Here is a 57,542-nt window from a genome sequence, read left to right on the forward strand (position 1 = left end):
TGCCGCGCAGTGCGGGCGGGCACACGATGGCGCTGTGGCGGCCCCAGGTCACCACGGTCTTCCGCTGGCTGACCATGCAGATGGGCCAGAACCGTCCCAGGGGTGTGGACCGGTCTATTCTTCCGCGACGTTCGTCCGCCGGTTCCACGCACGCGGCGCTCGCCAGTGGAACCGCATCGCGAGCAGGCGCAGCACGAAGGCGGTGACGACCGCGAGCCCGCTGGTCAGCGGGTTCAGCACGTCGTAGCGGATGCACAGCGCGACCATGGTGGCGCCGACGATCGCTGGGACCGCGTACAGGTCGCGGTCCCAGCGCAGCAGCGAGGGCACCTCGTTGGCGAGCACGTCCCGCAGCACACCGCCGCCGACGGCCGTGGCGAGGCCCAGGGTGGCGGAGGAGGTCAGGCCGAGGCCGTAGGCGTACGCCTTGGTCGTCCCGCTGACGCAGAACAGGCCCAGGCCGGCGGCGTCGAAGACGAGGACGGCCGCCTGGATGCGCTCGACGTGCGGGTGCAGGAAGAAGACCACGAGCGTGGCGAGCAGCGGGGTGAGGAAGTACCCGAGGTCCGTGAACGCGGACGGCGGTACGGCCCCGATGACCAGGTCGCGGAACATCCCTCCGCCCAGCGCGGTGACCTCGGCGAGCACGGCGATGCCGAAGACGTCGAAGTTCTTCCGGACGGCCAGCAGCGCGCCGGAGATCGCGAACACGAAGATGCCGATGACATCGAGCGTGTGCTGGACGGAGGGACTGAAGAGTTGCTGGTACTGCACCCGGCCATTCTCACCCGGCCGGGCCGGCCCGACGCGCGGCGGTCTACAGGGCGGGCTTGCCGGTCGTGTAGAGCCAGGTGTGGAAGAAGCCGTCGAGCCGCTGTCCGCTGATCCGTTCCGCGAGGCGGACGAAGTCGGCGGTGCCGGCGTTGCCGTAGCGGTGGAGCCTGGTCCAGGCGGGCAGCAGGCGGAAGAACGCGGTGTCGCCGATGCGCTCCCTGAGGGCCTGGAGGGTCATCGCGCCGCGCTGGTAGACGGCGGAGGCGAACATGGTGTCGCGCTGCGGGTCGGCGACCTCGGTCTGCCAGAAGGAGGAGTCGGCGGGGCGGGAGTCGTAGCCGGCCAGGAAGGAGTCGTGTGCCGAGCGGGTGCCCTGGTGCTCGGCCCACAGCCACTGGGCGTAGCTGGCGAATCCCTCGTTGAGCCAGACGTCCTGCCACCGGTGCACGCTGACCGAGTCGCCGAACCACTGGTGGGCCAGTTCGTGGACGATGGTGGTCTCGTTGCGGACGGCCGAGTAGGCGGGCTTGCTCTGCACCTCCAGGGAGAACCCGGCCTCGGGCATGTCGTCGACGATGGCGCCGGTCTCCTCGAACGGGTACGGGCCGAAGAGCTTCGACCAGTAGTCGGTCGCGGCGGCCGTGACGGCGTAGACGTCGACGCTGTTGCTGTTCTTCAGCACCGGGTCGATGGCGACGTAGATCGGGATGCCGCCGGGGGTACGTCCGGTGCGCACGTCGAACTTGCCGATGGTGGCGGTGGCCAGGTAGGTGGCCATGGGCCTGCTCTCCCGCCAGTGGGTGTACGTCGAGCGGCCCCTGCTGCGCGTGGAGACGAGCCGGCCGTTGGAGACGGCGGTCAGGCCGCGGGGCGCCTTGATCCGGATGTCGTAGGTGGCCTTGTCGGAGGGGTGGTCACTGGACGGGAACCAGGTGGAGGCGGCGTTGGGTTCGCACGCGACGAAGACGCCGTCGGTGGTCTTCATCCAGCCGTACTTCGAGCCGAAGACGATGGGGCCGGTCAGGGGCTCGGGTACGCCGCCGTAGGTGACGGTGACGGTGAAGTGCCGGCCTTTGCGCAGCGCCTGGCGCGGGGTGACGGTGACCTCGTCGCCGTCGCGGGTGACGTGGGCGCGTCTGCCGTCGACCTCGACCCTGGAGATCGTCAGCTTCTGCAGGTCCAGGTCGAAGGAGGCGAGGTTCTGCGTGGCGCGGGCGGTGAGGGCGGTACGGCCGTCCAGGCGGCCGGTGCGGGGGTCGTAGGCGACGGAGAGGTCGTAGTGGCGGGCGTCGAAGCCGCCGTTGCCGAGCTTCGGGAAGTAGGAGTCACCGATGCCGGGGGCGCCGGGTGTGGGGGCGCGGGTGGCGCCGATGGCCAGGACGGAGGCCGCCGCGGTGGCGAGGGCCGCTAAACGTGCCGAACGGGAGAGTGCCATGAGTCGTCCCTTTCGAGCGTGTTCCGTTGCGGTGGACGGACACGGACGACTGTGCGCTCTCCCGTTCGGGCATGTACATGACTTTGCCGAGTCGTCATGTGCTACTTGCCGGGTGACTCCTGGGAATCGGCCGCGGCGGGCTTGGCGTCGGCCTCCGGCTTCGGCTCGGCATCGGCCTCCGGCTCGGCGTCGGCGTCCGGCTCAGACTCGGCATCCGCTTCCGGGGCCGTCTCGGGCTCGACCTCCGCCTCGGGGGCCGGTTCCGCGTCCGCCTCGGCGGCGGTGTCGCCGGCCGGCTCCTCCACCGGGCTGTCGGCGGTCTCGGCCGGCGTGCCCGTCGAGGTCTTGGCGCCCTCGGCGGTCTTCTCCGCCGTACCGGCCGCCGCCGTCGTCTCCTCCCCCGGCTCCCCCGGCTCCCCCGTCACCAGCTCGGAGGCCTCCTTCGCCGCCGACAGCAGGACGGTGTCCTGCGGGGCCTGGTCGGCGAAGTTCTCGGGGTGGTGGCAGGCGACCTGCTGGCCCGTCCTCAGCTCGACGAGCTGCGGCTCGGTCGTCTTGCAGATCTGCGTCGCCTTCCAGCAGCGGGTGTGGAAGCGGCAGCCGCTCGGCGGGGCGATCGGCGAGGGCACGTCACCGCGCAGCAGGATGCGCTCGCTCTTGGCGCCCCGGCGCGTGGGGTCGGGCACCGGCACGGCCGACATCAGGGCGTTGGTGTACGGGTGCATCGGGGACTCGTACAGCTTGGTGCTGTCGGCGAGTTCGACGACCTTGCCGAGGTACATCACCGCGACCCGGTCCGAGACGTGCCGGACGACGGACAGGTCGTGCGCGATGATCACGTACGTCAGGCCCAGCTCCTCCTGGAGGTCGTCCATGAGGTTGACGACCTGGGCCTGGATCGACACGTCCAGCGCGGACACCGGCTCGTCGGCGACGACCAGCTTCGGCTTCAGCGCGAGCGCGCGGGCGATGCCGATGCGCTGGCGCTGGCCGCCGGAGAACTCGTGCGGGTACCGGTTGTAGTGCTCGGGGCTCAGGCCGACCAGCGACAGCAGCCGCTGGACCTCCTTCTTCACCCCGCCCTCGGGCTCCACGTTCTGCAGCCGGAACGGCGCCGAGACGATCGAGCCGATGGTGTGGCGGGGGTTCAGGGAGCCGTACGGGTCCTGGAAGATCATCTGGATGTCACGGCGCAGCGGGCGCATCTGCCCGGCCTTCAGCGTCGTGATGTCCTGGCCCTCGAAGTGGATCGTGCCGCCGGTCGGGTCCTGGAGGCGGGTGATGACCCGGCCCATGGTCGACTTGCCGCAGCCCGACTCGCCGACCACGCCCAGGGTCTCGCCCTTGCGCACCTCGAAGTCGATGCCGTCGACGGCCTTCACGGCGCCGACCTGCCGCCGCAGGATGCCCTTCCGGATGGGGAAGTGCTTGGTCAGGCCCTCGACCTTGAGCAGCGCCTCGCCATCGGCTGACTTGGTCTTCTTCGTCTCACTCACAGCTTCGGCGCAATCTCTTCGGTCCAGATCCGCGTACGGTCCTCGGCCGAGAGGTGGCAGGCGGACCAGTGTCCGGTGCTCACCAGCTCCAGCTCGGGACGCACCGTGCGGGTGACGTTCCCCTTGGGCAGGTCCGCGTACGGGCAGCGCGGGTGGAAGGCGCAGCCCGAGGGGACGTTGATGAGGCTCGGCGGCTGGCCCTTGACCGGGATGAGCCGCTCGGAGGTCTCCCGGTCGATGCGGGGCATCGAGCCGAGCAGGCCCCAGGTGTAGGGGTGCTGCGGCTGTTCGAAGACCTCGCCGGCCGGGCCGCGCTCGATGCACCGGCCGCCGTACATCACCAGGACGTCGTCCGCGATCTCGGCGACCACGCCGAGGTCGTGGGTGATCATGATGACGGCGGAGCCGAACTCCTTCTGCAGGTCCCGGATGAGGTCGAGGATCTGCGCCTGGACGGTGACGTCGAGGGCGGTCGTCGGCTCGTCCGCGATGAGCAGTTCGGGGTTGTTGACCAGGGCCATGGCGATCATGGCGCGCTGGCGCATACCGCCGGAGAACTCGTGCGGGTAGCCGTCGACGCGCTTGTGCGGTTCGGGGATGCCGACGCGGTCGAGCATCTCGATGGCCCGGGCGCGGGCCACCTTCTTGCTGACGTTGTTGTGCACCCGGTAGGCCTCGACGATCTGGGCGCCGACCTTGTAGTAGGGGTGCATCGCGGACAGCGGGTCCTGGAAGATCATCGCCATCTCGCGGCCGCGGAGCTTGCGCACCTCGTCCGGGGCGGCGGAGACCAGTTCCTTGCCGTCCAGCCAGATCTCGCCGGACATCTGGACGTTCTTGCCGCGCGCGCCGAGCCGGTGCAGGCCCATGACGGCCAGCGAGGTGACGGACTTGCCGGAGCCGGACTCGCCGACGATGGCGAGGGTGCGGCCCTTCTCCAGCGAGAAGCTGAGCCCGTCGACGGACTTGACCAGGCCGTCGTCGGTCGGGAAGTGCACCTTGAGGTCGCGGACTTCGAGGAAGGCGTCCGGCGTGCGGTCGGGCGTGGGTTCGCCGACGGCGGCGCCGGTCTTGGACAGTTCGGTCACGAGAGCCTCACCCGCGGGTCGGCGGCGGCGTAGAGCAGGTCCACCAGAAGATTTGCGATCACGACGAAGAAGGCGGCGAGCAGGGTCACGCCGAGGATGGGGGGCAGGTCGTTGTCGGTGATGCCCTCCACCGCGTACTCGCCGACGCCGTGCAGCGAGAACACCGTCTCGGTGATCACCGCGCCGCCGAGCAGCAGACCGAGGTCCATGCCGAAGACGGTGATGATCGGGGTGAGCGCGGCCCTGAGGCCGTGCCGGACGACGACCTTGCGCTCACGCAGGCCCTTGGCGCGGGCCGTGCGGATGAAGTCCTCGTTCATCGTCTCCAGCATGCCCGAGCGGGTGAGCCGGGCGTAGATCGCGGAGTAGAGCAGAGCGAGGGAGCACCAGGCGGGGAAGAGGGTGTTGGCCCACTGCGCCGGGTTCTCGGTGAAGGGGACGTAGGTGCGGCCGAAGATCGGCCACTGGTACGTGAAGAGGAGGATCGCCAGGTTGCCGGTGAAGAACATGGGCAGCGAGACGCCGGTGAGCGCGACGCCCATGAAGGTGCGGTCGAAGACCGAGCGCGGCTTCAGGGCGGAGACGACACCGATGGTGACACCGGACAGCAGCCACAGCACGGCGGCGCCCGCGCCCAGCGAGACGGTCACCGGCAGCCGGGAGGTCAGCTGCGGCCACACCGCCTGGTGGGTCTTGAAGGAGTAGCCGAAGCACGGCGCGTCACAGTGCGCCGTGGTGGGGCCCAGGTTGTAGGTGGCGCCGGCCACGATGCCCTTGATGAAGTGCCAGTACTGGACGTACAGGGGCTGGTCCAGACCGAGGTTGTGCTTGACCGCGAGGATGTCGGCCTTCGACGGGCTCTTGCCGAGGTACTGCGTCGCCAACTGGTCGGCGGTCTGGCCGGCCAGCCGTGGCAGCAGGAAGAAGATGGCGAAGGTGACCGCGGAGACGACCAGCAGCAGGATCACTGCCGCGAACGTCCGGCGGAGGATGTACGAGATCACGGGGGCCGGCGCCGGTGCCCGCGGGTCGGATCCCCGCGGGCACCAATGCCTTCACCTGCCTTCCGGGGCTGCTACTTCGAGGTGCCGATGTTGAGGTAGTCGTACTGACCGCTCCAGGCGGCCGACGACACCAGGTTGGTGGCCTTGGGCCGGGCCAGCAGGACCTTGAAGTAGGCCAGCGGGACGATCACGGCGTCGTCCATGGCTTGCTTGTCGATCTGCGTGTAGAGGGCGTTGCGCTGGTTGGTGTCCTCGGTCGCGATCGCCTTGGCCAGCGTGCTGTTGACGTCCTTGTTGTCGTACGACGACAGGTTCGTGTTACCGGACTGGCTGATCGCCTTGCCGTTGAGGATCTGCTGCAGGAAGCCGTAGCCGGACGGCCAGTCGGCGCCCCACTGCATCATCATCAGGCCGACGTTGTTCTTCTCGGTGAACTTCGGCACGCCGGCGTAGTCGGTGAAGTACTTGCCCGACGGGTACTGCTTCAGGCTGGCGTTGATGCCGACCTTCTTCAGCGAGGCGATGATCGCCGTGGCGGCGTCGATCTCCTGCGGACGGTCGGAGCGGGCCGTGATGTTCGTGGAGATCGTCGACTTGCCGCAGGTCTTCAGCTGCGCCTTGGCCTTGGCGACGTCGCCCTTGTTGCCCGGCGTCGCGTAGACGTCGGCCTTCTGGTAGCCCGGGATGTCCGGCGGGAGGACGGTGGAGGCGATGTCTCCGCGGATCGGGCCGCCCTCGGCGGTCTGCACCGAGACCTTGTCGATCGCGTACTCGACGGCCTTGCGGCAGGCCACGTTGTCGAACGGCTTCACCTTGGTGTTGATCGCCATGTAGACCAGGCGGCCACCGTAGGTGTTGTCCGTGTTGGCCTTCTTCGAGGCGTCGCTGAGCAGCTGCGCCTGCGTCTGGGCCTGGACGCCCGTGCCGCCGAGGTCGATCGCGGTGCCCGCGAGGACGTCCTTGTCGATCGTCTCCGCGTTGACCTTCAGGTTGACGACGATCTTGTCCGGGAGCGCCTTGCGCAGCGGGTCCGTCTTCGCGTCCCAGTTGGAGTTGCGCACGAGGACGGCCTGCTTGCCCTCGTCGTAGCTCTGGAACTTGTACGGGCCCGAGGACACGATGTGCTTGACGTAGTCGACGCCCTTGTCCTTGGCCTGGGGCACCGGGGCCGTCTGCGGGGCCGCGACCAGGTAGTCGAACTCCTGGAAGGCCTGCTTCAGGTGGAAGACGATCGTGGTGTCGTCCGGCGTCTCGATGGAGGACAGGCCCTTGGCGCTCTTGTCCTTGTAGGGGCCCTTGTACTTGTCGCCGCCGACCAGGAACTGCTGGAAGTAGTTCGGGCCGAGGGAGAGCACGTCACGCGCGAAGTTGGAGCGCTCGACGGCGTACTTGACGTCCTTCGAGGTGATCGGCGAGCCGTCCTCGTACTTCAGGCCGGAACGCAGCTTGTACGTCCAGGTCTTGCCGCCGTCGCTGGAGACGCCCTTGCCCGCGGCGAGGTCCGGGACGAGGGTGTTGCCCTTCTGTCCGGCGCCGGGCTGGAACGTCATCAGCGGGCGGGCGTACAGCCGGCTGAAGTTGTACATGTAGGCGTAGTACGTGTTGCCCGGGTCGAAGGAGTCCGGGACGTCGGACAGCTCGTAGGTGAGCGTCCCGCCCTTCTTCGAGGAGGCGTTGACGACACCCTTGGTCGCGGCGTTGGCCCCGGCGGACTTGCCGCTGCCGTTGCCGCCCGAGTTGTCATCGGCCTTGCTGCAGCCCGCGAGCAGCAGGCTCGCACTTCCGATGGCCGCGATCGCGGCCAGCGCTGACCTTCGCATGATGGGTGCTTTCCCCTCCATAGTCGGAAACTTGTTGGGCTCTCGGTGGCAGGCGTCAGCGGCTGCGTGGGTCGAGAGCATCGCGGAGACCGTCGCCGAGCAGGTTGAACGCGAGGACGGTCACGAAGATGGCGAGGCCGGGCACGATCATGTACTGGGGATCGACCTGGTAGAAGGTCACCGCTTCGCGGAGCATGCCGCCCCAGGAGGCCTGCGGGGGCTGGATGCCGACGCCGAGGAAGCTCAGGGACGCCTCGAAGAGGATGTTGGTCGGGATGAGCAGCGTCGAGTAGACGATGATCGGGCCGACCAGGTTGGGCATCAGCTCGCGGAACAGGATGTACGGGCCCTTGGCGCCCAGGCCCCGGGCGGCGTCCACGAACTCGCGCTCGCGCAGGGCGAGGGTCTGACCGCGGACGATCCGGCCGAGGTAGGGCCAGTTGAAGAAGCCGATGACGAAGATCAGCACGCTCAGGTGCAGCGGCAGGCCGTTGAGGCCGAACGCGCCGCCCTGGAGGGTGGCCGAGATCGCGATGGCGAAGAGCAGCAGGGGGAAGGCGAGGAACGTGTCCATCAGCCGGCTGATGATCGCGTCGACCCGGCCGCCGTAGTAGCCGGCGACGACGCCCATGATCGCGCCGATGACGTTCGACAGGACCGTGGCGCCGAAGGCGACGACCAGCGACACCCAGGAGCCCTCCAGGACACGGGTGGCGATGTCACGCCCGAACTTCGGGTCCACGCCCAGCGGGTGATCGAGGCTCATGCCGCCCATGCCGCCCTTGGGCAGCGAGGTGTTGGCGTCGATCAGGTCCTGGTGGAAGGCGTTGGGGTCGAGGCCGAACATGGCCTGGATCGGACGCGAGAGGACGGCGAGGAGGATCAGCAGGATCACGATGACGCCGCCGGCGACGGCGACGCGGTCCTTCTTGAACCGGGTCCAGGCGATCTGGCCCAGGGAACGACCCTCGATCTGCCCCTTTCCTGCACCCTCCAGCACGGCTTCCGGCTGCGCCTCGGCTGCCGCCCCGGTGGTCTCGATCGGTGCGGTCACGGTGAGCGACCCCTCTCGCCGGTGGTGACCGGCCTGCGCCTGCCGCGGATTGCGGCTTTGTCGACTTGCTCCCGGACACGGGGTCGTCGACCGCGTGTCCGTGACTCGGGAGTCTTCAGCGTGTTCGCGATCACCCGCCAGATGTGACGGGGAATATATGCGCAACCGTGATGCAGTGCGGAGGATTCCGTTATCCGAACTTTGGGTAACGCACGCCGGACGGGGGGAACTTGGGCGGGAACGCCGATTTTGCGCGATTCGGCACCCTCGACGGACTTCTACGCGCGCAGAACCGGGACCGCACCGCAGATTTCGTTGCTCGGGTCAACAAGCGGGCGATGCGGGGTCGTTGATCAGTAACCGCCGTGCACCGGTGGGTAACCGTATCCGGCGGCGGGGGCCCGGTCCGGGGGCGGCGACGGCAGCTGGGGCTGCGGGGCGGGCGCGTGGGCGTCGCGGTCGTAGAACGGGCGGCCGTTCACCCGCATCCACATCACGACCGGGTCGTAGTCGTCGGTCATCGCCACCGTCGAGACCGGCAGCCCCTCCGGGACCGCGCCGACCGACTGCTGCATCATCGCGCGCACCGAGTCCACGGCGGCCGGCGAGGTGTCGTACACGTCGAGCCCGATCGCGAGGTACGGCGCCCCGAGCGCGGGCTGCACCCAGGCTCGGCGCAGGGAGCGCAGGGCCGGGGTGCGGTGGGCGTTCTGCGCGAGCAGGGCGTAGAACTGCGGGATCTCGATGCCGGGTTCCGACAGGCGCAGCGGGCCGGCCGGCTGGCGGTCCAGTCCGGTGGCGATGCGGCGCAGGTCCAGCCAGGGGATGCCGACGCCGCCGCCGGGGGCGTGCGGGTTGAGCCAGAGGCCGTGGTGGTCGGGGTAGAGGGTGCGGGCCACGTCGAGTCCGTCGACGACCTCGTACGACCGGTTCCAGCCGCTCGCGGAGAGTTCCTGGGCGGAGGTGACGCAGGGGGCGTAGTGGGAGCCGTCGACGTCCATCGTGCCGTACTGGGCGTCCGGGGAGCCGGCCTGGCCGTGCCACAGGAGCATCCAGATCTGGCCGGCGGAGGGGGTGGCGAGGGCGCGCAGCAGGGCCTCGTAGGCGTCGTAGCGCCCGGGGGTTACTTGGCGCAGCATGTGCTCGACGCTGCCGCTGTGGCTCGCGCTCACCTGTCGTACCGGCCCTTCTGGCAGTTGCCCCGCGTTTGGAGACAGCTTAAGCGCCCAGGGGGGTGGGGGTACGGGTTCGCTCGCGGGTGCGGGCGCGTGGTGGCTGATCGCGCAGTTCCCCGCGCCCCTTGGGGGCGCCCCTGCGGGCGGGGTCCGAAGTTCGCTCGCGAGTGCGGGTCCTCGCACCTTCTCGCGCCCACGCGGCGGAGCCGCATACCGGAAACAGCCCCGCGCCCCTTCGGGGCGCCCCTGCCGGCGGGGTCCAGGGTTCGCTCGCGAGTGCGGGTCCTCGCACCTTCTCGCGCCCACGCGGCGGAGCCGCATACCGGAAACAGCCCCGCGCCCCTTCGGGGCGCTTCAGGGGGCGGAGTCGTAGAAGGGGCGGACGTTTGTCCTGAGCCAGGTGGCTACCGGGTCGTCTGTTGCGTCCATGAGGAGGAGGTTGACGGGGCAGGGGGCGGGGGTGGTGGTGAGGGCTCGGCCGAGGGCCTGGAGGGGGAGGGTGCGGAGGTCGCCTTCCCACTGGGTGAGTTCGACGCCGATGAACATGACCGGGTCGGCCGCCTCGATGGCGGCGAGGCAGCGGCGGGCCGTGCGGACCACGCCGGTGGCGGCGAACTCGGCGGAGGCGGCGGCGAGGAAGTCGACCGGGTCGTCCTGCCAGTCGGGCTCGAAGAGGCGGACCCGGCCGCCGGTGTTGGGGCCGTCCAGCGGGGTGCGGCCGGCCCGGCACAGCTCGGCCACCGCGTCCGGCGGGAGGGGGACGCCGACCACGCCGCCGGGGTTGACGGCCAGGCCCGCCTGCGGGGGCAGGCCGCGGGCGAACTCCACGGCCGGGGCGATGGTGTACGACAGGTGGGCGCCGGCGGCCTGGCGGAACTGTTCCTCGGAGCTGAACACCGGGACGTAGACCTGGCCGTCGATCTCCATGCTGGGCAGGTCGAGGGGGCCGCTGTCCGGGCCGCCGCCGCCCGGCAGGGGTATCCACAGGAAGCTGCGGCCGAGCACCTCGATGATCCGGCCGGCCGCGCCGGGTACGCCGAGGGAGGCCGAGAGCACCTCCTCCAGTTCGTTGCCGGGCCAACCGCCGTGCGGGTGGGGGTGCGCCTGTGCCGGGAAGTCCGCGGGTACGTCCGCCGGGAAGTCCATGTGCCTACCGCCTGCTGGAAACCATCGAAACCACTGATGCGGCGATCAGATTAGTGGCTGGTCAGTCCGCGCGCTGTGCGAAGGCTATGCGGCGCAGGACGTCGGCCGCGGGGCGGTCCAGGAGGACGGCGGAGGCCGAGCCGGCGGGGAGGTCGCCGCGCTCCACCGCGCGCAGCAGCCGGGCCGTCGTACGGCGGTGGCGGCCGAAGGCGTAGCGGGAGACGCCGCGGCCGCGCTCGCGCTGGCCCGCCCGGGCCGTCTCGGGCGCCACGTCGAGCAGGAGCAGGTGGAGGCCGGCGCCGCGGCGGCGGGCCTCGCGGGCCAGCCAGCCGCGCACCCAGGTCTGGGTGCCGCAGTCGTGCACGACGACGCCCGCGCCCGAGCGCAGGGCGCGGCGCAGCCCGGCGTAGTGGGAGAGCCGGACCAGGGGGCGGTACAGGGCGTAGGGCAGGCGGCGGGGCAGCCGGGCGGCCCAGCGGTCGCGGGTGTCCTGGGAGTCGACACGGGGGCCGGGGACCGCGCGGTGCATCAGTGTGGACTTGCCGCTGCCGGGCAGGCCGGTGATCACCACGAGGTCGACCGGGCCGAAGAGCAGGGCGTGCGGGCTGCGGCCGGCCCGGTCGCGCAGGTCGCGGACGACCGGGGCGGGGCGGTCCGCGGTGCGCTCGCGGGCGGGGACGGAGGGCTGCTTCGGCACCGCGATGCCGGTCGCGGCGGCGTACGCCGTGGTCCTGTTCACCTGATCGTCCTCCCCTTGGGCTCGGTAATATCCATGCCCATCGAATGTAAAGAGAAGGTAATGCGCGGTGTCCGACGGTGGCGTGCGCGTACGGCCACAGGTCGGTTACAGATACCGGTCCTGACGGGTGCCTGCCCGGCGTGCAATGATGTGCGCGCCAACTGCATACCGGCCGCTTGAATCCGCGCGGGAGAGTCCTCAGCCATCGCCGCTGGGGCGCCGAAGGAGCAAGTCCCTCCCTTGAATCTCTCAGGCCCCGTTACCGCGCGGGCGAGGCACATCTGAAAAGCGGGCCGCTGCCGCCAGTGGCTCCACCCAAGGTGCAAGCCGTGATCGTCCCTGTGGCGGTCGTGGCGAACCTCTCAGGTTCCGATGACAGATGGGGAGGAACGTTCCTCGCCTGTCACAGCCGACCCGGGAGACGACCGACCGATGAGCAGTACCGAACCCACTGAGCCGCGCCGTACCGCGCTGGATGCCCTGCATCGCTCGCTCGGTGCGACGATGACCGACTTCGCCGGCTGGGACATGCCGCTGCGCTACGCCTCCGAGCGCGACGAGCACCTCGCCGTGCGCACGAAGGCCGGCCTGTTCGACCTCTCCCACATGGGCGAGATCACCGTCACCGGCCCGCAGGCGGACCGGCTGCTGAACTTCGCACTGGTCGGCAACATCGCCTCCGTCGGCGTCGGCCGCGCCCGCTACACCATGATCTGCCAGGCCGACGGCGGCATCCTGGACGACCTGATCGTCTACCGCCTGGCCGACACCGAGGCCGGGTCTTCTCACTACATGGTGGTGGCCAACGCCTCCAACGCCCAGGTCGTGCTGGACGCGCTGACCGAGCGCGCCGCCGGCTTCGACGCCGAGGTCCGCGACGACCGGGACGCCTACGCGCTCCTCGCCGTCCAGGGCCCCGAATCCTCCGGCATCCTGAAGTCGCTGACCGACGCCGACCTCGACGGACTGAAGTACTACGCCGGCCTGCCCGGCACCGTCGCCGGCGTCCCCGCGCTGATCGCCCGCACCGGCTACACCGGCGAGGACGGCTTCGAGCTGTTCGTGAAGCCCGAGCACGCCGTCGAGCTGTGGCAGGCGCTGACCAAGGCCGGCGAGGGCGCCGGACTGGTCCCCTGCGGCCTGTCCTGCCGGGACACGCTGCGCCTGGAGGCGGGCATGCCGCTGTACGGGCACGAGCTGACCACCGCGCTCACGCCCTTCGACGCCGGTCTCGGCCGGGTCGTGAAGTTCGAGAAGGAGGGCGACTTCGTGGGCCGCGAGGCGCTCGCCGAGGCGGCCTCCCGCGCCGAGGCGAACCCCCCGCGCGTGCTGGTCGGCCTGGTCGCCGAGGGCCGCCGGGTGCCGCGCGCCGGGTACCAGGTCGTCGCCGGCGGCCAGGTGATCGGCGAGGTCACCTCCGGCGCCCCCTCCCCCACCCTGGGCAAGCCGATCGCCATGGCGTACGTCGACGCGGCGCACGCGGCGCCCGGCACCGAGGGTGTCGGCGTCGACATCCGGGGCAGCCACGAGCCGTACGACGTCGTGGCGCTGCCGTTCTACAAGCGCCAGAAGTAGACACTTCTACCGGCGTCACGGCCGGACACCGGGCGCGGTCCGTCACCCCCGTGTGACCCCGCGCACATCCCGCCTGCCCGGCAGCGGCGCCGGCGGTCCCCCTTTCACCAGCACTCCCGCGCGTACAGGAGAATTCAGGCCATGAGCAACCCCAAGGAACTGCGGTACAGCAAGGAGCACGAGTGGCTGTCGGCCGCCGCGGACGGCGTCTCGACGGTCGGCATCACGGAGCACGCGGCCAACGCGCTCGGCGACGTGGTCTTCGTGCAGCTCCCGGAGGTCGGTGACACCGTGTCCGCGGGCGAGACCTGCGGCGAGCTGGAGTCGACCAAGTCGGTCTCCGACCTGTACTCCCCGGTGACCGGCGAGGTCACCGAGGTCAACGAGGACGTCGTCAGCGACCCCTCGCTCGTGAACTCCGCCCCCTTCGAGGGCGGCTGGCTGTTCAAGGTCAAGGTCGGCGACGCGCCGGAGCTGCTCTCCGCCGCCGAGTACGACGCCTTCATCGCCGGCTGAGGAGTCGTAGCCGTATGACTGTCCTGAACACGTCCCTGCACGAGCTGGACCCGGAGATCGCCGCCGCGGTCGACGCCGAGCTGGTCCGCCAGCAGTCCACGCTGGAGATGATCGCCTCCGAGAACTTCGCGCCGCTCGCGGTGATGGAGGCGCAGGGCTCGGTGCTGACCAACAAGTACGCCGAGGGCTACCCGGGCCGCCGCTACTACGGCGGCTGCGAGCACGTCGACGTCGCCGAGCAGATCGCCATCGACCGGGTCAAGGAGCTGTTCGGCGCCGAGTACGCCAACGTGCAGCCCCACTCCGGCGCCTCCGCGAACCAGGCGGCGCTGTTCGCCCTGGCCAAGCCCGGGGACACCATCCTCGGCCTGGACCTGGCGCACGGCGGCCACCTCACCCACGGCATGCGCCTGAACTTCTCCGGCAAGCAGTTCGACGTGGTCGCCTACCACGTCGACCCGGCGACCGGCCTGGTCGACATGGCCGAGGTGGAGAAGCTCGCCAAGGAGCACCGCCCGAAGGTGATCATCGCCGGCTGGTCGGCGTACCCGCGCGAGCTGGACTTCGCCGAATTCCGCCGGATCGCCGACGAGGTCGAGGCGTACCTGTGGGTCGACATGGCGCACTTCGCGGGCCTGGTCGCGGCCGGTCTGCACGCGAACCCGGTGCCGTACGCCGACGTGGTGACCTCCACCACGCACAAGACCCTCGGCGGCCCGCGCGGCGGCATCATCCTCGCCCGCGGCAAGGACTTCGCGAAGAAGCTGAACTCCGCCGTCTTCCCGGGCTTCCAGGGCGGCCCCCTGGAGCACGTGATCGCGGCCAAGGCGGTCTCCTTCAAGGTCGCCGCCTCGGACGACTTCAAGGAGCGCCAGCGTCGTACCGTGGAAGGTGCGCGCATCCTCGCCGAGCGGCTGACCGCCGCCGACGTCCGCGAGGCGGGGGTCAACGTACTGTCCGGCGGTACGGACGTGCACCTGATCCTGGTGGACCTGCGCGAGTCCGAGCTGGACGGGCAGCAGGCCGAGGACCGCCTCCACGAGGTCGGCATCACGGTCAACCGCAACGCCGTCCCCAACGACCCGCGGCCGCCGATGGTGACCTCCGGTCTGCGGATCGGCACGCCCGCGCTGGCGACCCGCGGCTTCACGGCCGAGGACTTCGCCGAGGTCGCGGACGTGATCGCCGAGACGCTGAAGCCGTCGTACGACGCCAACGCGCTGAAGGCCCGGGTCACCGCCCTGGCCGCCAAGCACCCGCTGTACCCGGGTCTGAACAAGTAGATCCGGCTCGTAAGTCCCCGGCGGGGCACTCGACGAGGAGTGCCCCGCCCTTGTCCCGAGGAGTGACCGTGGCCATCTCGGTCTTCGACCTGTTCTCGATCGGCATCGGCCCGTCCAGCTCCCACACCGTGGGCCCGATGCGCGCGGCCCGCATGTTCGCCCGCCGGCTGCGAAGCGAAGGCCTGCTGGAGAGGACCACCGCCGTCCGCACCGAGCTGTACGGCTCGCTCGGCGCGACCGGGCACGGCCACGGCACCCCGAAGGCCGTCCTGCTCGGCCTCGCCGGCGACTCGCCGCGCACCGTGGACGTGGAGACCGCCGACGAGCGCATGGAGAAGATCAGGTCCGAGGGCCGCCTCGCGCTGCTCGGCGAGCACGAGATCGACTTCGACTACGACCGCGACCTGGTCCTGCACCGCCGCAAGGCCCTGCCGTACCACGCCAACGGCATGACGCTGTGGGCCTACGACGCCTCCGGCACGGAGCTCCTGACCAGGACGTACTACTCGGTCGGCGGCGGCTTCGTCGTGGACGAGGAGGCGGTCGGCGCCGACCGCATCAAGCTGGACGACACGGTCCTGAAGTACCCGTTCCGCACCGGCGACGAGCTGCTGCGCCTCGCCCGCGAGACCGGTCTCTCCATCTCCGCCCTGATGCTGGAGAACGAGCGCGCCTGGCGCACCGAGGACGAGATCCGCGCGGGCCTGCTGGAGATCTGGCGGGTGATGCGGGAGTGCGTCGAGCGCGGCATGACCCGCGAGGGCATCCTGCCGGGCGGCCTGAAGGTCCGCCGCCGGGCCGCGAACACCGCGCGCAAGCTGCGCTCCGAGGGCGACCCGCAGGCCCTCGCCATGGAGTGGATCACGCTGTACGCGATGGCCGTGAACGAGGAGAACGCGGCCGGCGGCCGCGTCGTCACCGCCCCCACGAACGGCGCGGCCGGCATCATCCCGGCGGTCCTGCACTACTACATCAACTTCGTGCCCGGCGCCGACGAGGACGGCGTGGTCCGCTTCCTCCTCGCGGCCGGCGCGATCGGCATGCTCTTCAAGGAGAACGCCTCCATCTCCGGCGCCGAGGTCGGCTGCCAGGGCGAGGTCGGCTCCGCCTGCTCCATGGCGGCCGGCGCCCTCGCCGAGGTCCTCGGCGGCTCCCCCGAGCAGGTGGAGAACGCGGCCGAGATCGGCATGGAACACAACCTCGGCCTCACCTGCGACCCCGTCGGCGGCCTGGTCCAGATCCCCTGCATCGAACGCAACGGCATGGCCGCGGTGAAGGCGGTCACCGCCGCGAAGATGGCCATGCGCGGCGACGGCTCCCACAAGGTGTCCCTGGACAAGGTCATCAAGACGATGAAGGAGACCGGCGCGGACATGTCGGTCAAGTACAAGGAGACGGCCCGGGGCGGGCTGGCGGTGAACATCATCGAGTGCTGAGTGGTCGGCTTGAGCGGGGGGGCGAACGGGTGGTGACGGGCGGGGCGGCGGCGCGGTTGCGTGTGCCGGTGGGGGACGACGCGCAGCGGTGGGTCACCCGTGCGGGGTGCCGCCGGGTCCTGTTCGTCGTGCACAACGTGACGTCGGCGACGCGGCTGCTGGACGTGCTGCCGCTGTTCCACGCCGACGTCCGCCTGCAGATGTTCGCCACCTGCACGGGGTCCTCGCCCTTCCTGGCGGGGGTGCCCGAACTGCTGGCCGCGGCCGGGCTGCCGGTCCTGCCCTGGGAACAGGCCAAGGAGACGGCCTTCGACCTGGTGGTGTCCGCCAGCTACGGCGGTGAACTCGGGTCACTACAGGGCAAATTGGCCATACTCTCCCATGGTGTCGGATACAATAAGAAACTGGCCGCACCGGAGCCCGGAGCCCGGAGCCCGGAGCCCGGAGCCCGGAGCCCGGAGCCCGGAGCCCGGAGCCCGGAGCCCCGGAGCCCGGAGCCCGGAGCCCGGAGCCCGGAGCCCGGAGCCCGGAGCCCCGGAGCCCGGAGCCCGGGAGCCCGGAGCCCGGAGCCCGGAGCCCGGAGCCCGGAGCCTGTTTTCGGGCTTTCGCCGGACTGGCTGCTGGAGGGCGGGCGGCCGCTCGCCACGGCGACCGTGCTGTCCCACCCGGAGCAGCTCCAGAGGCTGCGGGCGGCCTGTCCGGAGGCGGCGCCGACCGCCGTGCTCGCGGGAGATCCCTGCTTCGACCGCATCCTCGCCGCACTCCCCTGGCGCGACCGGTTCCGCCGGGCCCTGGGCGTGGGCCCCGGGCAGCGGCTGGTCGTCGTCAGTTCGACCTGGGCGCCGCGCTCCCTTTTCGGCGGCGCCCCGGGGGCCGATGACCTGCTGCCCTGGCTGCTGTCCCGGCTGAGTGCGGAACTGCCGGTCGACGAGTACCGGACGACCGCGGTACTGCACCCCAACATCTGGTACGGCCACGGTCCCGGCCAGGTCCACGCCTGGCTGGACAACGCGCGACGGGCCGGCCTCGACGCGATCCCGCCTCTCGACGGATGGCGCCAGGCTCTCATCGCCGCCGACTGCGTACTCGGAGACCATTCGAGCGTCACCTACTACGCGGCCGCCATCGGCGTCCCCGTCCTCCTCGGCGCGTTCCCCCAGGGCGACCTGGACCCGCTCTCCCCCGTGGCCGCCCTCGGCCGTACCGCTCCCCGGCTGGTGCGCCGCGGCAGCCTGCGCGCGCAGATCGAGCGGGCCGTCGCCACGTATGACCCCGGCCACTACAAGGAGCTGGCGGACCAGACCAGTTCGGCACCCGGGCGGTCGGCGGAGCTGCTGCGCCGCCTCTTCTACGGCCTCGTCGGGATCGGCGAGCCCGACACCCACCCCGCGCTGCTCGACCCCCTGCCACTGCCGCCGTACACGCCGGCCCGCGTCACCACGCCCGTGCGCGTCCTCGCGGGGCTGACCGGTCCGGCCGAGGTGACCGTCGTCCGGTACGCCGCCGTCGGCGACGAGCCCGGCCCGGACGAGAGTCCCGGGGTGTACGCCGACTCCCCGCACACGGTGGTCGACGAGGAGACCCGGGACACCGGACGGCTCCGGCTCGCCGACGTCGTCGTACGGCACGCGGACGCACAGGACCCGCGGCTCGGGCCCCCCGGCGCCTGGACGGCGGAGGCGCTGGACCGATACCCCGACTGCGGGCTCGCCGCCTATGCCGACGGCCCGGACCGCTGCGTCGTACGCACCCGGGAGGGGCGCCTGCTGCGGTTGTCCGCCGCCCCCGGCCCGGACGGGCGGCCCGACCTGTGCGATCCCGCCGTCTACGCCTCCGCACTGTACGCGTGGACGTCCGGCGGGCGGTCCGTGGACCAGGCCGTGCGAGACGGGATCACCGTGCGCACCGGGGACACGGCACACCGCGTCACGGTCGAGGCGCTCCTCGCATGAACGGGGCCTCTCACGCCTCCAGTTCGGCCAGCCGCTCCCGCACCCGGTCGAGACCGGACCGGTCGCCGCCGTCCTCGTAGGCCGCGGCGGCGGCGCGCAGGTCCGTCGCCTCCGCCGCCGGCCGGCCGGAACGCCGGTGGCAGGAGGCCCGCATCTCGAACGTGTCGGCGAGTTGCCGCGCCGCACCCGCCCCCGTCATGGCGGTGACGGCCTCGTCCAGGCACACCCCGGCGAGATCCAGCTCGCCCGCGTCCAGGTGGGCTTCGGCCAGACTCATGTAGACGCGGCCCGCGTTGTACGTGTCGCCGCCGTCCGGAAGGCGGCGGAACCGGGCGAGCGCGTCGTGCAGCCTTGCGACGGCCGCGGGGAAGTCCCGCTGCTTCGCCAGGGCGCGGCCGATGTGGTGCTCCAGCAGGGCCGTGGCACGCGGCACGTCCTCCCGGCCGGCCTCGCCGGGACCGATCCCGGCGGTGATCTCCCGCGCCTCCTCGAAGCAGCGCTGGGCTTCGGCGAATTCCCACTGCTTGAGCCGCAGCAGGCCCAGCGCCTCGACGGCGGTGGCCTCCCCGCGCCGGTGGCCGCAGTCCCGGTCCGCTTCCCTGGCCCGGCCGAGGGCGTCCTCGGCCTCGGCGGCCCGGCCGACCTGCATGTAGGCGAAGGCGAGTTGAGTCAACATGCGGCCCACGGCACGCGGGTCGCCGAACTCCGCCGCGTCGCGCCGGGCGGCCTCGACGCCCAGCAGGTGCGTGTCGATCCACTGAGCGTGGAAGCCGAGCAGCAGGTGCAGGCCCCACAGCGCCTCGCACAGCTGCCACACGAGGTCGTTGAAGCCGTGGTGCGCGGCGGCCCGGACGACAGCGGCGAGGTTCTCCCGCTCGCGGCGGAGTCCGGCCAGCGCGTGCCTCCCGTCCGCCGGGTCACGGTTCGCGGGGAGGGTGAGCCCCTGGAAGGCGGGGCCGAGCCGCCAGCGCAGCGGCAGGACGCGGAAGTCCGCGGCGGCGGCGAACCGCAGCTCGGCGACGGCCACCCGGCGGACGGCCGCGGCCACGTGTACGTGACCGTCCTCGGCGACCGCCAGCTCGCGGGCGTGCGCCCGGGTCAGGTCGTGGAAGCGGTAGCGCTCCTCCCCGACCTCCTCCAGCAGGTGCACGCGGGCCAGTTGCTCCAGCAGCCGCCGGGCGTCCTCCTCACCGACTCCGGCCGCGTGTGCGGCGCACCGGACGGTCACGGTCGGCCAGGCCCACACCGCGATCGCACGGTAGAACGCGGCGCAGTCGGGGTCCAGTTCGGCATAGGCGGCGTCCTGGCTGACCCGGACGGGATCGGCGGGGGCGTCGTCCGGTCCTTGCCGACGCATGGCGCCGCCCTCCTGGTCGTGGCCGTGGATCCGGTCGGACAGCTGCCTCGCCACACGCTCCCAGGACAGGTGTTCCCGTACGGCCAGCCCGGCGCCCGTCGTGCAGACCGCGAGCGGGATTCCGCCGGTGCCCTCGGCGACGGCCCGGACGACCGCGTCCGGGGCTGCCCGGCGGGTGTCCCCGACGATGCGCCGCATGAGACTGATGGAGTCCTCGGTCGACAGCGGCCCCAGGGAGTACGACCGGGCCCCGTGCCCTGCCACGAGCCGGCCGAGGCGGTGCCGGCTCGTCACCAGGACCAGGCTTCCGGGCGAGGCCGGGAGCAGGGGGACGACCTGCGCGTCGCCGTGGGCGTTGTCCAGTACGACGATCAGGCTCCGGTCGGCGGTGCAGTCACGGTACAGATCCCGCTGGCGGGCCTCGTCGCCGGGCACCATGGCGGGGGGCACCCCCAGCCGTTCGAGGAAGCGCGCGAGCACGTCGGAGGGTGCGAGCGCCGTACCGGCCGAGGCGCCGCGCAGATCGGCGAACAGGGCGCCGTCGGGGAACCGGTCCCGCAGCTCGGACGCGCAGTGGACGGCGGCCTCGGTCTTGCCGATGCCGCCCGGCCCGACGAGCGCCGCGATCGCCGGCGCGCCGGGTGCGCGCGACTCGTCGTCCAGCAGCGCGGTGATCCGGGCGAGCACGTCCGCGCGGTCGGTGAACACCGCCGTGGCCGGCGGCAGCATCCGGGGCCGGGAAGCGCCGTGGGCCACCGCGGGCACGGTGCGTACCTCCAGCCAGGAAGCCTCCCGGACCCACTCGCGCACCTCGCGCGCGAACTCGGGTGAACTGCGGGCGTGTTCCAGCAGCCGTGCCGCGGCGGCCGTGCGTTCGGCACCGGTGACCGGAAGGGTGGGGTCACCGCCGTCGGCACCGGTCCGGCCGAGCAGTCCGTAGAGCCTTTCGGAGGCCCGCCGGCCCACTTCGCCGCCTGCCCCGGACAGTGCGCCGGACGCGACCGTCCCGACCGCCGACAGCACCAGTCCCGTCATCGCTTCCACCCGGCACTCCCCCCAACTCGCCCGACCCGTCATCGTATCGCCGCGTGCGCACCCGGTTGCGGAACGTTGGTTTCCGGATGGGCCGCCGGCGGGCACAACTCAGCCATGCTGCACGGCATCGACGTAAGCGCGTATCAGTCGTCTTCGTACGGTACGGACGGGCTGTCCTTCGCCTTCATCAAGGCGACGGAGGGCCACTCGTACGTCAACTCGCGGCTCACCGCCCAGACCAAGACCGCCCGTGACGCCGGCCTGGTCGTCGGCTTCTACCACTTCCTGTGGCCGGGCAACCTCACCACCCAGGCCGAGTACTTCGTCCGGCACGCCCCCGAGAAGGCCGGCGACATCCTGGCCGTCGACTGGGAGACCACCGGCGACGGCACCCACGCGAGCAACAAGGAGAAGGACACCTTCATCAGGAAGGTGAAGGAATTACGGCCGCATCACCGCGTGATTCTTTACACGAACCGCAACTATTGGCTGACCGTCGATACGACGTCGTATGCCGGTGATGGCTTGTGGATCGCTGACTACGTCACGGCTGGCCACCCGCGGATCAAGGCAAAATGGCGCTTCCACCAGTACAGCAGTGAGCCCCACGACAAAGACGTGGCCGCCTTCGCGAGCAAGGCAGATCTGAGAAAGTGGGCCACCGGCACCTGAGTCTTCTAGCCGTGGGTTTACACCGCATACTCCGCCCGCAGCCGTCTTGCGGGCGGATTCGTCAGATAGGCGTTCAACAGGTCGAACGTTCGAAGCTCGGACCGAAGCGCCTCGTACCAGGCCAGCGCATGAACATTACAGCGGTTGCACACCAGGCCTCGCACGCATTCACCGCAGCTGCGCCGACCCGCGCAACATGCATGATCGTGGTCTATGTCCATGGCCCGTCCGCTTCTGTCGACCTCTCGACAGACGGCACACCTCCCATCCTGGCGGAGAAGTAGGAGACGCAGGAACTCCTTGGTCACATTGTATTGCTCAAGACGCACCAGCTCGGCGTTGCACGGCTTGCAGTACGGACGTGGCATGCCCATAGCATTGACCGGCGAGTACTCCGCAATGCGCTTGCTCTCTCCACACTCGCGACATTCGATGAGTCCACTCGCCACCATCTCCTTGACGACACCGTTGCCCCGCTTCTTCCGAACGGCGGAGAGCGGATATCCCTTGGCGCGCTGCTGATAGTGGGCAGCACAGAGCCCCTTGGCAGAGACGACCCGCGGACAGCCGGAAAATGCGCAACTCCGGCTCATCATCGCTGCCCGATTCGCATCGATGGGGGCAAGCATTCTCCCCCTTAGCAGCTGTGTGTAGTGGGTCTTGCACATTCCCTTGGTCAACGGATACCTGTCTGAGGGCAGGCCGCACTGCCATCCGTCACCGTTCGCGCTGCACGTCCTCATGTGTCCCCCTGGCACTGACTCACTTGAACTTCCATCCGATCAACGCAGAAGTCGAACTGACGTAACGGGCAGGAACGTCAGTCTGATGTTTCGCTAGCGGCGATGCGGGGCCACACTCATGCAAGCCTGGTGTGAAGGACGATGAAGGAGGGAGAGGTCCATGGTTAGCCGTACCGCCTCCTTCTGGGAGGCTCTTGATGCCGGGGACCGGGCTGCTCTGCGGCGGGCCGGTGTGCGCATGGTGCTGGAGGCGGACCGGCAGTTCCTCACCCAGGGGGAGGACTCGGACCATCTGATCGTGCTGGTCGGCGGGTGGGTGAAGGTGGTCGCGCAGTCGCACGCCGGGTACCGGGCGCTGCTCGCGCTGCGCGGGCCCGGTGAACTGCTGGGCGAGCAGGCCTCGGTGGAGCGGGGACGGCGGCGTTCGGCGTCGCTGGTGACGGCCACCCCGGCCGAGGTGCTGAACCTGCCGGCCGGGCGCTTCCATGTGCTGGCCCGCTCCCGGCCCCAGATAGCCGCCGCGCTGGAGCGGACGCTGTCGCAGCGGCTGCGGGAGGCCGACGTGCAGCGCGCCGGGATCACCGAGCCGGTGCCCGCCCGGCTCGCCGGGCTGCTGCTGGACCTGGTGGAGCGGTGCGGGCTGCCGGACGCCGACGGCACCGGGCGCCGTATCGGACTGTCGCTGTCCCAGGACGACTTGGCGGGGCTGGCGCTGACCTCGCGGCGCACGGTGAGCCGGGTGCTGGAGCAGTGGCGGGCCCGGGGCTGGATCGTGACCGGGCGGCAGACGGTGACCGTGCGGGCCGTGGACCAGCTCAAGCGGCTGGCCCACGGGGGGTGAGGGGCCCGCGCGTCACCCTCAGCGCCGGCGGCACGGCTCCACCGGCGTCAGCAGGGGGTGTAACTCACTCCTTCCCTCGGCGCCTTGTAGATGCGGTAGCCCTTGGAGTGCGTCAGCTGGTAGGTGATCGTCCAGTCGTCGCAGGTGTCGTCGGGGCTGCTCGCCGGGCCGTAGCCCGCGTCCTGGTGGCTGCGGAAGCTGAGCGTGGCCAGGGTGTGACCGCTGTCGCTCTGCAGGCTGTTGAGGACGAACTCGCTGTCCCGGGTGGTCGACATGACCTTCTTCCAGTCGGCACGGCTGGAGTCGGAGCCGAGGTCGACGATGCCGCTGCCGGGGTCGTAGTACCTCAGCGCGGTGTCGTAGCGGTGCTGGTTGACCGCGCCGAAGAACGCGGCGAACATGCCCGCGACGTGCGGGGCCCGGGAGTCGTCGGCGACCGCCGAGAAGTCGACGGAGGCGCCCTTCGCGACGACCAGGGTGGGGTCCTTCGACTCGGTGGGGGTGGGGGTCGGGGTGGTGTCCGACGGGGTGGGTCCGGAGCCGGAGCCCGAGTCGTCGTCCCGGTAGGTGCCGGCGGTCTGGGTCGCGGAGGACGTGGTCGCCCGGCTGTCGCCCGTGTTGTGCATGTGGGTGACCGTATAGCCGCCGATCGCGCCCACCAGCAGGGCCGCCAGCAGCCAGCCGGTCACCCGCCTGCCGGTCGAGGCGGCGGCCGGCCTCGGGGGCGCGGGGCGTGGGGGCGTGGGACGCGGAGGTACGGGACGGGGTGGCACCGGCCTCGGCGGCGGCACGGACTGCGGGGGCGTGGCCTGCGTGGGCGTGGGTTTGGGCGCGGGTGGCGGGGTGGGGCGGCGGCGGAGGCGGTCGTGCGCGAGTTCCAGCTCGGGGAGCCATTCGGCGAGGGCCGGCCTGCGGCCCGGGTCCGCGTTCTGGGCGCGGTTGGCGAGGCCGGCCAGCCCCGTGGACAGCGCGCGCAGCGGGCCGGGGTCCCGGTCGTCCTGGTCGCGGTTGAACAGCCGCAGGGCGAGCAGGCCGAACTTCCAGGAGTCGGCGGCGGTCGTGGCCTTCAGCGCCTCGGGCACCTCCCAGCTGGGGGTGTCGACCTGGTCCAGCACGTCCTTGCCCTGGTGGCGCATGGAGTCGCAGTCGATGAGCAGGCAGCGGGCCGGCCCCTGGAGGGTGAACAGCACGTTCTTCGGGGAGAGGTCGCCGACCACGATGCGGTGCGCGTGCAGCCAGGCGAGGGTGCGGGCGAGGTCGAGGAGCAGCTCCACGCGGCGCGTGTCGTCGACGACCAGGCCGATGCGCCGGCCGTAGTCGTCCAGGTTGAGCAGGTATTCCAGTGCCTGCAGCTGGGCCCCGCCCAGGATCGGGCTGTGCAGTTCGTACGCCGGTGTCACCCGGTGCATCAGGAAGCCGGTGACCTTGGTGCTCGGGTTGCGCGAGGGCAGCGGGTCGGTGGGGGTGTCGCCCCGGTAGACCAGGGCGAGCGGCCAGGTGGTCCGCTCGTCGAGGAAGGCGCGGTCGGCCGGGCCGAGCAGCTGGCGGAAGCAGACCATGTCGTGCAGGACGTCGGCGTCGTACGAGACGACCGGCAGGTACTCCTTGTACGCCAGGTACTCCCCGGCGAACCGGCCGGGCGGGTCGGGGACGCCGTAGACGATCCCCTGGCCGCCGTTGCCGAGGCCGTGGTCGGTGTACCGGCCGAGCTTGTCGGGCAGTACCCAGGCCATCTGTACGGCGGTCATCGCGGCCCTCCCGGCCCTGCGGCGCGCGGCCACAGGGCCAGCAGGGTGCGGTCGTCGTCGAAGGTCTCCCGGTAGAAGTCGAGCATGTAGGCGAAGGCCAACGGCGGCACCGGGGTGGCGAGTTCGTTGGCGAAGAGGCGGGCGACCTTGCCGCGGCCGTCACCGACGGGGTCGCCGAACCCGTCGGTGCCGACGAGCAGCACGGTGCCCGGGTCGAGGCGGAACTCGGCGGGCCTCGCGTCGGCGGGGACGTACGGCATGGGCTGGACGACGGAGGACACCAGCCCGTCGGCGCCGGCCCGCTTGCCGCCCTGCAGCGGGTACAGCTCCTGGTACTTGATCGCCCAGGCGCCGGAGTCGCCGACCGAGATCAGCGCCACGTGGACGCCGTCCCGGGTGGGGGTGGCGGCGCCGGCGACGAGAGTGGTGGCCAGCAGGTCGGCCGTCTCGTCGACGGTGGCGTCCCTGCCGCGCAGCAGCCGGGTGGCCTGCTCGCGCAGCTGCCAGTGGACGGTGCCGAGCAGTTTGGGCCAGTCGGTGACCAGGCCGCCGCTCGCCCGGACCTGGGCGAGCAGTTCGTCGACGGCGCTGCGGCAGGCGAGCTGGGAGCCGATGTGCGGCTGGCTCGCGTCCGAGACGCCGTCGGCGACGGCGAACACGACGGTTCCGGTGGTCTCGTCCCAGGAGGCGGCCGCGTCGTCCTCGCGGGGGCGGCCCTCGACCCGGTGCGCGTAGCCGCGCACGGAGGCCAGGCGCAGGTCGAGGGCGGGCGTGGACCAGCCGTCGCAGACGGTGTCGGGCCGGTACGACAGCACGCGTCCGGGCGGCCTGGGCGTGAAGTCGGGGACCACGCCGTCGATCACCATCGGGTGCCAGTACCGGCCGAAGTCGTCCAGCGGGGGCGCGGGGTGCTGCGCCGGGGGCGACGGCGGGGCGTGCTGGGCGTGCTGGGCGTGCTGCGCCGGGGACTGCGGCCGGCCCTGCGACGGCCCCGGCTGCTGCGGCCCCGGCTGCGACGGCCCCGGCTGCTGCGGCCCCGGCCTACCGCCCGGCGCCGTCGCGGGAGTGGGGGCGGGGCCGGGGGCGACGGGCGGCCAGGGGCCCGGCTGCTCCCAGTCGTACATCTGCGCGGGCTGGGCAGGCTGGGCCGGCTGATCGGGCCGGTCGGGCCGGTCGGGCTGCCCGGTCGCCGGCTCGGACGGCGGGTACAGCGCCGGAGCCGGCCCGGGCGGGGGCGGGGGCTGGCGCCGCTTCTCGCTCCGGTGGTCGTCGTCGGAGCGGCGGTGCGGGAACAAGGCCACCTCAGATCACATCGATCGCGACGGTGAAGCCTTCCGGCTTGTCCACCACGAGTTGCGGGGCCGCCGAGCCGAGCGAACGGCCCGAGGAGATCACGCTCTTGGTGAGCGCGGTGCAGAACTTGGCGATGGCCGCGCCCACATCGACACCCTTGTTGGCGACGAAGCCGAACTGCGCCTCGGTGGCGACCTGGTTGATGGTCTGCGCGTCGGCGTCGACGATGCCGCAGGCGATGATGTTCGGCGCGCCGAGCGTGGCCTGCCGGTCGACGAGCCTGCGGTGCACGGACTGCCAGTCCTCGCCGTGGTTGGGCAGTCCGTCGCTGAGGAAGAACACGGCGGGCCGGTGCACCTGGTAGTTCTCGCGCTTGAGGGCGGCCACGTCGTCGGGTATGCGGCGGATCAGATCCTCGAAGGCGGCCGCGTAGCTGGTCATGCCGCGGGTGCGCAGCTGCGGGAACTCGCCGGCGCTGCGCAGGTCGACGAGGTGGACGCGTTCGATCACGTCGTCCGAGAAGCCCAGTACGGAGAAGCGCACCTTGGCGGCGGCCATCGGCTCGCCGAGCAGCGCCTGGTGGAGTGAGCGCAGGCCGGCGTTCAGCTCGTCCATGTGCTCGGTCATCGACCCCGACTCGTCGGCCAGGACGTAGATGGGGAGCAAGTGCCCCCGGTTGCTGTCCATCATCGTCGTTCCGTTCCCTGCGTGGTGGGTTGGTGCGGTGCTGTCAGGTCAGTAGGCGTCCTCGGCGAGGCGGAAGCCGTCGGGCGGGCCGACCGAGAACTGCGGGTCGCCGGAGGCGATGCGGCGGCCGTAGCCGACGACGCCGTCCCGCAGGAACGCGGCGCAGCTGTGGGCGGCGGACACGGCGTCCTGGTGCGGCGGGGCCATGAAGCCGAACTCGGGCCGGGTGGCGACCGCGCGGATCGCGAACGGGTCGGCCTGGCCGAGGCCCAGCGCGATGACGTGCGGCGCGGCCGGGTTGGTCTCGACGTCGGTGAGCGCGCGGTGGGCGTCCCGCCAGCCGCCGCCCTCGTCGGGGGCGCGGCCGCTGACGACGTACACGATGGGCCGCAGCACCTGTCCGCCCTGCGCCTTGACCACGCCGACGTCCTGTCCGACGACCGTCCGCAGCTGCTGGAAGGCGTGCGTGTACGACAGTCCCGGGCGCGCGGTGAGCAGGGGGGTGGCGGTGGCGGGGGTGACCGTGGCGAGCTGGAGCCGGGGTTCGCTGGTGGCGGCCATGCCGAGGACCGAGAGCCGGAGCCCGGCGGACACCTCGGGGGCGGCGCACAGCGCGGCGTGCAGGTCGCTCAGGCCGCGGTTCAGCTCGGCGAGACAGTCCTTGGCGGACTCGTCGAGGGCGAGGTAGATGAGCGCGGTGTAGGCGGGGGTGGGCGAGGTGCCGACGGGAGCGGGGCCGCCGGGGTGGACGGGCTGGGTCAGGGTCGGGGTGTAGGGCGGGGCGTACGGCGCGGCGTAGCCCGTCGCACCCGGGGCTCCCGTGCCTGGGGCCGCCGTGCCGGGTGCCGCCGCGCCCGGGCCCCCGCTGCCCGGGACCCCCGCGCCCGGTGTCGGCGTACCCGGGCCGGGCGGTCCCGGCGCGTACGGGGACGGGGGCGCGGACGTGTGGGGCGCGGCGCCGGCCGCCGGACCCGGGGCGAGCTGGCCGGCCGGGGCGTCCCAGGGGCGGGCGCCGGGGAGCTGGGGGGTGGCCGGCAGGGCCGCTGTCCCGTCGCCGCCGGCGGCCCGCATCACCACGCCGTTCAGCAGGTGCCGCATGACCTCCAGGTCGCCGGCCTGTACGAGGTTCTTGTCGGCCATCGCCTGGAACAGTTCCAGCGCACGCTGGTTCTGCAGCTCGGCCGTGGCGAACCGGGCCTCCTCCAGTTTGCGCAGCATCTCGAAGGCGCCGGCCGCGTCCTCGGGGTGGGTGTTCATGTACTGCCGGATCAGGCTCTCGCTGTCGATGGGCACACCGCGCAGCGCCTCCGCCTGCCGGGCGGCCTGCTCGATCCGCAACTCCTGCTGCTTCGCCTCCAGTTCGCCCTGCCGTACGACGTGCCCCAGGTTGGGCGTGTGGTCGGCCTGGCCCAGCGTCTCGCGCCGGCCCGCGTCGATCAGGGACTCCAGGTAGGTCAGGGACTTCGCGTCGGGCCGTACCGACACCTGGCAGTCGTAGACGACCAGGCCCTCCGCCAGCACGATCGGCTGGGCGCACAACTGGTTGAGGTGGTGCTGGAGTTCGAAGGAGCGCTCGATGGCGAACCGCTGTCCGGCGCCGTGGAACCGGCGGACCAGGTAGCCGTGGACGAGGGGCAGGGCGTCGTCGATGCCGGCCCGTACGAGGTTCTTGGCACCCTCGGAGCCGTCGACGCGGAAGGAGAAGTCGACCTTGACCTCGAAGGCGTGCACGCCGTCCTGGGAGACGATCGGGTTGCGGCCGAGGACCGCGGTGCGGCTGCGGGGCCGCAGGTCGACCTCGTAGCGGGTGCGGTAGCGGGAGAACACCTGCTGCGAGGCGGTCATCGGGCGGCCGCCGTCGAAGCAGTCCACCTCGCCGGAGGCGGTGGCGTAGACGACCGCGAGGTGCGGGTCCTTGGCCTTGGTGGGCCCGACGGCCACCCGGGGCACGGGCTCGCGGCTGACGATCAACGAGACCGGGTCGCTCACCGGCCACCTCCTGGCTGTGTGGGACGGGCGTACGAGGCGGAGGGGCCGGCTGCGGCGCCCACCGCGGACGAGGCGGACGGAGTGGCGGCGGCGCGCAGAGCGGCGCGGAGGACGGTCGAGGAGCGGGGCAGGGACAGGAAGCGGTCGGGGTCGGTCCAGCGGGCCGCGTGGTGGTCCAGCAGCATCGCCGTACGGGGGCTGGTGCGGGCCACGTCCTCCACCAGGTGCCGGACCATGTCGTCGAGGAGCTGGGGATCGGTCTCGGCGCGGGCGAACCAGCCCTCCAGGACGCTGCCGGCGTCGTCGGAGAAGAGTTCGCCGTTGATCACCTCCGCCCACAGGTAGCCGAGCAGCCGGCGGAGTTCGTGGCCGGGTGGCTGCTCGGCGGCCAGGGTGAGCAGGCTGGGCCGGGGCTGCCGGGTGGAGCCGGGCGGTTCCTCGGTGAGCAGGGCGTTGGCGAGGATCAGGAAGGCGAGGTGGCCGGAGGGCCTGCTGGACGGTTCGTGCGCCATCTCGGCGACGGCCCGCAGGACCAGTGGCGCGTGCCCGGCGACGTCCTGTTCGAGCAGGTCGGAGAGGGCGTCGCCGATGGCGATGGCCACGTCGATGTGGTCGACGGTGCCGAGCCGGGTCAGCCGCTGCACGGCGGTGGCGAGGTCGGCGCCGCCGAGGCAGAGGCCGTAGGCGCGGGCGGCGGCGGCCTGGGTCTGCCACGCGCCGCTCATGTACCAGCCGTCGACGAGGGCGCGCACGCCGGTGCGCACCTGGGGGTCGCGCAGGCAGACCCGCAGGGCGTAGGCGATCGCCTCGCGGCGGAACGCGCCGGTGTGCTCGGCGTGCAGCCAGCCGGGGAACACCTGGGTGGCGATGTGGTCGAAGGACTCGGTGGCGATCAGGCCGAGGGCGGTCCCGGCGAAGCTGCGCACGGACAGCGACGGCTTGTCGACCAACGCGCCGAGCCAGGCGACGATTTCGCGCTGGATGCGGTACTCGGACCAGACGTGCCGGATGATCCGGGCCGGGTAGCCGGGGTCGCGGTACTCGGCGACCGTGCAGGGCAGCAGGCCGAGGTCGCCCTTGGTGACGGCGGAGACGGTACGGGCGCGCAGCTGGTCGGCGAGGAGCCGGCGGGACTGGCTGAACGGGTCCTGGCTCAGGGGTACGGGCCCGTCCCGCACGCTGTCGGCGAGGACTCCGCGCTCGCTGCGGAACCGGTCGAGGAGGGCGCTCGCGGCCATGGCCACGTGCTCCTGCGGGAGTCCGCCGAGGACGGCGAGGGCGACGGCCTGGGTGCGCAGTGCGGTGTCGCCGAGCGACTCGAACCACTCCTCGGGGGTCTCCCCGCCGGTGTGGTCCATCCGCGCGCGGACCCGCTCGGGGTCGATGGCGCCGGTGCCGTGCTCGTGTGCGAGGACCTCGGCGAGGCGGGCGGCGTGCAGGCAGCCGGCGGCGCTGTCGAGCAGTTCGGTGACGAGTCCGGGGACACCGGCGGAGGTCAGCGCGCCGTCGGTGTCCGGCTCGCCGAGCCGGTGGGTGAGGTGGGCGCGCAGCACGCGGTCGAGGGTGTCGGGGCGGGTGATGCGCTGCACGTACTCGGTGACGTCCCGGCCCAGCTCGGACTCGGGCCCGGCGGTCACCACGAGGTGGGCGTCGGCGCGCAGCAACAGGTCTTCGAGTCCGGCGAGTTGGGCGGCGCGCAGTTCGGACAGGTCGACGGGCCGGTCGACGAGGAGTCCGGCGCCGGTGCCGAGCTGGGTGAGTTCGGTGAGGCGGGTCAGTTCGGCGACGGAGTCCAGCAGGAAGAAGGTCTTGGCCTGGGCGGCGAGGAGGAGGCGTACGGCGGCCGCGGTCTTTCCGGCGCCGAGGGGGCCGCGCAGCACGACCGAGCGGCGCTGCCAGGCGTCGGCGACGACGTCGTCCCAGCGGGGCGGGGGCTGGAAGGTGTGCCGGACGGTCTCCACGACGCCGGCGGCCAGGGCGCGCAGGACGACGCCTCGTTCGCTGCCGGCCTGGATGACGATCTTGTCGCCCTCGACCCGGTCGCCGCCGATCCGGGTCCAGGCGGTGCGCAGCAGTCCGGCCCGCAGGCTGCCGGCGCCGACCCGGGCGGTGGCCTGACTGGCGCTCTCGCTCCTGCCGACGGTGTTGTCGGGGGCGGCCGGCCCGCCCGGCTGGGCGGTGTTCGGCGCGCCCGCCTGGTGGTCGGCGCCGTGGGCGCCGCCGGAGCCGGGATCGGGTGCGGTGCCGCCGCTGCCGGGCGAGGGAGCGGCCGGCGCCCGCGGGCCGGCGGGGCCGTTCGGACTGGCCGAACCGTTCGGGCCGGTCGGGCCGGGGGACGCCGTCGGGGTGACGGCCGGTGCGGCCGTCGTCGTCGGCGCGGCGGCTGGGCCGGTCCCGGCGGGGGTGGTCATGAGCGGCCGTCCCCGGCACCCGTGCCACGCCGGTCGCCCGGGGCACCCGGCCGGGGCTCGGGTCTCGCGTCCTTGAAGTAGTCGCCGTGGACGGTGATCCGGTCGCCGCCCACGTAATCGCCGTGGACGGTGAGCTGGTCGCCGTCCACGTGGTCGCCCTGGATCGTGATGTGGTCGCGGCCGGCGTAGTCACCGTCGACCGTGACCTGGTCACGGCCCGCGTAGTCACCGTCGACCGTGACCTGGTCACGGCCCGCGTAGTCACCGTCGACCGTGACCTGGTCGCGGCCCGCGTAGTCGCCCTGGACGGATAACTGGTCCTGGCCCACGCGGCCTTGGCCCACGCGGTCGCGCCCGATGTAGGCGTCGACGGCGTCGCGGCCGTCGGTTCTGGCGCCGTCGCCCCGGTCAGGCCGGCCGCCGGTGTCGTCGCCGCCGGAGCCACCGGCGTCGTAGGCGTCGTATGCCTGCCGGCCGTGCTGGGCGGACGGCGGGACCGGGCTCCCCGGTTCGGTCCCGCCGCCCGCTGCTCCCGCGGTACCGCCCGCGCCGGCCGGTCCCCCGGAGCCGGCTCTCGCGCGTGGCGGCTCCCCCGAGTCCGCGGGAAGTCCGGGCGGTGCCGGGTAGCCGGGCATGGTGACCCAGCCCCGGCACGGCTCGCCGTGCTTGGTGACGAAGTCGGCGGGCAGGTACGCCGCCGCGTCGATGCCCGGGTAGCGGCCCCGCACCACCTTGCGGTGCACGGCGTCGGAGACGACCACCACCAGGTGTGCGCGGCCGGCCTGCGCGAGGGCCCGCTTGACGGGGGCCGCGTCGACGAGCCGGGCCACGTCGTTGATGCCGGTGCCGGTCCACCGCTGGCCGTGGCGCAGGACCAGGCCCTGGCCGAGGCCGAGGCGCAGCCGCATCCGGTGGTCCTCGCTGTACGTGTCGCGGTGCCGGGCCAGCGCGTCGTCCAGCCCGCGCACCAGTTCACGCAGAAGCCGGGTGGGGCGCGTCTCGGGCGGCAGGAGCAGCAGCATGCCGTCGCCGCGGTCCTGCGCCGTGTACTGCTCCGGTCCGATACCGGCGCGCGCCAGCGCGAACTCGACGGCTTCGTACAGGCCGTCGTGCAGCGTGGCCTGGGTGGTCTCCGGGCGCAGGCTGAAGTCCTCGATGTCGAGGAGCGCGATCCAGTAGTCCTGCGGATCGTCCTGTACCACCATGTGCGGCCTCCCGTACCGGTGCGGGGTCGCGTGCGCCCCGCGCCCTCAACTGGATAGAACGCGCCGTGTGCGGTGTCTACGCCAACTGGCGCACAGCGGCCTCTTGCGCGAACCGCTGTTTCCGACACCGCGTCACAGGAGGCGTACGATGCCCCGCTCAGGTTTATCGGAAACCCGCGCACGGAAACTGGCGAAGCCTCATATTCCGTGCCGGAGACGCGCGTTGATCGTCAAACCTGCCAACTCTGGCCACTCGGCGCATCTCTCGCACCGCGCACGGCTAGCCCCGGAAGTCGGCCGGCCGCTCCTTGGGGGCCTCGGCCAGCGCCTTCTTCACGGCCGCCGCGCCCGCCTGCAGCCCGTACACCGGCGTGCCCGGCTGCTGGCGCCACGAGTCGTCGATGCCGCCCGCGTCGACGGTGTCGAAGCCGAGTTCCTCGATCAGGGCCCGGACCTTCGCCTTGGCGTCGGTGTCGTCCCCGGCGACCGGCAGCGCCATCCGCTCGGGGTCGCCCGCCGGGCGCGGGCGGTCCAGGAGGTCCTGGGCGTAGGTGCCGTTGAAGGCCTTGATCACGGGGTGTCCGATGTGCCGCTCGCTCCAGCGGCTCTCGGTCTGCCCCTCGTCCTCGATGGCGGCGATCCGGCCGTCCCGCTGCCGCGGGTAGTAGTTGCCGGTGTCGATCACGGCGACGCCCTCCGCCGCCCCGTCGAGCAGCCCCGAGGGCAGGCCGGGTACGGCCTTCAGCGGCACGGTGACGATCACGACCTCGGCGCCCTTGGCGGCCTCCGTCACCGGTACCGGCGTCGCCCCGGTCTCCTCGGCCAGTGCGGTCAGGGTGTGCGGGCCGCGGGAGTTGGCGACGGACACGTCGTGGCCGAGCGCGGTGAGCCGCCGGGTGAGGTTGCCGCCGATGTTGCCCGCGCCGATGATGCCGATCTTCATGACAGATCCTTCCAGGATCAATGCACATGCATGCTTCCGACACGGGGCTCAACCCCGGCACCCACGGGCCTATTCCGCCGCTACGGCAAAAGGGGTGCCCCTCCCTCACGGGACGGGCACCCCCAGGTGGGTCACTTGCTCAGGTGGGCCCAGAACTCCTCGAAGGAGAGGACCTTGTCGCCGTTGAGGTCGCGGGTCTTGATGATGGCCTCCGCCACCGTGTCGGTGACGTTCCAGTCACCGCCCTGAGCCAGGGCGGACTTGAACTCCGCGGCGGTGATGAATCCGTCACCGTCCGCGTCGATCCGCTGGAATTCCTTGCGTGCTTCCTCGATGTCCGCCACCGATCCGCCCCTTTTGTTCGTGTTTCTCATGCCGTGCAGGCCTACTGACGCAGGTCAGATTAACGGGCCGCCCGAGCCTCCAGTGCGGCGACCACCCAGGCGAAGTCCTCCTCGTGCCCGGAGACGGGCGTGCCCTTCAGCACGCCGACGAGTTCGCGGTAGCGGGCGAGCCGGGGATGGTGGACGAGTCTCATGCGGTCCAGCACGGTGGCCCGGTCGGCCGTGCCGATCAGGTCGCGCAGCACCTTCTCCGCCTCGGGCGCCGCCGGGTCGACGCCCTGCTCCCGGGCCCGCCCGGCCAGCTCGACGAGCCGCTTGGCGAACCACATCGACGCACCCGGAGGGGTGTCGTGGCGCCGGTCGGCCGCGTTGAACTCGGCGGCCCTGCGCATCTGCGCCCGGAACCCCGGGTCCTGCACCATCTCCGCCAGCTCCACCCACGCGTCGACCTGCTCGGGCGTCGGGTCGTCCGGCAGGTTCACCGCGGTCTGCCGCATCCTCTCGTGGATGTCGGAGTCCACGCTGTCGAGCCCGTGGAACATCTCCTCCACGAACTCCTCCATGATCCGCCGCCGCTCGGCCGCCGACAGCCTCGCCAGTTTGTTCATCAGGGTCATCTCCTCCGCCGTAGAGCCACGTCGCGCCACCGTCGACAGCACCGCGCGCGTCACCCGCAGCGACTGGATCTGCGCGTCCAGCGCCGTCACGTGCGCGGCCGCGACCTCGGCCACCGTCCGCTCACCGGCCAGCACCCGGCGTACGTCGTCCAGGCCGAGACCCAGCTCGCGCAGGGTGCGGATCAGTTCGAGGCGGGCCACGGACCCGCCGTCGTAGAGCCGGTAGCCGCCCGCCGAGCGGGCCACCACGGGCAGGGCGCCCTCGTCGGACCAGTAGCGGATGGTGCGCACGGTCAGGCCCGTGGCCCCCGCCAGCGCGCCGATGGTGAGAAATCCGGTGCCGTCGTCGATCACGTCTGCGAGTCTGTGCCTTCCAGTGGGTGGAGACTCAAGGAGAGCGGTGTGCGGAGTCTGCGGGACGTGCTCGACGGGGCGGCGCGGGGCGTCTTCCCGCCGGCCGACGGCACCACGACGGTCGTGCCGCAGCCCTCGCCGCGCGACGCCGGTGTCCTCGCCCTCACCGCGCACTCGGTGGTCTTCACGGACGAGGACCCGGAGTGGGTGCGCGAGACGCTGGACGCGGTCGCCGGTGACTGCGACGCCCTGGCCGCACCCATGAACGCGCGGTTCCTCGCCGCGCTGATGGACCGGACCGGCCGCCGTACCGACACGATCGACGTGCTGCTGGTCGCCCCGCCGCTGCCGGCCGGGGACGGCGGTCCGGAGCTGCGGGAGATCGGTGACCCCGGGCATCCCCGGGTGGTGGCCGCCCGTGAGCGGCGGGACGGGGTGTGGGTGGCGGACGGCGGGGTGCTGGGTCCTGTCGTCACATTCCCGCCGTCCGCCCGGAGGGCGGGCCCCGCGGCGTCAGGTGCGTGCTCTGGGGGTCCCCCCGGCCGGAGGCTGGGGGAGCGTGCATGGCGTCGCGGGGCTGGGGGCACCTCCCGGCCGGAGGCTGGGGGAGGGAATGTGACGACAGGGCCTAGCTCGGGCGCGGGGTCGCGGGGCGGGTGGAGGTCGCCGTGGAGGTCGAGGAGGGGGTACGGCACCGGGGGCTGGGGCGGGCGCTGGTGGCGGCGGCGCGGCGGCTGGCCGGGGAGCCGGTGTGGGCGCGGGTCGCGGCGGGGAACGCCCGCAGTCTGCGGGCGTTCCAGGCGGCCGGCTACCGTCCGGTGGGTTCGGAGGCGCTGCTCAGTGCCACGGGGCGTAGAACGGGTTGCTCTCGCAGCCGCTGAGGATCTCCGTCTTGGTCTCCTTGTCGACCGGGCAGGCGCCGACGATGTACTGCCGGGCGATACCGCCGGGGAAGGCCACCTCGACCTGGTCGGCGTACTTGTGGGCGGAGCCGATCGTCTTGTTGACGTCGATGCCGCCGGGCGCGTCGACGTAGTAGTTGTACTTCGACTTCCAGGCCTTGAAGAGGTCGTGGTCGTACGTCGTCGAGACGTACGGCGAGGGCTGGTTGACGAGGACGTACTTCTCGATGTCGTACTGCCCGTTGATGACGTCCTTCGGCTGGAAACCCTCCTCGAAGACGGTCTCCGGGTCGCGGTTGTCGCTGCGCCACAGGGTGCCGCAGGTGGTGCGCCACGCCGGCTTCGGGGTGATCCGGTCGAGGTCGGCGCGCCGGTCGGCGGCGGCCCGGAGCTTGTCGTCGAACTGGGGGCAGGAGGCCGCGGCCTTCGCGGCGGGGGCCGCGTGGACCGTCCTGGCCGGGGCCGCGGTGGGCGCGGTGGCGGCCGTGGTGGCGAGGACGGCGCCGAGGGACAGGACGGCGGCGGTGCCGCGGCGGCGGCGCGAGCGAGTGGTGCTGGTCATACGGAGCACGATGGCCGCTCGCCCGCGCCTCGCGCGGGACCGTCACCCGTCCGTCGGCGCGTCAACTGACTCTCGGTCAGCGGAAGATCCCGGTGTGTCCGAGCGAGTAGCGGCCCGGCTGGGGGTAGACGGCGAGGCCGTGCGGACCGCTGCCGACCTTGATGCGGGCCAGTTCGTCGCCGGTGCGCGTGTCGATGGCGTACACCTCGGCGTTGTAGCGGCCGGACAGCCACAGCACCTTGCCGTCGGCCGAGACGCCGCCCATGTCGGGGCTGCCGCCGCCGGGCAGGTGCCACTTCTTGGTGAGCCGGTTCTGGGTGAAGTCGAAGACGGAGATGGAGCCCTCGCCCCGGTTGGAGATGTACATCTCGCGGGAGTCCCGGCTGATGTACAGCCCGTGGGCGCCCTTGCCGGTGGGCAGGAACTCGGGCTTGGCGAAGGTGTCGCCGTTCAGGATCCACACTCCGTCGGCCTTCATGTCGGCGATGTAGAACCGCTTGCCGTCCGGGGAGATCTTGACGTCCTGCGGCTGGGCGTCGTCGTAGGGCAGCTTCTGCTGTCCGACGACCTTCATCTTCACCGTGTCCACCTTCAGCAGTTCGCCGCTGAACTCGCAGGAGACGATGAAGTAGCGGCCGTCGACGGAGAAGTCCGCGTGGTTGACGCCGTAGCAGCTGACCGGCACCGCCTTGACGGTCTTCATGGTGTGGGCGTCGCGGAAGACGAGCTGGCGGTCCATGGAGGCCATGACGACGGCGTACTTGCCGTCGGGCGTGAAGTACAGGTTGTACGGGTCGTGCACGGGGACGGGGTCGCCCGCCTTGCCGGTCCGCGGGTCGATGGGGGTGAGGCTGTTGCCGAGGTCGTTGTTGACCCACAGCGTCTTCAGGTCCCAGGACGGCACGACGTGCTGGGGCTGCCGGCCGACCGGGATGGTGTCGATGACCTTGTACGTCTCGGGGTCGATGACGGTGACCGTGTTGGACTCGGTGTTGGGCACGTACACCCGGGGCGGGAAGTCCTTGACGACCGGGGAGAGGTGGTTCGGCCGGTCGGCGGCGTAGACGTCGCTGGGGTCGGTGACCGGGGGCATCCCGGGCAACACGTTCACCTGGGGTTTCTTCGGTTTCGGCCGGGGCGCGGCGGGCGCCTTGCTGCCGAGGGCCTCGTCGGCGTGCTGCTGGGTGCCGCACGCGGAGAGCAGGGACAGGACGGTGAGGGCGGCTCCGGCGGCCAGCAGGCGGGCGGCTTTGGTGGGTTGCATCAGCTCAGCAGCTCCGTGGTGGTGACCGCGCGCAGGCCGCGGCGGTCGAGTTCGTGGAGTACGGCGGGGAGGGCGGCGACCGTGTCCGGATATCCGAAGTGCATGCTCACGACGGAGCCGCCGCGCACCTCGGCGAGGACCTTGCGGGTGACGGCGTCGGCGCCGGGACGGGTGTAGTCCAGCGAGTCGACGTCGTACGACAGCACGTGCGGGTAGCCGGCCGCGCGGGCCAGCCGGGCGACGAGCGGGGAGGCGGTGGGGGCGCGGGAGGGGCGGAACCAGCTGCCGATGGAGCCTGTGAGCCGCTTCAGCCGGTCGGCGCAGCCGGTGATCTCGGCGCGGGCGTCGGCCTCGGACATGGCGTTGATGGCGACGTGCCGCTGGGTGTGGTTGCCGAGGTCGTGGCCGCCGTCGAGGATGCGGCGGGCCATGTCGGGGTGGTCGTCCAGCCAGGTGCCGACGGCGAGGACGGTCAGGTGGGCGCCCTGCTGTTCGGCCGCGGTGAGCAGGGAGTGGGCGAGGGCGGGGTCCCCCTGGCCGTGGAAGGTGAGGGCGACCTGGGGGCGGGTGCGCGGTCCGTGGGTGATCTGGGCGGGCTGGCCGGGGTAGGCGCGGGGGGCGGGGGCGGTGTGGGGGGTGGCCGCGGGGTGGCCGGACGCGCGGGAGGGCGGGGCGGTGGAGGACGTGGGGGCGTTCGCGGCCGGCGAGGCCGCGGCGGACGGACGGTCCGGGGCGCCGGCGCACCCGGCGGCGAGGGCGCCCCCGGCGACGAGCCCGGCGCCCGCGCGCAGCACCTCGCGTCGGTTGGTCGTGGTCACCCGACCATTTAAGGGGGACCGGGTAAGAAAACCGCCGATTACCCCATTTTAGGGAATTTTCGGGTCGCGTTCGGTGACGCGCATCTCGAACCAAGTCGTCTTGCCGCGCGGCAGCAGGTCGACGCCCCACCGGTCGGCCAGTTCGTCGACCAGGAACAGTCCCCGGCCGCTGACGTCGGTCTCCTGAACCGGCATCAGGCAGGGCAGCCCGCGGGACGGATCGCGGACCTCGACGCGGAGCCAGCCGGTGCGGCGGCGCATCCGCAGTCCGAACACCCGGGCGCCGGTGTGCCGTACGGCGTTGCCGACGAGTTCGGAGACGAGTAAGACGACTTCTTCGGTCATCTTGGGGGTGAGCCCCCAGTTGCGCAGGACGACGACCTGGGCGAGGCGGCGCGCGGTGGCGGCGGACTCGGGGCGGGACGGCAGCGGCACCTCCGACTGCGCGGGATTGCCGAAGAGTTCGAGCGCCTTCAGACCCCGCTCGTCCTCGACCGCGGGCGACCAGCGCGCCGCGGCCGCACGGCTGTGTCCCCGCGGCTGTTCGATACCCTCCAGCCCCGCCATGCCCCCATGATGGCGGTCCGGAGCCGTCTCCGTGGCCGTTCCGGAGGAATACGCCCCCCGCACGCCCCCGATGCGCCCCATTCGCTCGGCATATGCCGACGGCAGGAGAGGCTCGGCGAGAACCCGGCTGACCTGGGAGGACGACTCATCACGGGGCAATCGTCCGACTCCCTCGACGAGACAGACTTAAGGCTGCGTTAAGGCTGCCATAAACCGCCCCATCGGGGGACTCATATCGGACGACGCGTCAACTCGGCGGGGCTTGCGCCAAGTTCGGCCGAAGGAGTCAGAGGAACTTGGCCTTGCCCGGGCCTTCCTCCACGAAGCTGCGCATGCCCCGGTCGCGGTCCTCGGTGGCGAACAGGCCCGCGAACCAGTTCCGCTCGACGGCGAGACCGGTGTCGATGTCGGTCTCCAGACCGGTGTCCACGGACTCCTTCGCCGCGCGCAGGGCGATCGCCGGTCCCTGCGCGAGCTTGGCGGCCCAGGCGTGCGCCTGCGTGTACACCTCCTCGGCGGGTACGACCCGGTCCACCAGGCCGATGGCGAGGGCCTCGTCGGCCTTGACCATACGGCCGGTGAAGATGAGGTCCTTGGCCTTGGAGGGGCCGACCAGGCGGGGCAGGCGCTGAGTGCCGCCGGCGCCCGGGATCAGACCGAGCAGGATCTCGGGCTGGCCGAGCTTGGCGTTCTCGGCGGCGATGCGGTAGTCGGCGCACAGGGCGAGTTCGCAGCCGCCGCCGAGGGCGTAGCCGGTGACGGCCGCGACGACGGGCTTGGGGATGCGGGCCACGGCGGTGAAGGAGTCCTGGAGGGCGCGGGCGCGCAGGACCATCGCGGCGTGGTCCATCTCCTGCATCTCCTTGATGTCCGCGCCCGCCGCGAACACCCGCTCGCCGCCGTAGATCACCACGGCGCGCACGTCGTCGCGGCGGGTGGCCTCCTCGGCGAGTTCCTTCAGCCGGTCCTGCGTGGCGATGGCCAGCGCGTTCATCGGCGGGCGGTCCAGGCGCAGGGTTCCGACGCCTTCGGCGACTTCGAGATTCACGGTCATGCTCCGCAGGTTAGCGGGCGTTCACCGCGTGGGCAGCACCGGTGCGTTGTCGACTGCCCGTCGTGGTGGGTTCTCGCGCCCACGCGGCGGAGCCGCATCTATGACACGGCCCCGCGCCCCTGAAGGGGCGCGGGGCTGCGTCGATTTGCGGCTCCGCCGCGTGGGCGCGACCAGCCACAGCGCGCCGTTACTTTGTCCAGTCCGCCCAGGACATGTTCCAGCCGTTGAGGCCGTTGGACGGGTCGACCGTCCGGTCGTGGGAGTGCTTGACGACGACCACGTCACCGACCATGGAGTGGTTGTAGAACCAGGCCGCCGGGGTTGACCTGTCGTAGCCCCCGCGCACATCGCGGAGCCCCACGCAGCCGTGGCTGGAGTTGTAGTTGCCGAACGCGCCGCCGCCCCAGTAGTTGCCGTGGATGAACGTGCCGGAGTCGGTGAGGCGGATGGCGTGCGGGACGTCCTTGATGTCGTACTCGCTGCCGTAGCCGACCGTCTCGCTGTTCATGCGGGTCACGGTGAACTTCTCGCTCATGACCATCTGGCCGTTCCACGTGTCGTAGCCGGGCTTGCCGGTGCTGACCGGGATGGTCTTGATGACCTTGCCGTCCTGGGTGACCTTCATCGTGTGCTTCTCGGCGTCCACGACGGAGACCTGGTTGCGGCCGATGGTGAACTTCACCGTCTTGTGCTGCTTGCCGTAGACGCCGTCACGGCCCTGGACGCCGTCGAGGTCGAGGTCGACGGTGACCTTCGTGCCGGCCTTCCAGTAGTTCTCGGGGCGGAAGTCCAGGCGGTCGTTGCCGAACCAGTGGCCCTCGACGTCGACGGCCGGCTCGGTCTTGATACGGATGGCCTTCTCGACGTCGTCGGGGTGCGTGATGCCGCGGGTGAAGTGGACGGAGAACGGCATGCCGACGCCGACGGTGGAGCCGTCCTCGGGGGTGAAGTAGCCGGCGAAGGTGTTCTTCGGCGTCAGCGTGGTGAACGTGGAGTCCTCGGCGGCCGACCGGCCCTGGGAGTCCTTGGCGACCGCGTGCACCGTGTACTCGGTGGCGGCGGCCAGGTGGGTCGACGGCGCCCACGAGGCGCCGCCGGCCGCGATGGTGCCGTCGACCTTCGTGCCCTTGGCGTCCTTGACGACCACCTCGGTCAGCTTGCCCTTGGCCACGCTGACCTTGAGGGCCCCGCTGGTCTCGACGCCCTTGGCGCCGGACTTGGGCGTGATGCTGACCGCGGCGGCCGACTGCTTGCCCGCCTGCGCCGAGGCGTCCTTGCCCTTGCCGTCCCCGGACCCGGCACCCGCCCCGGACCCCGAGCCACCGCCGCCGCACGCGGTGAGGGAGACCAGAAGGGCACCGGCTATGAGTGCCAGTCCCCCGCGGCCCGTCCGCCCCCGTACCGACGCCCCCGATATCGGCCGCACGTTCAAGTCGTTCTCCCCTCCCAGGCCCAGCTCAGGCCCACACCCCGGCGCGACCCCACGCGCACTTTCGGGCATGGTAACCGCCGGGTTTTGAGAGCGGTGTCAGGCGAATGTCACCGTTCCGTCGCAACTTCAACTTCCCGGGGTCACATGGTCGCGCCGCCCGCCGTCCACGCCTTCCAGGTCATGTTCCAGCCGCCGAGCCCGTTGTCCGGCGCGACCTTCTTGTCCTCGCTGTGCACGACCTCGACGACGTCCCCGACCAGGCTGCGGTCGAAGAACCAGCCCGCCGGGGTGTCCGAGCCGCCGCCCTTGACGTCCCGGAGGCCGACGCAGCCGTGACTGACGTTGGTGTGCCCGGGGGCGTCCGGCGACCAGTAGTTGCCGTGGAGGAAGGTGCCGGAGTCGGTGAGCCGCATGGCGTGCGGGACGTCGGGGATGTCGTACTCGCCGCCGAAGCCGACCGTGCGGCTGTTCATGCGGGTGACCTCCAGCATCTCCATCACCACCATCTTGCCGTTGTAGGTGGGGGTCTTCGGGGCGCCCGCGCTGATCGGCACGGTGGCGAGCAGCCGCCCGTCGCGCCGTACCTGCATGGTGTGCTCGGCCGCGTCGACCAGGGAGACCTGGCTGCGGCCGACGGTGAAGGTGAACGTCTTGTGCTGCAGTCCGTAGACGCCGGGCGCCCCTTCGACGTCCCGGAGGCCGAGGTCGACGGTGACCTCGGTGCCGGGCTTCCAGTAGTGCCGGGGGCGGAAGTCCAGGCGGTCGTCGCCGAACCAGTGCGGGCGGATCTCCACCGGCGGCCGGGCGGTGACGTGCACGGCGCGTTCGACGGCCGCGCGGTGGGTGATCTCCCGGTTGAAGGAGAGGGAGACGATCATCCCGGTGCCGACGACCGCGCGGTTCTCGGGGGTGACGTAGCCGATGAACCGCTCCCCGGGGACGTACGTGGTGAACGTGGTGTGCCGGGCCGAGCGGTGGCCGTGGGCGTCCAGCGCGACCACATCGACCGTGTACCTGGCGGCGAGCGCCAGCCGGTCGTCGTCCGGTTTCCAGGTCAGCCCGTCGGCGCTGATGTGCCCGGGGACGGGGGTGTCCTGGGCGTCCTGCTGCCTGCTGACGCTCACCTTCTCCAGCCGTCCGCCGGGCACCCGTACCCGCAGCGCCCGGTCGGCCCGGACGGCCTTGCTGCCGTCGTCCGGGGTGACGCGGATGAAGTCCTCGGGGGCCGGGGGTTTGCCGAGGACCCGGTCGATGCCCAGGGGGCCGGAGCCGTCCGCGGAACAGCCGGTGGCCCCGGCCAGCAGTCCCGCCCATGTCAGTACGGCGGCCAGCGCGGCCCCCGCGCGCCGTGCGCGTCCTTGTGCGTGCCTCACGCGGGGCTCAACGACCGGGCCACGCCGGGGAAACGTGAGTGCGACGCCGCCACTGGGCAGAACAGTGGGGAGAACGAGGCGTTGGGGAGCCGTCGCGCCCCGGAAGCGAGCCGCCGAAAGAGGGGCCGACTGGTGACGAGCGCAGCCGATGAGCGGGCCGGGACCGAGGAGGGTGCCGCCGGGAACGGGCACCCCGCCGCCCTGGACGGGCTCCCCGCGTCCACGACGCACGGCGCCCGCCGGGCCGTACCGCCCACGGCACCGGTGTGGCCCGGCGCGCCGACCCCGCTCGGGGCCCGGTTCCGCATCGGCCCGGACGGGGTCGCGGGCACCAACTTCGCACTGTGGGCGGCCGGGGCGGAGGCGGTCCGGGTGTGCCTGTTCGACGCTGCGGGCCGGGAGACGCAGGCGCCGCTCGCCGAGCTGACGCACGAGATCTGGCACGGCTTCGTGCCGGGCGTGATGCCGGGCCAGCGCTACGGCTACCGGGTGTCGGGCCGCTGGGACCCGTGGACCGGCGCCCGCTGGAACCCGGCCAAGCTGCTGCTCGACCCGTACGCGCGAGCGGTGGACGGCGCCCGCGGCAACGACTACGGCAGGCTGCCGCCCGAGGTCTACGGCCACGTCCGGGACTGGCCCGAGCAGCACGTCGCCGACACCGTCCGCGACGACCGGGACTCGGCGCCGTACGTCCCCAAGGGTGTCGTCGTCGACGATGACGACGACTGGGAGGACGACCGCCGCCCCAAGACGCCGTGGGCGGACTCCGTCATCTACGAACTGCACGTGCGCGGCTTCACCCGACTGCACCCGGGCATCCCGGAGAACCTGCGCGGCACCTACGCCGGTCTCGCGCACCCGGCCGCGATCGAGCACCTGGTCAAGCTGGGCGTGACAGCCGTGGAACTGCTCCCCGTCCACCAGTTCGCCCACGAGGACCACCTGCTGCGCCGGGGCCTCGTCAACTACTGGGGCTACAACTCGGTCGGCTACTTCGCCCCGCACGCCGCCTACGCCGCCTCAGGTACGACGGGCCAGCAGGTCGGCGAGTTCAAGCGGATGGTCCGCGCCCTGCACGCGGCCGGCATCGAGGTCATCCTCGACGTGGTCTACAACCACACCGCGGAGGCCGGCGAACTCGGCCCCACCCTCTCCCTGAAGGGCATCGACAACCGCGGCTACTACCGGCTCCAGGACGACCCGCGCCGGTACGCCGACTACACCGGCTGCGGCAACACCCTCGCCGTCGTCCAGCCCCAGGTGCTGCGGCTGATCACCGACTCGCTGCGCTACTGGGTCACCGAGATGGGCGTGGACGGCTTCCGCTTCGACCTGGCGGCGGCGCTGGCCCGCTCGATGCACGACGTCGACATGCTCTCCCCCTTCCTCGCGGTCATCGCCCAGGACCCGGTGCTGCGCCGGGTCAAGCTGATCGCCGAACCGTGGGACATCGGCTCCGGCGGCTACCAGGTGGGCGCGTTCCCCCCGCTGTGGACCGAGTGGAACGACCGGTTCCGGGACACCGTCCGCGACTTCTGGCGCCACGCCCTGCCCGACGTACGGGAGATGGGCTACCGGCTGTCCGGCTCCAGCGACCTGTACGCCTGGGGCGGGCGCCGCCCGTACGCCTCGGTCAACTTCGTCACCGCGCACGACGGCTTCACCCTGCGGGACCTGGTGTCGTACGACCGTAAGCACAACGAGGCCAACGGCGAGGGGAACCGGGACGGCACGGACGACAACCGCTCCTGGAACTGCGGGGCCGAGGGCGAGACCGACGACGCGGACGTACGGGCGCGTCGGCGGCGGCAGACGCGCAACCTGCTGACCACCCTGCTGCTGTCCACCGGCGTCCCCATGCTGGTCGCCGGCGACGAACTCGGGCGCACCCAGCGGGGCAACAACAACGCCTACTGCCAGGACAACGAGACCAGCTGGCTGGACTGGTCCCTGCTGGACGACCCCGAGTGGCGCCCCCTGTTCGAGCTGGCGTCCCGGCTGACCGCCCTGCGCCACCGGCACCCGGTGCTGCGCCGCCGCGCCTTCTTCTCCGGCCGCGCCCACTCGGCCGACGGGCTGCGCGACCTCGCCTGGTTCACGGCCCACGGCACGGAGATGACCGAGGGCGACTGGTACGCCCCGGCGGCCACGCTCGGCATGTACCTCTCCGGGCGGGACATCCCCGGCCGGGACGAGCGGGGCGCGCCGGTCCTCGACGACAGCTTCCTCGCCGTGCTGCACGCGGGCGACCGCCCGGCCCCGTTCGTACTGCCCGGCCCGCCGTGGGCGGAGCGCTACGAGTGCGTCGTGGACACCTCCCGCGAGGACCAGTCGGGGCCGCCGGGTACGGTCCATCCGGCGGGCACCGGCATCACGGTCCCGGCCAGGTCGGTGCTGCTGCTCCGGGTCGGCTGACACCGTGTGACGCGGATCACCCTTGCCGGGTGCAGCGCCGGCGGGGGCCCAGGGCCTTTCTCCTGGTGTGGACAGCCGGGGAGAGCGGGGACCGTGGGAATGGAGCAGGCTCGGGCCGGTGAGTACGACGCGTTCGTGGCGGCCCGCTGGTCGGTGCTGTTCCGGTTGGCCCGTCTGCTCACCGGGGGCGATCGGCACCGTGCCGAGGACCTGTTGCAGGAGTCACTGGTCAAGCTGTGGTTCGTCTGGCCGAAGATCGCCGACGAGGCGCCGGAGGCGTACGTGCGCACGGTGCTGGCGCGGGCCGCGGCCCGCTCGGCGCGACGCCGCTGGTGGGGCGAGCGCCCCATGGAGGAACTGCCCGAGGTGGCGGCCGCCGGCGACATGTCGGCGACCGTCGCCGAGCGCTCCCGGCTGGAGACGGCGCTCGCACGGCTGAGCCCGCGGCAGCGGGCCGCCGTGGTCCTGCGGTACTACCAGGACCTGCCCGACCGGCAGGTGGCCGAGATCCTGGGCTGCCCGGTGGGCACCGCCCGGTCCCACGCCGCGCGCGGGGTGGCCCGGCTGCGCCTGCTCCTGACCGACGTCATCGAACCGGTGGGGTGAGGGGGGAAACCGATGGACGACACCACGCGAGTGAACGGCCCGGACCAGTTCGAGCGGCAGCTGACGGAGCTGCTGCGCGGCGGCCCGGAGCACCATCCCTTCGAGGCCCGGCACCGGGAGCGGCTGTACGCCGGGGTGCGCGCCCGGCGCCGGGTGCGGGCGGCACGGCGGGCCGCGGGTTCCGTACTGGCCGTGGCCGGGCTCGGCCTCGGGCTGCTGCTGTGGCCGCACGGCTCCACCGACGACCTGCCCAGTGCCCCGCGGCCCCGGCCGGCGATCAGTCCCGCGCCGTCGGCGACCACGTCGCCCTCGCCGGACGTGTCCCCCAGCGGGGCGCCCAGCTCGTCCGCGACCAGCGAGCCGCCCGGCTCGTCCGCGACGAGCCTGCCACCTGACCCCTCCCGGACGAGCCTGCCGCCCGACCCGGGTGGCACCACGACGACCGAGGAGCCGCCCGCGACGACGGGGAGTTCGGCCACGGCGACCGCGCCCGGCGACGCGCCGACGTCCCGGTCCCCCGGCGAGGGGGTCACCTCGTCGCCGCCGGCCCCGCCCTCCCCGACCGGCTGACCGGGCCTCAGCGCCCCGTCCCCCTCTCTTTACCTCCCCCGCCCCGCGTGCCTTCGGCGCGCCCTGCGAACGAGAACAAATGACTATGAACGTGACGAATGACGAGCCCGTCGTGGACGTGACCGTCCCGGTGTTCAACGAGGAGCAGGACCTGGAACCGAACGTACGGCGACTCCACGCGCACCTGCGGGACACGTTCCCGTACCCGTACCGGATCACCATCGCCGACAACGCCAGCGCCGACCGCACCCCGCGCATCGCGGCCCGGCTCGCGGGCGAACTGCCCGAGGTGGAGTGGATACGGCTGCCCGAGAAGGGGCGGGGCCGGGCGCTGCGCGCCGCCTGGTCGGCGTCCCGGGCGCCGGTGGTGGCGTACTGCGACGTGGACCTGTCGACCGGCCTGACCGCGCTGCTGCCGCTGGTCGCACCGCTCATCTCCGGCCACTCCGACCTGGCCATCGGCACCCGGCTGGCCCGGGGCGCCCGGGTGGTGCGCGGACCCCGCCGTGAGGTCATCTCCCGCTGCTACAACGTGCTGCTGCGCTGCACGCTCGCGGTGGGCTTCTCCGACGCGCAGTGCGGGTTCAAGGCGATGCGCCGGGATGCCGCCGACCGGCTGCTGCCGCAGGTGCGGGACACCGGGTGGTTCTTCGACACGGAGCTGCTGGTGCTGGCCGAGCGGGCGGGCCTCAGGATCCACGAGGTGCCGGTGGACTGGGTGGACGACCCCGACAGCCGGGTCGACATCGTGTCCACGGCGCTGGCCGATCTGCGCGGGATCGCCCGGATGCGCCGCGACCTGGCCCGCCCCTGCCGTCGTAGGACCGCGTCGTGACCGGGCTGCTGACCACGGCCGAGCTGGGGACGGCCGCGCGGGGCGGCCTCGCGGACGCGCGGGAGCGGCTGCGGGCCGCCTGGCGCCGGTGCGCCCCGGTGCTCGGGCTCTTCGGTGCGCTGAAGCTGGCCGGATTCTGCTCCTTCATGTACCTGCTGTCGTCGGCCGGGGACTTCCGGAAGAAGGACCCGAGGTTCGGCGGCGGGGCGCACGCCTGGGACGTGCTGGGCACCTGGGACGGCTGGTGGTACCAGCAGATCGCGCTGCACGGCTACGACCCGAAGCTCGTCCCGGTGCCCGGGGCGACCGGCCTGATCACGCTGGAGGGCAACTCGGCGGCGTTCTTCCCGCTGTACCCGGCGCTGATGCGGCTCACCTCGCAGCTCACCGGCCTCGGCCCGTACGGCGCGGGCGTTCTGGTCTCGATTCTGGCCTCGTTCGCCGCCGCCCTCGGGATCTACGCCGTGGCCGAGCGGTTCGGCGGGCGGCGGGCCGGGCTGGCCGCGGCCGGGCTGTGGGCGGTGTGGCCCGGCTCGGGGGTGGAGTGGGCGGTGTACTCCGACTCGCTGTACGTCGCCCTCGCCGCCTGGGCCTGCCACGCCGTGCTGTCCCGCCGCTGGCTCACCGCAGGTGTCCTCACCTTCGCGGCGGGCCTGAACCGGCCCACGGCGGGCGCGCTCATCGCCGCGCTCGGCGTCGCCGCGCTGCTCGCGCTGCGCGATCGCCGGGACGGCGTCCTGCGCCCGCTGCTGTCGCTGGCCCTGGCCCCGCTCGGCCTGCTCGGCTATCTGGGCTGGGTGGGCCACCGGATGGGCGACTACGGCGGCTACTTCGCGCTCCAGAAGGGCGCCTGGGCGCACACCTTCGACTACGGCGAGCAGACCTTCGACGTGCTGACGTCCGTCCCCGTGGGCCACTTCGGCTACCTCTTCGCCTGGCCGTACGCGGACTTCATCGGCGTCGGGGTCGTCTTCCTGGCGTTCGTGCTGCTCCCCCTGCTGCTGAGGCTGCGCCCGCCGGCGGTGCTGGTCGTGTACACGGTGCTGACGCTGGCGCTGGTCCTGGGCAGTCAGCAGATCTTCTGCAACGTCTCCCGCTACCTGCTGCCCTGCTTCCCGCTGTTCCTCCCCCTGGCCGTCGCCCTGCGCCGCCTCAGCCTGCCCGTCCTGTGCACGGTGCTGACGATCACGGCCCTGGCGTCCGGCTCGTACGCGGGGTACGCGCTGTTCGAACTCGGCGTGCCCTAGCGTTCGTCGGGGCCGCTAGCCGCGGTCGGCTCGGCCCAGGATGCCGCGGTCGTAGGCCACGGCGACCGCGGCGGCGCGGTCGTTGACGCCCAGCTTGGCGTACAGGTGGGTGAGGTGGGTCTTCACCGTGGCCTCGCTGATGAACAGTTCGCGGGCGATCTCCCGGTTGGAGGTGCCGCGCGCGACCAGGGCGAGGACCTCGCGCTCCCGCGCGGAGAGCGGCTCGTTGCCGTTGCCGGCCGGGGTGCGCACGGCGTGCACCAGGCGGGAGGCGACGGCCGGGGAGAGCACCGTACGGCCCTCGGCGGCGGCCCGGACGGCGGTGAACAGCTCGTCGCGCGGGGCGTCCTTGAGCAGGTAGCCGGTGGCGCCCGCCTCGATCGCCGGGAGGGTGTCGGAGTCGGTGTCGTAGGTGGTGAGGACGAGCACCTTGGCGCGAGCACCGCGCCGGGTCAGCTCACGGATGGCGTCCACGCCGGAGCCACCGGGCATCCGCAGGTCCATCAGGACGACGTCCGGGCCGAGGGCGGTGGCCCGCTCGACGGCCTCGACGCCGTTCGCGGCCTCGCCGAGGACGGTGAAACCGGGCGCGGACTCGAACATGCCGCGCAGACCGTCCCGTACGACCGGATGGTCGTCGACGATCAGCAGGGTGATGATGGGCTCAGCGGTCATGGCGTACCAACGGTACGCGAGCGGACACCGCCGTGCCGTGACCGGGCTCGGACTCGACCGTGAGGGAGCCGGCGATGCGCTCGGCCCGGGCCCGCATGCCGTCCAGACCGAAGCCGCCGGCGCGGGTGCGGGCGGGGACGGCGGCCGGGTCGAAGCCCGTGCCGTCGTCGCGCACGTCCAGGACGACCTCGTCGCCCATGAAGGACAGGGTGACCCCGACCCGGCCGGCGCGGGCGTGCCGGGCGGCGTTGGCGAGGGCCTCCTGGGCGATGCGCAGCAGGGTCGCGGAGACCTCGTCGTGCAGTTGCTCGGCGGTGCCGGTGACGGTGAACTCGGCGCGCACCCCGGTGCGTTCGCCCCACTCGGTGACCGTGTTCTTCAGGGCCTCGGGCAGCCCGGTGTCCTCCAGGGCCACGGGGGCCAGGTTGTGCACGGAGCGGCGGGCCTCGCCGAGGCTGTGGCGGGCCAGCGCGGAGGCCCGGTCCAGGTGGGTGCGGGCGGTGGCCAGATCGGTGGCGCCCGCGACGACCTGGAGCTGGGCGATGATCCCGGTCAGGCCCTGGGCGATGGTGTCGTGGATCTCGGCGGCGAGCCTGCGGCGCTCGTCGGCCACCCCGGCCTCCCGGGCCTGGACGAGGAGTTGCTCGTGCAGCGCGGCGTTCTCCTCCAGCGCCTGCTGCAACGCGGTGTTGGTGCGCTCCAGTTCGGTGATGGTCTCGGCCTGGACGGCGGAGCGGTTCTGTTCCTGGAGGGCGTACCGGGTGAACACACTCACCATCACCATGTTGACGAGCAGGACCAGGAAGAAGCCGACCCACAGGACCAGGCCGTGCGGCGGCCAGCCGCCGATCTCACTGCCGGCCATGGTGATCGCGGTCAGGAACAGGCCGGGCAGCACCAGGCGGTGCGGCAATTCGCGGGCGGCCGTGTAGTAGCCCGTGACCGCGTAGAAGGCGAAGAACGGGTTGGCCCACGTCAGTACGAAGGCGATGGCCCAGCGCACCAGGTAGAGGCAGACCCCGGTCCGGCTCGGGCCCGGCCGCCGGCGCTTCACCCTGCCCCAGATCAGCTGGAGCACGACCGCCGCGGGCACGAGCGCGGCGCAGACGGTCATCCCGGTCCGGTCCATGCCGACCGGGCGCGCGGAGATGGCCGACGCGACGACACCGGCGGCCAGCAGCGCCCAGGGCCCCCACGTGTCGAAGGAGGCCCGGGGCTGGTGCGCGTCGTTCGTCATGCGACCAGTGTCCGGCACGGTCCGCTCACTCCCACCGGAACCAGCGGGCCGCGGCGGCCGTCAGCAGCACCGTCCACAGGGCGAGCACGCCCAGGTGGTCCCAGCCGGGCCAGTGTCCGGCGGCCGCCTCGCCGAGGGCGCGGGCCGCGGCGCCGAACGGGGTCAGGCCGACCACCCGGGCCATAAGGTGCGGCATGGCCTGCACCGGCAGCCAGACGCCCGCGCAGAACATCATCGGGAAGTACACGACCGTCCCGATCGCGTTCGCCATCTTCGTCGTCCGGGACACGGCCGAGACCACCGAGCCCAGGGCGAGCGCGGCCAGCACGGCGAGGACCAGGGCGAGGAGGTAGCCGGCGGCCTGCTTCGGCAGCGTCACGCCGAAGGCCAGCCGACCGACAGCGAGGGCGAGCACCGCCGAGCCGAGCGCGGCCGCGCCCTGGACCAGCATCTGCGCGGACAGCAGCGCGGAGGGCCGTACCGGCGTGACCGACATGCGGCGCAGGATGCCGCGCTCCCGGTAGCCGGTGACGCCCTGAGGCATCGACTGGACGCCCGAGGTGATCAGGGCGACGAGGACGACGACGGGCACATAGGTGTCGATGAGCCGCAGCCCGCCCAGGGAGGCGTCGGGGTCCCGGAACGACGGGATCGAGCCGAGGATGGCCAGCAGCAGCGTCGGGAACAGCAGGATCCAGAAGACGGCGCCGGGCTCGCGGCGGAACAGGCGGAACTCGGTGCGCAGGACGGCGGTGTTCATGCCGTGGCCTCCTTGGTCAGGTCCAGGAACGCGTCGTCGAGGGTGGCGTCCACCACGCGCAGCTGGTGGGCGGTGACACGGTGGCGGGCGAGCAGCGTGAGGACCGCGTCGACGGTCTCGTCGGTGCCGGACAGCGTGATCCGGCCGTCCTTGTGCTCGATGGAGGCGAGCGCCGGGAGCCCGGCGAGATCACGCTCGTCCAGCGGGGCGGACGGGGTGAAGCTGACGACGGTCGCGCCGGCGGAGCGGCGGATGATCCCGGACGGGGTGTCCAGGGCGGCGATCCGGCCCCGGTCGATGACCGCGATCCGGTCGCACAGCCGCTGCGCCTCCTCCATGAAGTGGGTGACGAGCAGCACGGTGACCCCCTCCGCCCGGACCTCCTCGATGAGCTGCCAGGTGTCCCGGCGGGCGCGCGGGTCGAGCCCGGTGGTCAGCTCGTCCAGGACGACGACCCTGGGGTTGCCGATCAGCGCGAGGGCGATGAACAGACGCTGCTGCTGCCCGCCGGACAGCTTGCCGAACCGGGAGCCGAGCTTCTCGGTGAGCCCCAGCCGTTCGGCGAGGTGCCGCCAGTCGGCCGGGCGCGGATAGAAGGCCGCGTACAGCTCCAGCGCCTCCCGCACGGTCAGCTTGGCCTGCAGCTCGCTCTGCTGGAGCTGCGCGCCGAGGACCCTGGCGACCTTCGCGTGGTCGGCGACCGGGTCCAGCCCCGTGACCCGGACCCGGCCGCCGTCGGGAACCCGCAGCCCCTCGACGCACTCCACGGTGGTGGTCTTGCCGGCGCCGTTCGGGCCAAGGATCCCGAAGATCTCGCCCTCCTCGACGGCGAAGGAGACGCCGTCCACGACGGCCCTGCCGCCGTACGACTTACGCAGATCGGTGACTTCGATGACGGATGCCATGCCATCGAGAATCCCGTCCGGCGGCCCTCCCCCACATCGCCCGTCCCGCTCGAAGCGGCATCGTCCGATCGGTTGATGCGGGGGTACGACCGGGATTCGTGGGCGGTCCCACCGGGAGTGGGGTGAGGGCCGCACGGCCGGTCGAACGCGCAGGTCCCTGGACACCCGCCGGGGGTACCGTCTGAGTGTTGCCGTGCTTACCGCAGAACGGAGTTCGCCCTGTCGCAGAGCACCGAGAAACACACCGGCGCGCGGATCGCCCGTGTCCGCAGGCAGCGGGGTCTCACCCAGCAAGGGCTGGCGATGCGAGCGCACGTATCGAAGTCGCTGCTGTCGAAGGTCGAGTGCGGGCAGAAGCCCTCCTCCCCCGCCCTCGTGGCGGCGTGCGCCCGCGCGCTGGGCGTCTCGACCTGCCGGCACTCATCGACGAGTCGGTGCAGACGGCACACACCAGTACCGGGGAGGAGCAGCGGATCGCTTACGAGTGCCTGGCGGAGTCGTTCCGGTGTGTGTTCACCGTGGCGTGGAAACTCGGCTTCCTCGACCTCGCGACCGTCGCCCTGGACCGCCTGGCGTGGACCGCGCCACGGGCCGACGAACCGGGGCTCGCCGCCAAGCACGCGTACCTGCGCGCACAGACCACGCTGCCCTCCGGCCGATACGACGTGGGGCTGCGTGTGGTCGACCGGGCCATACGGGACCTCGACGGCCAGGAGTCACGCCGCCCCGCCGGCATCGCCGCCATGCGCGGCATGCTGCACCTGCGCGCCGCGACGATCGCAGGCCGCATGAAGGACCGGGACCATGCGGACGCACGCCTGGCCGAGGTGCGCTTTCGCGCACAAGCTGACGGAACGTTGCGTTTACGCGTTATAACTCGATAAAGCAGGATGGCGGCACAGATGTGCCGCCGTCTATCAGTAGACTCCCAGGACTCAATGCCGAGCCATGGGCCGCAAAGTACCTACAGCAGTCGCATTCTCAGTCGTGCAGCCGAATCGACAGGTCGGAGGCAGTGACGGAGATTCGCCCGAAGTCGCCCGTCATAACGTACAGGTCCCCCTCCACTTCAAGAGAGTCGACAGTCCCGTAGTCCAGTTCGCCAGTTGCATCCTTCGCCGGCGGGGTTCCCTGATCAGTCCAGGACAAATCCGCCACGTGCGAGAATTGGAGCGTTCCTTTCCGGTAACAGTGCCTCTCGCCAGGCGAAGCAGGCCCGTGTTGCGGGTGATCGACATTCAGAGCTAGGTCCACTTCAAGGGCCAAGGCCCCTGGGTGAGCCTGAATTTCTAGGACATAACTCTCTTCGAAGCGGTAAACAGCCAGTCGACTCACTTCCCTATAATCATTCATCCTAGCTCATTTCAACATGCGGGTCACTGCTCCCCGGGGCCCTACCAGTACCCTTCTTGATAGTGGGCCGCAGAATACCGTTGGCATCATGGAATTTGATGGGGCCATTATCCGTCTGACTACGGACCCAACCGTTCGCTTGCCCAAACTTCTCCAATTGAGACGCCTTGGCGGTGCCATTTCTAGTGATTTGACCCATTGCAACGTCTGCGTCATAGCCGACGACACAGCCGCTGTTGTGAACGAGGACCGGGGTGTCGCCCGCCAGCGCATAGTACGTGTGCTACGCAGCACCCCTCTACCTGCTTCTTCGCTGGTCAGCGTGGGTTTTGCGTTCCGCTGGCGTCCGTGGTTGTGCGGGGGAAATCCGTGGCTGTTGCCGCAGCTTCAGGTCAGGTCGGGAAGCAGGGTGAAGTAGTCCGTGTGCTTGGGCTGGACGACAGTGAAGTGACGGCGGTCGAGGGTGGCAATGCGCTGGGCTCCATGGCGTTCGGCGACTGCGATCACGGAGGCATCGACCGCTCCGAGGGGAAAGCTGTCGTACTGCTCGATGAGTTCACCGACGCGGAGGAGGTCGTCAGTGGTGACGTTGTCGAGCTCGAAGTGGCCACTGGCCACGTGGTCGATGAATGTACGTTCCACGTGTGGCCAGCGCTCCAGCTGCCAGCTGACCTCGGTCAGGACGGTGGAGGGCAGGATCTTCCGGCCTCGGAGCCGGGAGAAGAAGTCCACGCAGCGGGCGTGGTGGTTGTCCCTGGCGTTGAAGAACGCGACGAGTGGTCCGGTGTCGAGGATCGTGACGGTCACCCGGCGGCACTCCCGCGCTGGTCGCCGCGGGCTGCGATGTAGGCGTCGTGATTCTCTGCGTAGTCGGCGGGGGCGTCGATGCTACCGGCGAGAGCGAGGAAGCTGGCCGGGAGCAGGTCTCCCTCGTCGTCGGCCTCGTCAGTCTGATCTTCCGCTCGTGGCGGGAGAACGTCGGCGAACTCTTCGTCCTGGCTGATGATCAGGCGGAGGCGGCGGGCCTGCCGAGGACTGAGGTGTTCCACGGCGTACCGCAGGTCTTCGTAGTCACGTGCTGCCGTCATGGCTCAAGTCTGGCATGCAGGCCCCTTCGGTGTCCTGGGGCAGCGACCTTTGCCTCTCCAGCTCGCGCTGGCTGGCGACTCGAAGCCGGGACCCGGCAGCGTCGGGGCCTGAGCGGGAGGTGTCCTTCGTCGGTCGGGCAGCTTCACCGGACCAGAGTTCCCCAGGGGTCATCAGGGCAGCCCACTACCGTGACGCGTACCCGCGTGTAGCTGGTGGGGCCTCGGCCACCGACCGTCCGCTACGGCTGCGGGTTCGCCGGATGGTCACCGGTCACGTGTGTCTCGCTCAGCCCCCACCGGCGCCAGCCACGCCGTCATGCCGTCACGGCCTAGACCAGCGCCGAGCCGCAGGCGTACGCGACGGCGGTTCGCCTCGCCGAGTACTTCGCTGCTCGGCCGGTCAGGCCCCGGTCCGCTGGGGTGCGCGCCGAGTGGTCGGTGGGCGTCGCCGGCGAGGCGGCAGACAGGAGCGGGCGGCGGTCACCGGCCGCCGGCGCGCGGCTGCCCCGCTGGTCCGGGCGCGCAGCAGCCAGCACAGCGAAGACCTTTCTGGGGCTCTGCCCCAGACCCCGGCCCTCCCTCCGAGAGGCAGGGGGACGAATGTCGGGTGCGGCTTCGTCGTGGTGAGTGGTCGCGGGGCGCGGGTGGGGTCCCTCGCCGTCCGGTCACCGGAGGCGTACCAGGAACCCGCGGGGGCCGCCAACGCCAAGCGCACGCGTCACGATGTGAGCCTTGGCGGCCCCCGGGGAACCCTGGCACGGCGAAGCTGCCCGACCGACGAGGGACCCCCTCCCGCTCAGGCCCGGAATCTGTCGGAGGCTGACTCCGGCCGGCGGATGGCCAACCCCGAGGGCGCTCAGGATGCCAGCAGTTCGGCGACTTCGGGCACATCGCGATAGCTCCGGAGTCGATCGAGGACGATTCTCGTGCGTTGTGCCGTGCGTTCGCTGCCGCTTTGCCCGAGGGCGAGCATCCGACCCGCTGTTCCCGCTGCGGCCTCGGGCTCGTTGGCGTCGGCGTAGGCCACCGCCAGCCAGGAAAGATACAGCGCCAACTCCCGGGCGTGGCTGGCGTCGTAGCGTCCGAGCACATCCGTCAGCAGCGGCACGGCCCGCAGCGGGCGCCGCAGTTCGGTGTAGACACGGGCCTCCATGACCTGCAATTCCCCGGCGTCCATCCAGTACAGGTACGACGGGGATTCGGTGCCGGCCGAGTCCTCGGACAGAGCCTCGGCCGCTTCCCCGAGGGCGGTCATCGCCGGGCGGTCCTGCCCGGCACGGGTATGCGCCCAGGCGACACGATCCAGGTACAGCGCGCGAGCCTTCGCCGGGGCGTCGGGACCCGGCGTCCTCCAGGGCGGCGCGGGCCAGTCCCACGGCGTCCGCTGTCCGGCCGATGTTGCTCCACTGGTAGGCGAGCGAGCCCGCCACGTTCCCGGACAGCACGCCGTCCCCGGCGGCCTGCCCGGCGCTCATGCCGAGCCGGTAGATGCGCTCCGCCTCGGCATGCTCCCCTGCGTCGGAGGCCACTCACCCGGCGATCTACGCCAACTCTCCGATGGTGCGGAGAAGTTCGCGCCCGACTTCTTCGGTGTGTGTGCCCTCGCGATAGAGCTTCACAGCCGCTTGCAGCTGGCGCAGCGCGGGCCCGATCAGGTCCTTGCCGTACACCACATCGTCAGCCAGCCGCAGGCCGTGTACCCGCTGGGCCAGGTCACCCACCTGTCCGGCCCCGATCCGGCGGCCCGTACGAGCACGAAGCGGGGCCAGCGGATCGCCCTCGGGCAGGAAGTCGGCGACGGACCGCACCGGCGGCGCGGACTCGACCGGCTGAACGGCCTTCGCCCTCTCCAGCATCTCGCGCGGCACCTGAAGCACCTGCGCGAGGAAGGGAAGCCACTCACGTGGAGACCGCGTCCCGATCTCCCAACGCGACACGTCATTTCGCGTCGGCGGGACGCGCCCAGGAGCAGCCTCAGCCAGAGCCTCGGCGAGCCGCCGCTGACTCCAACCACGCGCCATGCGCAGCCGCCTGACCAGTTCTCCGATCGTCTCCCGCACCCCACCAGTTTGGCAGACAGCAAGGCAGACACGCTGGCTACTCCGCAAGGTCCACGCCGGCGGGACGATGATCAGCAACGCCAAGCTGAGTCGAGGAGAGGGCAACTAGATGGCTGAGCGTGCGACACCGTGGCCAGAGGGTCCCGCCATGCAGGGGCCGCGCCTGCTGCCGTGGGCCACTGCCGAGGCTCACCCCAGGTACGGCCGGTGACCTGGTCCGACCGGATGCCGACCTGGTCGGCGAAGAGGATCTCGCCGCCATCCTGCTTCGCCTTCGCGCGGATCTTCGGCCAGGTCTCCCGATGCCAGCGCCGGACGGCCAGCGGGTCCTGTTCCACGGCCCGCTTGTCCGGCCGCTGGAAGGACAGGCCCCACCGCTTCAGGTACTTGCCCACCCCCACCTCGGTCAGTCGCACCCGGTACAGCTTCGCGATCAGGTCACCGATCAGCCGCCGAGTCCATAACTGTCCACTCAGCCCCACATCGCAGGGCCGGTGATCGAGGACCGCCTGCCGCACCGCCGCCTGCTCGGACTCCCCGAGCACCTGGTGCACCCCGACCGGCTTGCCGCGCGGGCGCATGACCAGCGCCTCCCGGCCACCGGCCTGCCACTTCGCCCACCAGATGTCGACCGCCTTCAACGACACCCCGAACACTGCCGCCACGTCCTCACGGTCCCGCCCCGCCACCAGTGCGGCCACCGCCCGCAGCCGCAGGGCCTCCTACGCCGACGGCGACAGATGCCGCGCGTCCCCCACCAGATCGCTCACACCCCACCAACGACCCAGAACCCGAACCGTTTCGGATCAAATATGACTGTCAGATGAATCGCAGGCCGCCCGCAGGATATCCCTTCAGGGAACACACTCGATGCGAATTGCAGTCACCCCAACAACATCTCGCAGGTTCGGCGCGACTACACAAACGCACGACCAGTCACCACGTGAAACCGAGAAGACCAGCACTTCTGCCAGGGAGCTAGCCCGAATCGCTTCAAGGAACTTGTCGAGTTCTTCCGCCTCACCTCCTCTGCTTCTGAGTCCCGTCGCACGGGACGAATAGAGCGCCTCCACATCGCACCTCGCCG

The 57,542-nt window shown here is 71.7% G+C and carries 50 protein-coding genes, 4 pseudogenes and 1 riboswitch (1 of these 55 running past the window's edge); of the genes and pseudogenes, 17 read left to right on the top strand and 37 right to left on the bottom strand.

The features are described from left to right. Positions 1-206, top strand: the 3' end of a protein-coding gene (locus DBP14_RS08575; RefSeq protein WP_129306424.1) for an alpha/beta hydrolase-fold protein. The gene continues 1,030 nt to the left of window position 1, outside the view; only the last 206 of its 1,236 coding nucleotides appear in the window; the start codon falls outside the window, past its left edge; it ends in the stop codon at positions 204-206. Here the strand turns inward: DBP14_RS08575 and DBP14_RS08580 are convergent. The 10 genes from DBP14_RS08580 to DBP14_RS08630 all read right to left on the bottom strand — a co-directional run bounded on the left by DBP14_RS08580 (position 115) and on the right by DBP14_RS08630 (position 11,731). After that, entirely contained in the window at positions 115-774 is a 660-nt protein-coding gene (locus tag DBP14_RS08580) for a trimeric intracellular cation channel family protein (RefSeq protein ID WP_129306425.1), read from the bottom strand. The genes DBP14_RS08575 and DBP14_RS08580 overlap by 92 nt on opposite strands. 43 nt (positions 775-817) lie before the next feature. Continuing rightward, the gene (locus DBP14_RS08585) at positions 818-2,209 is read right to left on the bottom strand and encodes a M1 family metallopeptidase (protein ID WP_129306426.1); all 1,392 of its coding nucleotides are present in this window, start codon (positions 2,207-2,209) and stop codon (positions 818-820) included. A 101-nt stretch (positions 2,210-2,310) separates the two neighbouring features. Further along, entirely contained in the window at positions 2,311-3,705 is a 1,395-nt protein-coding gene (locus DBP14_RS08590; protein ID WP_129306427.1) for a dipeptide ABC transporter ATP-binding protein, read from the bottom strand. Further along, entirely contained in the window at positions 3,702-4,793 is a 1,092-nt protein-coding gene (locus tag DBP14_RS08595; protein ID WP_129306428.1) for an ABC transporter ATP-binding protein, read from the bottom strand. Before DBP14_RS08595 ends, DBP14_RS08590 begins: the two co-directional genes overlap by 4 nt. Continuing rightward, the gene (locus tag DBP14_RS08600; protein WP_129306429.1) at positions 4,790-5,797 is read right to left on the bottom strand and encodes an ABC transporter permease; all 1,008 of its coding nucleotides are present in this window, start codon (positions 5,795-5,797) and stop codon (positions 4,790-4,792) included. Before DBP14_RS08600 ends, DBP14_RS08595 begins: the two co-directional genes overlap by 4 nt. Positions 5,798-5,868: 71 nt before the next feature. Continuing rightward, positions 5,869-7,638: an ABC transporter substrate-binding protein gene (locus DBP14_RS08605; protein ID WP_129306430.1), complete on the bottom strand. Its 1,770-nt coding sequence runs from the start codon at positions 7,636-7,638 to the stop codon at positions 5,869-5,871. Positions 7,639-7,672: 34 nt separating this feature from the next. Continuing rightward, on the bottom strand, positions 7,673-8,671 hold the full coding sequence (locus DBP14_RS08610) for an ABC transporter permease (RefSeq protein ID WP_129306431.1): 999 nt from the start codon (positions 8,669-8,671) through the stop codon (positions 7,673-7,675). Between the two features lie 353 nt (positions 8,672-9,024). Further along, complete coding sequence (locus DBP14_RS08615; protein ID WP_129306432.1) at positions 9,025-9,843, bottom strand: enhanced serine sensitivity protein SseB C-terminal domain-containing protein; 819 nt, start codon at positions 9,841-9,843, stop codon at positions 9,025-9,027. A 357-nt stretch (positions 9,844-10,200) separates the two neighbouring features. After that, positions 10,201-10,992 carry an enhanced serine sensitivity protein SseB gene (locus DBP14_RS08625; RefSeq protein WP_129306434.1) on the bottom strand — a complete coding sequence of 264 codons (792 nt, stop codon included), beginning with the start codon at positions 10,990-10,992 and terminating at the stop codon, positions 10,201-10,203. 61 nt (positions 10,993-11,053) lie between these two features. Then, entirely contained in the window at positions 11,054-11,731 is a 678-nt protein-coding gene (locus tag DBP14_RS08630) for an AAA family ATPase (protein WP_129306435.1), read from the bottom strand. 177 nt (positions 11,732-11,908) lie between these two features. Continuing rightward, a riboswitch (glycine riboswitch) is annotated at positions 11,909-12,006 on the top strand. A gap of 157 nt (positions 12,007-12,163) precedes the next feature. Here DBP14_RS08630 and gcvT point away from each other — a divergent pair. From gcvT to DBP14_RS08655, 5 genes are all read left to right on the top strand, one after another. Beyond that, positions 12,164-13,306, top strand: coding sequence for a glycine cleavage system aminomethyltransferase GcvT (gene gcvT, locus DBP14_RS08635; RefSeq protein WP_129306436.1), 1,143 nt, complete (start codon positions 12,164-12,166; stop codon positions 13,304-13,306). Positions 13,307-13,447: 141 nt separating this feature from the next. Beyond that, entirely contained in the window at positions 13,448-13,822 is a 375-nt protein-coding gene (gene gcvH, locus DBP14_RS08640) for a glycine cleavage system protein GcvH (RefSeq protein WP_129306437.1), read from the top strand. A gap of 14 nt (positions 13,823-13,836) precedes the next feature. Then, the gene (glyA, locus tag DBP14_RS08645) at positions 13,837-15,105 is read left to right on the top strand and encodes a serine hydroxymethyltransferase (RefSeq protein ID WP_129306438.1); all 1,269 of its coding nucleotides are present in this window, start codon (positions 13,837-13,839) and stop codon (positions 15,103-15,105) included. 68 nt (positions 15,106-15,173) lie between these two features. Then, positions 15,174-16,541 (top strand): L-serine ammonia-lyase, encoded by a 1,368-nt coding sequence (locus DBP14_RS08650; protein WP_129306439.1) that lies wholly within the window; start codon positions 15,174-15,176, stop codon positions 16,539-16,541. 32 nt (positions 16,542-16,573) lie between these two features. Further along, entirely contained in the window at positions 16,574-18,493 is a 1,920-nt protein-coding gene (locus DBP14_RS08655; RefSeq protein ID WP_129311747.1) for a hypothetical protein, read from the top strand. A 10-nt stretch (positions 18,494-18,503) separates the two neighbouring features. Here DBP14_RS08655 and DBP14_RS08660 read toward each other — a convergent pair whose 3' ends face one another. Beyond that, positions 18,504-20,885 carry a tetratricopeptide repeat protein gene (locus DBP14_RS08660; RefSeq protein ID WP_129311748.1) on the bottom strand — a complete coding sequence of 794 codons (2,382 nt, stop codon included), beginning with the start codon at positions 20,883-20,885 and terminating at the stop codon, positions 18,504-18,506. Positions 20,886-20,999: 114 nt separating this feature from the next. Here DBP14_RS08660 and DBP14_RS08665 point away from each other — a divergent pair, with 114 nt between their 5' ends. Beyond that, on the top strand, positions 21,000-21,557 hold the full coding sequence (locus tag DBP14_RS08665; RefSeq protein WP_129306440.1) for a glycoside hydrolase family 25 protein: 558 nt from the start codon (positions 21,000-21,002) through the stop codon (positions 21,555-21,557). A 17-nt stretch (positions 21,558-21,574) separates the two neighbouring features. Here the strand turns inward: DBP14_RS08665 and DBP14_RS08670 are convergent, their stop codons facing one another. Next, entirely contained in the window at positions 21,575-22,186 is a 612-nt protein-coding gene (locus tag DBP14_RS08670; RefSeq protein ID WP_164992282.1) for an endonuclease domain-containing protein, read from the bottom strand. 274 nt (positions 22,187-22,460) lie between these two features. Here DBP14_RS08670 and DBP14_RS08675 point away from each other — a divergent pair, with 274 nt between their 5' ends. Beyond that, positions 22,461-23,141, top strand: coding sequence for a Crp/Fnr family transcriptional regulator (locus DBP14_RS08675; RefSeq protein ID WP_129306442.1), 681 nt, complete (start codon positions 22,461-22,463; stop codon positions 23,139-23,141). 47 nt (positions 23,142-23,188) lie between these two features. Here DBP14_RS08675 and DBP14_RS08680 read toward each other — a convergent pair whose 3' ends face one another. The 9 genes from DBP14_RS08680 to DBP14_RS08720 form a co-directional block, all read right to left on the bottom strand. After that, on the bottom strand, positions 23,189-24,889 hold the full coding sequence (locus tag DBP14_RS08680; RefSeq protein WP_129306443.1) for a hypothetical protein: 1,701 nt from the start codon (positions 24,887-24,889) through the stop codon (positions 23,189-23,191). Next, positions 24,886-26,190, bottom strand: coding sequence for a protein phosphatase 2C domain-containing protein (locus DBP14_RS08685; RefSeq protein WP_129306444.1), 1,305 nt, complete (start codon positions 26,188-26,190; stop codon positions 24,886-24,888). Before DBP14_RS08685 ends, DBP14_RS08680 begins: the two co-directional genes overlap by 4 nt. A 1-nt stretch (position 26,191) precedes the next feature. Continuing rightward, positions 26,192-26,872 carry a hypothetical protein gene (locus tag DBP14_RS08690; protein ID WP_129306445.1) on the bottom strand — a complete coding sequence of 227 codons (681 nt, stop codon included), beginning with the start codon at positions 26,870-26,872 and terminating at the stop codon, positions 26,192-26,194. Positions 26,873-26,917: 45 nt separating this feature from the next. Next, positions 26,918-28,858 (bottom strand): hypothetical protein, encoded by a 1,941-nt coding sequence (locus tag DBP14_RS08695; RefSeq protein ID WP_129306446.1) that lies wholly within the window; start codon positions 28,856-28,858, stop codon positions 26,918-26,920. Next, on the bottom strand, positions 28,855-31,269 hold the full coding sequence (locus DBP14_RS35980; protein ID WP_164992283.1) for a hypothetical protein: 2,415 nt from the start codon (positions 31,267-31,269) through the stop codon (positions 28,855-28,857). Before DBP14_RS35980 ends, DBP14_RS08695 begins: the two co-directional genes overlap by 4 nt. Then, positions 31,266-32,474, bottom strand: a complete 1,209-nt coding sequence (locus DBP14_RS08705) for a hypothetical protein (protein WP_129306447.1) — start codon at positions 32,472-32,474, stop codon at positions 31,266-31,268. The genes DBP14_RS35980 and DBP14_RS08705 overlap by 4 nt, the downstream gene beginning before the upstream one ends. A gap of 280 nt (positions 32,475-32,754) precedes the next feature. Next, entirely contained in the window at positions 32,755-33,417 is a 663-nt protein-coding gene (locus DBP14_RS08710) for an NAD(P)-binding domain-containing protein (RefSeq protein WP_129306448.1), read from the bottom strand. Positions 33,418-33,548: 131 nt separating this feature from the next. After that, positions 33,549-33,761: an EF-hand domain-containing protein gene (locus DBP14_RS08715; protein ID WP_129311749.1), complete on the bottom strand. Its 213-nt coding sequence runs from the start codon at positions 33,759-33,761 to the stop codon at positions 33,549-33,551. A gap of 59 nt (positions 33,762-33,820) precedes the next feature. Continuing rightward, complete coding sequence (locus tag DBP14_RS08720; RefSeq protein ID WP_129306449.1) at positions 33,821-34,732, bottom strand: MerR family transcriptional regulator; 912 nt, start codon at positions 34,730-34,732, stop codon at positions 33,821-33,823. Between the two features lie 48 nt (positions 34,733-34,780). Here DBP14_RS08720 and DBP14_RS36710 point away from each other — a divergent pair. Then, positions 34,781-35,194 (top strand): annotated as a pseudogene (locus tag DBP14_RS36710) (GNAT family N-acetyltransferase); the annotation flags it as partial. A 170-nt stretch (positions 35,195-35,364) separates the two neighbouring features. Beyond that, positions 35,365-35,613 (top strand): annotated as a pseudogene (locus DBP14_RS36715) (GNAT family N-acetyltransferase); the annotation flags it as partial. Here the strand turns inward: DBP14_RS36715 and DBP14_RS08735 are convergent. The 7 genes from DBP14_RS08735 to DBP14_RS08765 all read right to left on the bottom strand — a co-directional run bounded on the left by DBP14_RS08735 (position 35,570) and on the right by DBP14_RS08765 (position 42,704). After that, positions 35,570-36,196, bottom strand: a complete 627-nt coding sequence (locus DBP14_RS08735; RefSeq protein ID WP_129306450.1) for an ADP-ribosyltransferase — start codon at positions 36,194-36,196, stop codon at positions 35,570-35,572. The pseudogene DBP14_RS36715 and the gene DBP14_RS08735 overlap by 44 nt on opposite strands. A 76-nt stretch (positions 36,197-36,272) precedes the next feature. Continuing rightward, complete coding sequence (locus DBP14_RS08740) at positions 36,273-37,460, bottom strand: beta-propeller fold lactonase family protein (protein ID WP_129306451.1); 1,188 nt, start codon at positions 37,458-37,460, stop codon at positions 36,273-36,275. Next, positions 37,460-38,278, bottom strand: a complete 819-nt coding sequence (locus tag DBP14_RS08745; RefSeq protein WP_129306452.1) for a polysaccharide deacetylase family protein — start codon at positions 38,276-38,278, stop codon at positions 37,460-37,462. Before DBP14_RS08745 ends, DBP14_RS08740 begins: the two co-directional genes overlap by 1 nt. Positions 38,279-38,326: 48 nt before the next feature. Next, positions 38,327-38,845, bottom strand: a complete 519-nt coding sequence (locus DBP14_RS08750; RefSeq protein ID WP_164992284.1) for an ATP-binding protein — start codon at positions 38,843-38,845, stop codon at positions 38,327-38,329. A gap of 286 nt (positions 38,846-39,131) precedes the next feature. Then, positions 39,132-39,899 (bottom strand): enoyl-CoA hydratase-related protein, encoded by a 768-nt coding sequence (locus DBP14_RS08755; RefSeq protein WP_129306454.1) that lies wholly within the window; start codon positions 39,897-39,899, stop codon positions 39,132-39,134. A gap of 187 nt (positions 39,900-40,086) precedes the next feature. Continuing rightward, entirely contained in the window at positions 40,087-41,325 is a 1,239-nt protein-coding gene (locus DBP14_RS08760) for an Ig-like domain-containing protein (RefSeq protein WP_241741198.1), read from the bottom strand. A 146-nt stretch (positions 41,326-41,471) separates the two neighbouring features. Further along, on the bottom strand, positions 41,472-42,704 hold the full coding sequence (locus tag DBP14_RS08765; RefSeq protein WP_129306455.1) for an Ig-like domain-containing protein: 1,233 nt from the start codon (positions 42,702-42,704) through the stop codon (positions 41,472-41,474). A 201-nt stretch (positions 42,705-42,905) separates the two neighbouring features. On the opposite strand from DBP14_RS08765, the gene glgX reads away from it, so the two are divergent. The 5 genes and pseudogenes from glgX to DBP14_RS08790 all read left to right on the top strand — a co-directional run bounded on the left by glgX (position 42,906) and on the right by DBP14_RS08790 (position 48,377). Beyond that, entirely contained in the window at positions 42,906-45,119 is a 2,214-nt protein-coding gene (glgX, locus tag DBP14_RS08770; protein ID WP_129311751.1) for a glycogen debranching protein GlgX, read from the top strand. 99 nt (positions 45,120-45,218) lie between these two features. Continuing rightward, positions 45,219-45,725, top strand: a complete 507-nt coding sequence (locus tag DBP14_RS08775) for a SigE family RNA polymerase sigma factor (RefSeq protein ID WP_129306456.1) — start codon at positions 45,219-45,221, stop codon at positions 45,723-45,725. Positions 45,726-45,737: 12 nt separating this feature from the next. Further along, positions 45,738-46,295 carry a hypothetical protein gene (locus DBP14_RS08780; RefSeq protein ID WP_206739232.1) on the top strand — a complete coding sequence of 186 codons (558 nt, stop codon included), beginning with the start codon at positions 45,738-45,740 and terminating at the stop codon, positions 46,293-46,295. A gap of 79 nt (positions 46,296-46,374) precedes the next feature. After that, a pseudogene (locus tag DBP14_RS08785) lies at positions 46,375-47,100 on the top strand (dolichyl-phosphate beta-glucosyltransferase); the annotation flags it as partial. 98 nt (positions 47,101-47,198) lie between these two features. After that, the gene (locus DBP14_RS08790; protein WP_241741200.1) at positions 47,199-48,377 is read left to right on the top strand and encodes a glycosyltransferase family 39 protein; all 1,179 of its coding nucleotides are present in this window, start codon (positions 47,199-47,201) and stop codon (positions 48,375-48,377) included. A 15-nt stretch (positions 48,378-48,392) separates the two neighbouring features. On the opposite strand, the gene DBP14_RS08795 is transcribed toward DBP14_RS08790, so the two are convergent. Genes DBP14_RS08795 through DBP14_RS08810 form a run of 4 tightly spaced genes read right to left on the bottom strand, consistent with a single transcriptional unit; the run spans position 48,393 to position 51,954 of the window. Continuing rightward, a complete protein-coding gene (locus tag DBP14_RS08795) occupies positions 48,393-49,052 on the bottom strand; it encodes a response regulator transcription factor (protein ID WP_129306458.1) in 660 nt (219 codons plus the stop codon). Next, positions 49,042-50,289, bottom strand: a complete 1,248-nt coding sequence (locus DBP14_RS08800; RefSeq protein ID WP_129306459.1) for a sensor histidine kinase — start codon at positions 50,287-50,289, stop codon at positions 49,042-49,044. Before DBP14_RS08800 ends, DBP14_RS08795 begins: the two co-directional genes overlap by 11 nt. Positions 50,290-50,314: 25 nt before the next feature. Then, positions 50,315-51,049, bottom strand: a complete 735-nt coding sequence (locus DBP14_RS08805) for an ABC transporter permease (protein ID WP_129306460.1) — start codon at positions 51,047-51,049, stop codon at positions 50,315-50,317. Continuing rightward, on the bottom strand, positions 51,046-51,954 hold the full coding sequence (locus DBP14_RS08810; RefSeq protein ID WP_129306461.1) for an ABC transporter ATP-binding protein: 909 nt from the start codon (positions 51,952-51,954) through the stop codon (positions 51,046-51,048). The genes DBP14_RS08805 and DBP14_RS08810 overlap by 4 nt, the downstream gene beginning before the upstream one ends. 303 nt (positions 51,955-52,257) lie before the next feature. Between DBP14_RS08810 and DBP14_RS36720 the strand changes: the two are divergent. Next, positions 52,258-52,305: pseudogene (locus DBP14_RS36720) on the top strand (hypothetical protein); the annotation flags it as partial. Positions 52,306-52,337: 32 nt separating this feature from the next. After that, positions 52,338-52,838: a hypothetical protein gene (locus DBP14_RS08815; RefSeq protein ID WP_241741309.1), complete on the top strand. Its 501-nt coding sequence runs from the start codon at positions 52,338-52,340 to the stop codon at positions 52,836-52,838. Positions 52,839-53,694: 856 nt separating this feature from the next. Here the strand turns inward: DBP14_RS08815 and DBP14_RS08825 are convergent. The 5 genes from DBP14_RS08825 to DBP14_RS08845 form a co-directional block, all read right to left on the bottom strand. Continuing rightward, positions 53,695-54,114: a PIN domain-containing protein gene (locus DBP14_RS08825; RefSeq protein WP_129306463.1), complete on the bottom strand. Its 420-nt coding sequence runs from the start codon at positions 54,112-54,114 to the stop codon at positions 53,695-53,697. Continuing rightward, on the bottom strand, positions 54,111-54,395 hold the full coding sequence (locus DBP14_RS08830) for a hypothetical protein (RefSeq protein WP_129306464.1): 285 nt from the start codon (positions 54,393-54,395) through the stop codon (positions 54,111-54,113). The genes DBP14_RS08825 and DBP14_RS08830 overlap by 4 nt, the downstream gene beginning before the upstream one ends. An 856-nt stretch (positions 54,396-55,251) precedes the next feature. Further along, complete coding sequence (locus tag DBP14_RS36725) at positions 55,252-55,650, bottom strand: hypothetical protein (protein WP_241740842.1); 399 nt, start codon at positions 55,648-55,650, stop codon at positions 55,252-55,254. Positions 55,651-55,936: 286 nt separating this feature from the next. Beyond that, positions 55,937-56,455 (bottom strand): helix-turn-helix domain-containing protein, encoded by a 519-nt coding sequence (locus DBP14_RS36730; protein WP_241740843.1) that lies wholly within the window; start codon positions 56,453-56,455, stop codon positions 55,937-55,939. A 71-nt stretch (positions 56,456-56,526) separates the two neighbouring features. Continuing rightward, positions 56,527-57,120, bottom strand: a complete 594-nt coding sequence (locus DBP14_RS08845) for a winged helix-turn-helix domain-containing protein (protein WP_241740844.1) — start codon at positions 57,118-57,120, stop codon at positions 56,527-56,529. Between the last annotated feature and the right edge of the window lie 422 nt (positions 57,121-57,542).

Source organism: Streptomyces sp. L2, from assembly GCF_004124325.1.
Lineage (GTDB): Bacteria > Actinomycetota > Actinomycetes > Streptomycetales > Streptomycetaceae > Streptomyces.

Coding starts and splice junctions, on each gene's coding strand:
- DBP14_RS08585 (WP_129306426.1), bottom strand. CDS start 2,209: ATGGCACTCTCCCGTTCGGCACGTTTAGCGGCCCTCGCCACCGCGGCG.
- DBP14_RS08605 (WP_129306430.1), bottom strand. CDS start 7,638: ATGGAGGGGAAAGCACCCATCATGCGAAGGTCAGCGCTGGCCGCGATC.
- DBP14_RS08625 (WP_129306434.1), bottom strand. CDS start 10,992: ATGGACTTCCCGGCGGACGTACCCGCGGACTTCCCGGCACAGGCGCAC.
- gcvT (WP_129306436.1), top strand. CDS start 12,164: ATGAGCAGTACCGAACCCACTGAGCCGCGCCGTACCGCGCTGGATGCC.
- gcvH (WP_129306437.1), top strand. CDS start 13,448: ATGAGCAACCCCAAGGAACTGCGGTACAGCAAGGAGCACGAGTGGCTG.
- glyA (WP_129306438.1), top strand. CDS start 13,837: ATGACTGTCCTGAACACGTCCCTGCACGAGCTGGACCCGGAGATCGCC.
- DBP14_RS08660 (WP_129311748.1), bottom strand. CDS start 20,885: ATGACGGGACTGGTGCTGTCGGCGGTCGGGACGGTCGCGTCCGGCGCA.
- DBP14_RS08665 (WP_129306440.1), top strand. CDS start 21,000: ATGCTGCACGGCATCGACGTAAGCGCGTATCAGTCGTCTTCGTACGGT.
- DBP14_RS08670 (WP_164992282.1), bottom strand. CDS start 22,186: ATGCTTGCCCCCATCGATGCGAATCGGGCAGCGATGATGAGCCGGAGT.
- DBP14_RS08675 (WP_129306442.1), top strand. CDS start 22,461: ATGGTTAGCCGTACCGCCTCCTTCTGGGAGGCTCTTGATGCCGGGGAC.
- DBP14_RS08680 (WP_129306443.1), bottom strand. CDS start 24,889: ATGACCGCCGTACAGATGGCCTGGGTACTGCCCGACAAGCTCGGCCGG.
- DBP14_RS08690 (WP_129306445.1), bottom strand. CDS start 26,872: ATGATGGACAGCAACCGGGGGCACTTGCTCCCCATCTACGTCCTGGCC.
- DBP14_RS35980 (WP_164992283.1), bottom strand. CDS start 31,269: ATGACCACCCCCGCCGGGACCGGCCCAGCCGCCGCGCCGACGACGACG.
- DBP14_RS08705 (WP_129306447.1), bottom strand. CDS start 32,474: ATGGTGGTACAGGACGATCCGCAGGACTACTGGATCGCGCTCCTCGAC.
- DBP14_RS08710 (WP_129306448.1), bottom strand. CDS start 33,417: ATGAAGATCGGCATCATCGGCGCGGGCAACATCGGCGGCAACCTCACC.
- DBP14_RS08735 (WP_129306450.1), bottom strand. CDS start 36,196: ATGACCAGCACCACTCGCTCGCGCCGCCGCCGCGGCACCGCCGCCGTC.
- DBP14_RS08740 (WP_129306451.1), bottom strand. CDS start 37,460: ATGCAACCCACCAAAGCCGCCCGCCTGCTGGCCGCCGGAGCCGCCCTC.
- DBP14_RS08750 (WP_164992284.1), bottom strand. CDS start 38,845: ATGGCGGGGCTGGAGGGTATCGAACAGCCGCGGGGACACAGCCGTGCG.
- DBP14_RS08755 (WP_129306454.1), bottom strand. CDS start 39,899: ATGACCGTGAATCTCGAAGTCGCCGAAGGCGTCGGAACCCTGCGCCTG.
- DBP14_RS08775 (WP_129306456.1), top strand. CDS start 45,219: ATGGAGCAGGCTCGGGCCGGTGAGTACGACGCGTTCGTGGCGGCCCGC.
- DBP14_RS08780 (WP_206739232.1), top strand. CDS start 45,738: ATGGACGACACCACGCGAGTGAACGGCCCGGACCAGTTCGAGCGGCAG.
- DBP14_RS08795 (WP_129306458.1), bottom strand. CDS start 49,052: ATGACCGCTGAGCCCATCATCACCCTGCTGATCGTCGACGACCATCCG.
- DBP14_RS08800 (WP_129306459.1), bottom strand. CDS start 50,289: ATGACGAACGACGCGCACCAGCCCCGGGCCTCCTTCGACACGTGGGGG.
- DBP14_RS08805 (WP_129306460.1), bottom strand. CDS start 51,049: ATGAACACCGCCGTCCTGCGCACCGAGTTCCGCCTGTTCCGCCGCGAG.
- DBP14_RS08810 (WP_129306461.1), bottom strand. CDS start 51,954: ATGGCATCCGTCATCGAAGTCACCGATCTGCGTAAGTCGTACGGCGGC.
- DBP14_RS08830 (WP_129306464.1), bottom strand. CDS start 54,395: ATGACGGCAGCACGTGACTACGAAGACCTGCGGTACGCCGTGGAACAC.
- DBP14_RS36725 (WP_241740842.1), bottom strand. CDS start 55,650: ATGACCGCCCTCGGGGAAGCGGCCGAGGCTCTGTCCGAGGACTCGGCC.